This window comes from Kitasatospora cystarginea, from assembly GCF_039533515.1.
GTDB classification, from domain to species: domain Bacteria; phylum Actinomycetota; class Actinomycetes; order Streptomycetales; family Streptomycetaceae; genus Kitasatospora; species Kitasatospora cystarginea.
The window spans coordinates 1-56,500 of record NZ_BAAATR010000010.1; the positions used below are offsets into that span (position 1 = coordinate 1).

The 56,500-nt window shown below is 71.0% G+C and carries 49 protein-coding genes and 6 pseudogenes (1 of these 55 cut by a window edge); 14 read left to right on the top strand and 41 right to left on the bottom strand.

All coding sequences use genetic code 11. The features are described 5' to 3' along the window. Window positions 1–138: 138 nt before the first annotated feature. The 3 genes and pseudogenes from ABD369_RS13330 to ABD369_RS13340 form a co-directional block, all read right to left on the bottom strand. Window positions 139–547 (bottom strand): annotated as a pseudogene (locus ABD369_RS13330) (transposase); the annotation flags it as partial. Window positions 548–687: 140 nt separating this feature from the next. Further along, window positions 688–1,251 carry a GNAT family N-acetyltransferase gene (locus tag ABD369_RS13335; protein WP_425557614.1) on the bottom strand — a complete coding sequence of 188 codons (564 nt, stop codon included), beginning with the start codon at window positions 1,249–1,251 and terminating at the stop codon, window positions 688–690. 102 nt (window positions 1,252–1,353) lie between these two features. Further along, complete coding sequence (locus ABD369_RS13340) at window positions 1,354–1,626, bottom strand: hypothetical protein (RefSeq protein WP_344636565.1); 273 nt, start codon at window positions 1,624–1,626, stop codon at window positions 1,354–1,356. 122 nt (window positions 1,627–1,748) lie between these two features. Here ABD369_RS13340 and ABD369_RS13345 point away from each other — a divergent pair, with 122 nt between their 5' ends. Both ABD369_RS13345 and ABD369_RS13350 read left to right on the top strand, forming a co-directional pair. Next, window positions 1,749–2,375 (top strand): winged helix-turn-helix domain-containing protein, encoded by a 627-nt coding sequence (locus tag ABD369_RS13345; RefSeq protein WP_449806504.1) that lies wholly within the window; start codon window positions 1,749–1,751, stop codon window positions 2,373–2,375. 4 nt (window positions 2,376–2,379) lie between these two features. Beyond that, window positions 2,380–3,603 (top strand): MFS transporter, encoded by a 1,224-nt coding sequence (locus tag ABD369_RS13350; protein ID WP_344636567.1) that lies wholly within the window; start codon window positions 2,380–2,382, stop codon window positions 3,601–3,603. A gap of 578 nt (window positions 3,604–4,181) precedes the next feature. Here ABD369_RS13350 and ABD369_RS13355 read toward each other — a convergent pair. Both ABD369_RS13355 and ABD369_RS13360 read right to left on the bottom strand, forming a co-directional pair. Further along, on the bottom strand, window positions 4,182–5,063 hold the full coding sequence (locus ABD369_RS13355; protein WP_344636568.1) for an aminoglycoside phosphotransferase family protein: 882 nt from the start codon (window positions 5,061–5,063) through the stop codon (window positions 4,182–4,184). 394 nt (window positions 5,064–5,457) lie between these two features. Next, window positions 5,458–6,180 (bottom strand): SDR family oxidoreductase, encoded by a 723-nt coding sequence (locus ABD369_RS13360; RefSeq protein WP_344636569.1) that lies wholly within the window; start codon window positions 6,178–6,180, stop codon window positions 5,458–5,460. Between the two features lie 159 nt (window positions 6,181–6,339). Between ABD369_RS13360 and ABD369_RS13365 the strand changes: the two genes are divergently transcribed. Together ABD369_RS13365 and ABD369_RS13370 are read left to right on the top strand one after the other, a co-directional pair. Beyond that, on the top strand, window positions 6,340–7,353 hold the full coding sequence (locus tag ABD369_RS13365) for a helix-turn-helix transcriptional regulator (RefSeq protein ID WP_344636570.1): 1,014 nt from the start codon (window positions 6,340–6,342) through the stop codon (window positions 7,351–7,353). 228 nt (window positions 7,354–7,581) lie between these two features. Then, window positions 7,582–9,039 (top strand): dihydrolipoyl dehydrogenase family protein, encoded by a 1,458-nt coding sequence (locus tag ABD369_RS13370; RefSeq protein WP_344636571.1) that lies wholly within the window; start codon window positions 7,582–7,584, stop codon window positions 9,037–9,039. A 244-nt stretch (window positions 9,040–9,283) separates the two neighbouring features. Here the strand turns inward: ABD369_RS13370 and ABD369_RS13375 are convergent, their stop codons facing one another. Then, window positions 9,284–9,967: a TetR/AcrR family transcriptional regulator C-terminal domain-containing protein gene (locus tag ABD369_RS13375; protein ID WP_344636572.1), complete on the bottom strand. Its 684-nt coding sequence runs from the start codon at window positions 9,965–9,967 to the stop codon at window positions 9,284–9,286. Between the two features lie 69 nt (window positions 9,968–10,036). Between ABD369_RS13375 and ABD369_RS13380 the strand changes: the two genes are divergently transcribed. Continuing rightward, window positions 10,037–11,536, top strand: coding sequence for an FAD-dependent monooxygenase (locus ABD369_RS13380; RefSeq protein ID WP_344636573.1), 1,500 nt, complete (start codon window positions 10,037–10,039; stop codon window positions 11,534–11,536). A 403-nt stretch (window positions 11,537–11,939) separates the two neighbouring features. Here the strand turns inward: ABD369_RS13380 and ABD369_RS41130 are convergent. The 11 genes and pseudogenes from ABD369_RS41130 to ABD369_RS13430 all read right to left on the bottom strand — a co-directional run. Continuing rightward, window positions 11,940–12,130: pseudogene (locus tag ABD369_RS41130) on the bottom strand (hypothetical protein); the annotation flags it as partial. Then, the gene (locus ABD369_RS13385) at window positions 12,118–13,413 is read right to left on the bottom strand and encodes an APC family permease (RefSeq protein ID WP_344636574.1); all 1,296 of its coding nucleotides are present in this window, start codon (window positions 13,411–13,413) and stop codon (window positions 12,118–12,120) included. The pseudogene ABD369_RS41130 and the gene ABD369_RS13385, both read right to left, overlap by 13 nt. 594 nt (window positions 13,414–14,007) lie before the next feature. Beyond that, entirely contained in the window at window positions 14,008–14,874 is an 867-nt protein-coding gene (locus tag ABD369_RS13390; protein WP_344636575.1) for a universal stress protein, read from the bottom strand. 491 nt (window positions 14,875–15,365) lie between these two features. Continuing rightward, window positions 15,366–15,818 carry a universal stress protein gene (locus ABD369_RS13395; protein ID WP_344636576.1) on the bottom strand — a complete coding sequence of 151 codons (453 nt, stop codon included), beginning with the start codon at window positions 15,816–15,818 and terminating at the stop codon, window positions 15,366–15,368. Between the two features lie 235 nt (window positions 15,819–16,053). Then, a complete protein-coding gene (locus ABD369_RS13400) occupies window positions 16,054–16,296 on the bottom strand; it encodes an acyl carrier protein (RefSeq protein WP_344636577.1) in 243 nt (80 codons plus the stop codon). Beyond that, window positions 16,293–17,642 carry a 2-oxo acid dehydrogenase subunit E2 gene (locus ABD369_RS13405; RefSeq protein WP_344636578.1) on the bottom strand — a complete coding sequence of 450 codons (1,350 nt, stop codon included), beginning with the start codon at window positions 17,640–17,642 and terminating at the stop codon, window positions 16,293–16,295. The genes ABD369_RS13400 and ABD369_RS13405 overlap by 4 nt, the downstream gene beginning before the upstream one ends. A gap of 1 nt (window position 17,643) precedes the next feature. Continuing rightward, window positions 17,644–18,642 carry an alpha-ketoacid dehydrogenase subunit beta gene (locus tag ABD369_RS13410; RefSeq protein WP_344636579.1) on the bottom strand — a complete coding sequence of 333 codons (999 nt, stop codon included), beginning with the start codon at window positions 18,640–18,642 and terminating at the stop codon, window positions 17,644–17,646. Beyond that, window positions 18,639–19,664, bottom strand: coding sequence for a pyruvate dehydrogenase (acetyl-transferring) E1 component subunit alpha (gene pdhA / locus ABD369_RS13415; protein WP_344636580.1), 1,026 nt, complete (start codon window positions 19,662–19,664; stop codon window positions 18,639–18,641). Before pdhA ends, ABD369_RS13410 begins: the two co-directional genes overlap by 4 nt. Further along, complete coding sequence (acsA, locus tag ABD369_RS13420; protein ID WP_344636581.1) at window positions 19,661–21,454, bottom strand: acetate--CoA ligase; 1,794 nt, start codon at window positions 21,452–21,454, stop codon at window positions 19,661–19,663. The genes pdhA and acsA overlap by 4 nt, the downstream gene beginning before the upstream one ends. Window positions 21,455–21,837: 383 nt before the next feature. Continuing rightward, window positions 21,838–22,641, bottom strand: coding sequence for a sigma 54 modulation/S30EA ribosomal C-terminal domain-containing protein (locus ABD369_RS13425; protein ID WP_344636582.1), 804 nt, complete (start codon window positions 22,639–22,641; stop codon window positions 21,838–21,840). A 556-nt stretch (window positions 22,642–23,197) separates the two neighbouring features. Next, window positions 23,198–23,623 carry an Hsp20/alpha crystallin family protein gene (locus tag ABD369_RS13430; protein WP_344636583.1) on the bottom strand — a complete coding sequence of 142 codons (426 nt, stop codon included), beginning with the start codon at window positions 23,621–23,623 and terminating at the stop codon, window positions 23,198–23,200. Between the two features lie 402 nt (window positions 23,624–24,025). Between ABD369_RS13430 and ABD369_RS13435 the strand changes: the two genes are divergently transcribed. Then, entirely contained in the window at window positions 24,026–24,166 is a 141-nt protein-coding gene (locus ABD369_RS13435) for a hypothetical protein (RefSeq protein WP_344636584.1), read from the top strand. Window positions 24,167–24,243: 77 nt separating this feature from the next. Here ABD369_RS13435 and ABD369_RS13440 read toward each other — a convergent pair whose 3' ends face one another. Together ABD369_RS13440 and ABD369_RS13445 are read right to left on the bottom strand one after the other, a co-directional pair. After that, window positions 24,244–25,116: a universal stress protein gene (locus tag ABD369_RS13440; protein ID WP_344636585.1), complete on the bottom strand. Its 873-nt coding sequence runs from the start codon at window positions 25,114–25,116 to the stop codon at window positions 24,244–24,246. A 528-nt stretch (window positions 25,117–25,644) separates the two neighbouring features. Next, complete coding sequence (locus ABD369_RS13445; RefSeq protein ID WP_344636586.1) at window positions 25,645–26,244, bottom strand: HAD family hydrolase; 600 nt, start codon at window positions 26,242–26,244, stop codon at window positions 25,645–25,647. A 149-nt stretch (window positions 26,245–26,393) separates the two neighbouring features. Between ABD369_RS13445 and ABD369_RS13450 the strand changes: the two are divergent. Next, window positions 26,394–26,860, top strand: a pseudogene (locus tag ABD369_RS13450) (hypothetical protein); the annotation flags it as partial. Here the strand turns inward: ABD369_RS13450 and ABD369_RS13455 are convergent. The 7 genes from ABD369_RS13455 to ABD369_RS13485 all read right to left on the bottom strand — a co-directional run bounded on the left by ABD369_RS13455 (window position 26,787) and on the right by ABD369_RS13485 (window position 32,208). Further along, entirely contained in the window at window positions 26,787–27,884 is a 1,098-nt protein-coding gene (locus ABD369_RS13455; RefSeq protein ID WP_344636587.1) for a baeRF2 domain-containing protein, read from the bottom strand. The pseudogene ABD369_RS13450 and the gene ABD369_RS13455 sit on opposite strands and share 74 nt — an antisense overlap. Window positions 27,885–27,903: 19 nt before the next feature. Continuing rightward, window positions 27,904–28,140 (bottom strand): hypothetical protein, encoded by a 237-nt coding sequence (locus ABD369_RS13460; RefSeq protein ID WP_344636588.1) that lies wholly within the window; start codon window positions 28,138–28,140, stop codon window positions 27,904–27,906. Window positions 28,141–28,168: 28 nt separating this feature from the next. Then, window positions 28,169–28,969: a sigma 54 modulation/S30EA ribosomal C-terminal domain-containing protein gene (locus ABD369_RS13465; RefSeq protein WP_344636589.1), complete on the bottom strand. Its 801-nt coding sequence runs from the start codon at window positions 28,967–28,969 to the stop codon at window positions 28,169–28,171. Continuing rightward, a complete protein-coding gene (locus ABD369_RS13470; RefSeq protein ID WP_344636590.1) occupies window positions 28,966–30,123 on the bottom strand; it encodes a baeRF2 domain-containing protein in 1,158 nt (385 codons plus the stop codon). Before ABD369_RS13470 ends, ABD369_RS13465 begins: the two co-directional genes overlap by 4 nt. A 154-nt stretch (window positions 30,124–30,277) precedes the next feature. Further along, complete coding sequence (locus ABD369_RS13475) at window positions 30,278–30,748, bottom strand: universal stress protein (protein ID WP_344636591.1); 471 nt, start codon at window positions 30,746–30,748, stop codon at window positions 30,278–30,280. A gap of 585 nt (window positions 30,749–31,333) precedes the next feature. Then, entirely contained in the window at window positions 31,334–31,936 is a 603-nt protein-coding gene (locus ABD369_RS13480; RefSeq protein WP_344636592.1) for a hypothetical protein, read from the bottom strand. Continuing rightward, window positions 31,933–32,208, bottom strand: a complete 276-nt coding sequence (locus ABD369_RS13485; RefSeq protein WP_344636593.1) for an SHOCT domain-containing protein — start codon at window positions 32,206–32,208, stop codon at window positions 31,933–31,935. The genes ABD369_RS13480 and ABD369_RS13485 overlap by 4 nt, the downstream gene beginning before the upstream one ends. A 673-nt stretch (window positions 32,209–32,881) precedes the next feature. Between ABD369_RS13485 and ABD369_RS13490 the strand changes: the two genes are divergently transcribed. Further along, a complete protein-coding gene (locus ABD369_RS13490) occupies window positions 32,882–35,035 on the top strand; it encodes a heavy metal translocating P-type ATPase (RefSeq protein WP_344636755.1) in 2,154 nt (717 codons plus the stop codon). Window positions 35,036–35,146: 111 nt separating this feature from the next. Here ABD369_RS13490 and ABD369_RS13495 read toward each other — a convergent pair whose 3' ends face one another. Continuing rightward, a complete protein-coding gene (locus ABD369_RS13495) occupies window positions 35,147–35,323 on the bottom strand; it encodes a hypothetical protein (RefSeq protein WP_344636594.1) in 177 nt (58 codons plus the stop codon). Window positions 35,324–35,813: 490 nt separating this feature from the next. Here ABD369_RS13495 and ABD369_RS13500 point away from each other — a divergent pair, with 490 nt between their 5' ends. Further along, window positions 35,814–37,139 (top strand): PP2C family protein-serine/threonine phosphatase, encoded by a 1,326-nt coding sequence (locus ABD369_RS13500; protein ID WP_344636595.1) that lies wholly within the window; start codon window positions 35,814–35,816, stop codon window positions 37,137–37,139. A gap of 149 nt (window positions 37,140–37,288) precedes the next feature. On the opposite strand, the pseudogene ABD369_RS41135 reads toward ABD369_RS13500, so the two are convergent. From ABD369_RS41135 to ABD369_RS13530, 6 genes and pseudogenes are all read right to left on the bottom strand, one after another. Further along, a pseudogene (locus ABD369_RS41135) lies at window positions 37,289–37,699 on the bottom strand (alpha/beta fold hydrolase); the annotation flags it as partial. Beyond that, window positions 37,696–38,847, bottom strand: coding sequence for an FAD-dependent oxidoreductase (locus ABD369_RS13510; RefSeq protein ID WP_344636597.1), 1,152 nt, complete (start codon window positions 38,845–38,847; stop codon window positions 37,696–37,698). The pseudogene ABD369_RS41135 and the gene ABD369_RS13510, both read right to left, overlap by 4 nt. 62 nt (window positions 38,848–38,909) lie before the next feature. Continuing rightward, entirely contained in the window at window positions 38,910–39,602 is a 693-nt protein-coding gene (locus ABD369_RS13515) for a TetR/AcrR family transcriptional regulator (RefSeq protein ID WP_344636598.1), read from the bottom strand. 554 nt (window positions 39,603–40,156) lie between these two features. After that, window positions 40,157–41,056: a zinc metalloprotease HtpX gene (gene htpX, locus ABD369_RS13520; protein ID WP_344636599.1), complete on the bottom strand. Its 900-nt coding sequence runs from the start codon at window positions 41,054–41,056 to the stop codon at window positions 40,157–40,159. 5 nt (window positions 41,057–41,061) lie between these two features. Beyond that, window positions 41,062–41,340, bottom strand: coding sequence for a PspA-associated protein PspAA (pspAA, locus tag ABD369_RS13525; protein ID WP_344636600.1), 279 nt, complete (start codon window positions 41,338–41,340; stop codon window positions 41,062–41,064). Beyond that, on the bottom strand, window positions 41,337–42,113 hold the full coding sequence (locus ABD369_RS13530) for a PspA/IM30 family protein (RefSeq protein WP_344636601.1): 777 nt from the start codon (window positions 42,111–42,113) through the stop codon (window positions 41,337–41,339). Before ABD369_RS13530 ends, pspAA begins: the two co-directional genes overlap by 4 nt. A 556-nt stretch (window positions 42,114–42,669) precedes the next feature. Between ABD369_RS13530 and ABD369_RS13535 the strand changes: the two genes are divergently transcribed. Further along, window positions 42,670–42,969, top strand: coding sequence for a DUF4193 domain-containing protein (locus tag ABD369_RS13535; RefSeq protein ID WP_344636602.1), 300 nt, complete (start codon window positions 42,670–42,672; stop codon window positions 42,967–42,969). A gap of 993 nt (window positions 42,970–43,962) precedes the next feature. Here the strand turns inward: ABD369_RS13535 and ABD369_RS13540 are convergent. The 4 genes and pseudogenes from ABD369_RS13540 to ABD369_RS13555 all read right to left on the bottom strand — a co-directional run. Next, a pseudogene (locus ABD369_RS13540) lies at window positions 43,963–44,058 on the bottom strand (hypothetical protein); the annotation flags it as partial. Window positions 44,059–44,165: 107 nt separating this feature from the next. Further along, window positions 44,166–44,291, bottom strand: a pseudogene (locus tag ABD369_RS13545) (AAA family ATPase); the annotation flags it as partial. Window positions 44,292–44,645: 354 nt separating this feature from the next. Then, window positions 44,646–45,905 (bottom strand): MFS transporter, encoded by a 1,260-nt coding sequence (locus ABD369_RS13550; protein ID WP_344636603.1) that lies wholly within the window; start codon window positions 45,903–45,905, stop codon window positions 44,646–44,648. 76 nt (window positions 45,906–45,981) lie between these two features. Continuing rightward, on the bottom strand, window positions 45,982–46,962 hold the full coding sequence (locus ABD369_RS13555) for a lysylphosphatidylglycerol synthase transmembrane domain-containing protein (protein WP_344636604.1): 981 nt from the start codon (window positions 46,960–46,962) through the stop codon (window positions 45,982–45,984). Window positions 46,963–47,747: 785 nt separating this feature from the next. On the opposite strand from ABD369_RS13555, the gene ABD369_RS13560 reads away from it, so the two are divergent. Together ABD369_RS13560 and ABD369_RS13565 are read left to right on the top strand one after the other, a co-directional pair. Next, window positions 47,748–48,524: an AAA family ATPase gene (locus ABD369_RS13560; RefSeq protein ID WP_344636605.1), complete on the top strand. Its 777-nt coding sequence runs from the start codon at window positions 47,748–47,750 to the stop codon at window positions 48,522–48,524. A 90-nt stretch (window positions 48,525–48,614) separates the two neighbouring features. Continuing rightward, window positions 48,615–49,037 carry a hypothetical protein gene (locus ABD369_RS13565; protein ID WP_344636606.1) on the top strand — a complete coding sequence of 141 codons (423 nt, stop codon included), beginning with the start codon at window positions 48,615–48,617 and terminating at the stop codon, window positions 49,035–49,037. Window positions 49,038–49,803: 766 nt separating this feature from the next. On the opposite strand, the gene ABD369_RS13570 is transcribed toward ABD369_RS13565, so the two are convergent. Beyond that, window positions 49,804–50,700, bottom strand: a complete 897-nt coding sequence (locus ABD369_RS13570) for a universal stress protein (RefSeq protein WP_344636607.1) — start codon at window positions 50,698–50,700, stop codon at window positions 49,804–49,806. A gap of 171 nt (window positions 50,701–50,871) precedes the next feature. Here ABD369_RS13570 and ABD369_RS13575 point away from each other — a divergent pair, with 171 nt between their 5' ends. Further along, window positions 50,872–51,573, top strand: coding sequence for a CBS domain-containing protein (locus ABD369_RS13575; RefSeq protein ID WP_344636608.1), 702 nt, complete (start codon window positions 50,872–50,874; stop codon window positions 51,571–51,573). Between the two features lie 622 nt (window positions 51,574–52,195). On the opposite strand, the gene ABD369_RS13580 is transcribed toward ABD369_RS13575, so the two are convergent. Beyond that, entirely contained in the window at window positions 52,196–52,465 is a 270-nt protein-coding gene (locus tag ABD369_RS13580; RefSeq protein ID WP_344636756.1) for an aquaporin, read from the bottom strand. 282 nt (window positions 52,466–52,747) lie between these two features. On the opposite strand from ABD369_RS13580, the gene ABD369_RS13585 reads away from it, so the two are divergent. Next, window positions 52,748–53,428: a helix-turn-helix domain-containing protein gene (locus tag ABD369_RS13585; RefSeq protein ID WP_344636609.1), complete on the top strand. Its 681-nt coding sequence runs from the start codon at window positions 52,748–52,750 to the stop codon at window positions 53,426–53,428. A 605-nt stretch (window positions 53,429–54,033) separates the two neighbouring features. Here the strand turns inward: ABD369_RS13585 and ABD369_RS13590 are convergent. Together ABD369_RS13590 and ppsA are read right to left on the bottom strand one after the other, a co-directional pair. Then, window positions 54,034–55,101 carry a 2-hydroxyacid dehydrogenase gene (locus ABD369_RS13590; protein ID WP_344636610.1) on the bottom strand — a complete coding sequence of 356 codons (1,068 nt, stop codon included), beginning with the start codon at window positions 55,099–55,101 and terminating at the stop codon, window positions 54,034–54,036. Between the two features lie 15 nt (window positions 55,102–55,116). Beyond that, a protein-coding gene (ppsA, locus tag ABD369_RS13595) for a phosphoenolpyruvate synthase (protein ID WP_344636611.1) crosses the window boundary here: on the bottom strand, window positions 55,117–56,500 show its 3' portion. It continues 977 nt past the right edge of the window; 1,384 of the gene's 2,361 nt are visible here — the last part of the coding sequence; its start codon lies off the right edge, out of view; the stop codon is at window positions 55,117–55,119.

Here is a 56,500-nt window from a genome sequence, read left to right on the forward strand (position 1 = left end):
GCGTCCAACTCCACCTCCTCGAACTCCTCGGCATCGAAGTCACCCGAACCCGCTGGCCACAGACCTGAAACGGTGACCTGCGAAGTACGGGGCTAGGGCGTTGTACGCCTGGATGTAGGCGCCTTTGCTGTTCCTCATGATCCGTGAGTCGGGGTCGGTGAAGTTGGCCTGGGCCTTGGACTTGGAGGCGTTCGCTTCGAGCTTCGTGCCGTCCGGGGCGACGCGGCCCGTCTTGACCATGCCGAGCCTGGTTGCCACGTGCAGGGACTGGGCGAACAGGTCGGTGAGGGCGTCCAGGTGGCGGCGGCGGAACCGCGATATCGAGCGGAAGTCCGGGGCCTGGTCGGCGGCCAGGTAGCGGAACGCGATGTCGTCGGCGCACCTGCGCTCGATCGCCCGAGAGGAGCGCACCCCGGTGGTGTAGCCGTAGATCAGCAACCGCACCATCAGCCGGGGATCGTAGGGCGGGTAGCCGCGCTTCTCGGTCCAGCGACGGGGGCAGCAGCAGGACCTGGTACGGGTCGAACGCCCTGAACCGCTTGTCCACCCCGGCCGGACGGCCCTGCGACTTCCTCTTCTCTACCGGCTCGACCTCGAACAGCCCATCCCCACCACTCATACCGCCGTCATCCAGCACGAATGATCAAGAAGTGCGAGTGGATCGCCTCCCCGCCGTCATGTGTGGCGTCACTCCTCTTGGCGGAAGTCCAGCATGTAGAAGACCTTGTCGTAGCGGCCGGTGCCGACAGCGACGAAGTCGGGTAGACGGCCGTACTCGCTGAAGCCCAACGATCGGTAAAGGTGCAGGGCATTGCTGTTGTCGCCACGGGCATCCAGGGTGAGGATCTCGATTCCTGCCCGCCTGGCGTCAGCGACCAAGCCAGCGGTGAGTGCACGACCGATACCGCGACCATGGGCAGCAGCATCCACCGCGATCTTCTCCAGGTCGGCGTGCGGGCGATGCGTCGGTCGCGCGTAGCGCAGCCAGTACCCCAGCCCGACCAGCCGACGGTCAAGGTAAGCGGCACGCACGGCTGCATCGCCGGCGTGCACCGCGGAGATGACATGGTCGAGGAGTTCCGACACCTCATCGCGCGACGGAGGTTCGACCCAACCAAGTGCAGCACCTCCACGGACCAGGTCCGTCAGGATCTTGTGGGCCGACTCCGCGAACCGGACCCCAAGGTCTGGATCGGACGTCAGCTCCGTCGCGTCAAGGATCACGGGCTCACGGGTTCCACTGCTGGTCATGGCCGTAGTCATGACCAGCAGCCTAACCAGCCCAAGTTCCATTGGGGAGGCCCTCCACCCCAGCCCCCAGCCGTGACCGAGCCCTGTTACTGACCCACGCTCCTAGCCGAAGGGAAGTCGCTGGCCGCGATCGGCCGGGAGGTACGGCTGGACCGCTCCACTGTGCGCCGCTTCGCCCGCGCGGGCGGCATCGACGAGCTCCTCATCAGGGCGGTCAAGCGGCAGTCCATCCTCGACGAGTACAAGCCCCACCTGTACCAACGCTGGAACGAGGGCTGTTACGACATCCCCCGGCTCCACCGTGAACTCCGGGAACTCGGCTTCCCCGGCGGCCTCCAGACCGTGCGCCGCTACCTTCGGGAGGTCAAGCAGCACGGCTTCCCAGCGATCCGGCCGCGCATATCACCGGTCTCTCGGGGGAGTTCGACACCCGCAGCCAGCTCCGGCCAGCAGCAGGTCTTGTCGAGCGTAATGTTTTGAGCGTAGCCTCTCGAAACATGTCTTCTGAAGAAGTTCGACATGTTCCCGGACACCCGTCAGTTGCCGACCGCCCGCTCCGGCAACTGACGGACCCCAAGACGATGAGGGCGGTGGCCCACCCGACCCGGCTCGCACTCCTGGAGGCGCTCAACCAGCGCGAACCGCTGACCGCCACGGAGGCCGCCGAGATGATCGGGGAGTCACCGACGAACTGTGCCTTCCACCTACGGACCTTGGCCAAGTACGGCTTCGTGGAAGAGGCCGGTGAGGGGCCCGGCCGGCGCCGACCGTGGCGGCGCAAGCACATCGGCTTCGTGGTGGACGACGCCGAGGGCGATGTGGAGATGGGCCATGCGGCCGAAGCCCTGGCGCAGTTGCTGTGGGAGACCTGGCTAGCGCGGGTCAACACGGTGAATGCCCGCCGTTCCGGCTTTGAAGAGACCTGGCGGCAGGTCACCAGCGGCATCGAGAACGTGGCCTACGTGACCCCGGAGGAGGCCCAGCAACTGAATGCCGAACTAAGCGAAGTACTCGACCGCTATCGGGACCGGCTGGAGGAGCCTTCGCGCCGCCCGGCCGGAAGCCTGCCGGTGGAGATGCTGCTGTTCACGTATCCGCTCGATGCGACCAGGCCGGAGGCATGAGCTGATGCGCAGGCTGTGGGGGGACCGAAACGCCCGGCTCTACATAGCCGGGCAGAGCCTGTCGACCTTCGGCGACTCGGCGCTGTGGCTGGCTCTGGGGATCTGGACCAAGATGCTCACCGGGAGTGCTTCGGCCGCGGCACTGTCGCTCTTCATGTTCACTCTGGGGAGCCTGTCCGGACCGGTCGGGGGGATGATCGCCGACCGGATGCGCCGTCGCCCCCTTCTGATCGCCGCCAACCTCGCCACCGCGGTCCTGGTTCTACTCCTGCTCCTGGTCCACGACCGGAACCAGGTGTGGCTGATCTACGCCGTGATGTTCGGCTACGGCCTGTCGGCCGGCGTCCTCGGCCCGGCCCAGACGGCCCTGCAGCAGACGCTGCTCCCCGAGGAGCTCCTGGGCGAGGCGAACAGTGCCCTGCAGACGGCCCAGTGGGGAATGAGACTGATCACTCCGCTCCTCGGCGCCGGAATGCTCGCCACAGTGGGCGCGACACCAGTGATCATCGGGGACGTGGTGACGTTCCTCGTGGCCATCGCCGCGTTGTTCGCTGTGCGGGTCCACGAGGAGAGGCCGGCACCGACCGAGCAGCACTGGTTCGCGGAGGCGATCGCTGGCGGCCGCCACATCGGCGCCACTCCTGTACTGCGGCAGCTGACCCTGGCTGGCGTGCTGGCCACGACCGCCTTCGGGCTCTCGGAAACAGCCCTCTTCGCTGTTGTGAGCAAGGGTCTGCACCGTCCCGACGCCTTCCTCGGGGTGCTGATCTCAATCCAGGGGGCCGGTGCCATCGTGGCCGGGATCACGGCGGCTGCGATACTGCGCCGTCTCAAAGAAGGCCGCCTTGTCACCCTGGGCCTGGCCACCGCCGCGTCCGGTTTCCTCCTGCAGATCGCATCGTCGACTCCGGCCGTGCTCGTGGGCTCAGCGCTCATCGGCTCCGGCCTGCCGTGGATCACCGTGGGCATCATGACGCTCCTCCAGCGCCGCACACCACCAGACTTGATGGGCAGGGCGGACGCGGCGCTCGACCTGGTTCTCTGCACACCGCAAACGGTCGCCATCGCTCTCGGCGCCGGATTGCTCGCCGTGATTGACTACCGAATCCTCCTGCTCGCCATCGCATGCCTCATGCTCGCGGCGTCCGTCTTCCTGCTCACCCGGCCCGAGCACCGCGATATTGCTCCGGAGCGACCGGCTACGGCTACGACTGGCGCCGTCCCGTGACCACCCCCTGACGAATCGGCTGTGGCGGACCGGGCCCCGTCCGCCACAGGTCATGCCGAAACCTGGAGGCCATCCTGGGCGGGGCGGGTTTGGTGAAGTCGACGTCGAGATGCGGCTCGTACGCCTCCGGCCGCAGTTCCATGACCTCACCGTCGATCTGCCGATACCGGACAGGGACCCTCCCGCTCCTCACCGCACCCACGCTTGCTGACCCTAGGAGCAGAACAGGTGCGGCCAAGATCTCGATCGGGTGATTGTCCGGCGTCGTTGCAGCAGGCGACGGACAGGTCCCTGGTTTGCGGACGTTTCGTGTGACTACGCGTTGAGGACGGACCGAGCCTGGGCGAGTTTGGCCTGGACCTCGGTCTTCTTCGCCGTCAAGGCGAACCGGCGCCCGGTGCGATTGGCGAGTCAGGTACCGCCGGACGGGCGGGAACGGAGCCTTCGGGCTCGAAAGCCTGTGGAGACTCGGTAAGACCGGCGGAAACGTCGGCACAAATCGTTGAAGCAGGAAGCCACGGTCGTGCCGCTTCCGACGGTACGGGCCGGAATCTCCCGGCTTCAGTCGGGAGAGCGCGTCAATCCAGCACCGCGCGGAAGACGCGCTCGCCGATGCCGCCCATCAGCGGGTTGTCCGCCGAGTGCGTCAGGAAGACCAGGGATAGGGCCAGCGCCCATCCGCGGGCCCGCTCCCAGGTCGCGTCGTCCGCGTGACCGTACGCCTGCCGGAGGGCGGCTCGCTGCTCCGCCGTGAACAGCATCCAGGCCACGGACAGGTCGGTCGCGGGATCGCCGGAGGTGACGTCGCCGAAGTCGATCACGGCGCTGATTCGGCCGTGGTCGACCAGGATGTTGGCCGGGTGCAGGTCCCCGTGCAGCCACAGCGGCGGACCGTCCCATGCGGGTGCGGCGGCGGCCGTCTCCCAGACGCGTTGCGCGGCGGCGCGGTCGGCCGCGTCGGCGACGTGCGCCAACCCGTTCAGAACGCCCTCGGCGCGTCCGGCCAGCGGGATCCCGCGAAACGGGTTGACGGGCGCGTCCGGCGGGGCCGGGGTGTGCAGCGCGGCCAGGAAACCGCCGAGTGCGGTCGCGGCCGACCGGAGGTCGTCGGGCGCCGTCCGCGCGGCGATCCGGCCCGGGAGGAACGGCACGACACTCCAGGACCACGGGTACTGCGCCGTCGGCCGCCCGACGCGCACCGCTGCGGGTACCGGCAACGGCAGGCGAGTGGCCAACTCGGGCAGCCACCGCTGCTCGTGCGCGACGAGCTCGGCGGCCTTGGCGCGCCGCGGCAGCCGGACGAGGAACTTCTCACCGAGTCGGCACACCAGGTTGTCCCAGCCGTTGGCCAGCACCTCGATCGACAGGTCCGCGAGGTCGGGGTGCTGCGCGTCGAGCAGGTGGCGCACCAGGTCGACGGAGACGGGAACCTCCGCGGCCGGCATCCGGTGAACTGTCATAGCAGGACCCTACGGCCGCCCCCGGCCAACGGGAGGCCGAATTGGCCGGTTCCGGGGGCGGATGCACTCCGTCGCTGAACTCGCCGAAGACTGCCGGGAGATGCCTGCCCGTCTGTACGGCTCCGGGATCTCCGAGCTGGTGCAGCGGGGCCCTGCCAAAGACCGGAGCGCGCCACAGGACGCGACCAGAAGTCGGGTGGAACAGCCTTCGGGGTCCAACCACAGCCGTGAAACCGGAACAAGGGAACGCCGCGTACCGGCAGTGAGTTGGCCACCGATGAGTTGGCCACCGATGAGTTGGCCACCGATGAGTTGGCCACCGACGAACCGGAGAGGAAGGAGCGTCGCACGAAGAGGCGAGGGACCCCTTGTCACCATCGCGATGCGGTGACGGTCAGGCTTCCTGGCCGGTGGCGGCGAGGACGATCTCACGGACGGTGACGTTCTGCGGCTGGCGGTAGGCGTAGGCGATGGCCTCGGCCACGACCTGCGGGTCCAGGGCACCGCCGGCGGACTTCTTCCAGGCCTCGTAGTCCTGCTTGATCTGCTCGTCGCTGGTGTGGGAGAGCAGTTCGGTCTCCACGGCGCCGGGAGCGATGGTGACCACACGGACGCCGCGGGAGGCGACCTCCTCACGCAGGTTCTCCGACATGGCGTGGACGGCGAACTTGGTTCCGACGTAGGCGGTGTGGTTCGGGAAGGTCTTGCGGCCGGCGATGGAGCTGACGTTGATGATCGTGCCGATGCCACGGGCGAGCATGCCGGGAAGGACGGCGCGAATGCCGTACAGCACACCCTTGATGTTCAGGTCGATCATTCGGTCCCACTCCTCGGCGCCCTGGTCCGCGATCCGGCCCAGGAGCATGGCCCCGGCGTTGTTGACGATCGCGTCCACCGGCCCGAACCGCTCCTCGGCCTCGCGCACGGCGGCCTCGACCGCGTCCCGGTCGGTGACGTCGACCTTGCGGCACAGGGTGTCGGGCAGCCCGAGCTCCTCCAGCTTCTCCAGCCGCCGGGCGAGGAGCAGCAGCGGGTGTCCCTGGGCGGACAGGAGGCGGGCGGTGGCCGCGCCGATGCCGGAGCTGGCGCCGGTGATGATGATCAGGGGCTTGGACATGGTGATCCCTCTCAAGTGGGTGCCTGGTTGCGTGCCGGTATCCAGGACACCACCGGACGGAGGGGGCACACACCGGCAGCGGGGGGAGGGTGTACAGGGGGTTCGCCAGACCCCCCTTTCACCGCGCAGCAGTGGTGCACGCCGCCCTAGCCTGGGTGGATGAGCACGTCAGCGGGGCGAGAGCCCAACCTTGAGCTGCGCGACTTCCTGCGTTCGCGCAGGGCCCGGATCAGTCCCCGTGAGGCCGGCCTGGGGCCGGACGCCGGTCGGCGCCGCGTGCCGGGGCTGCGCCGGGAGGAGGTGGCCCGGCTGGCCGGGATCAGCGTCGACTACTACGTCCGGCTGGAACGCGGGCGCAATCCGAACGTCTCGGCATCGGTGCTGGAGGCCGTGGCCCGCGTGCTGTGCCTGGATGCGGCCGAGCGCGCCCACCTGTTCGACCTGGCCCGCCCCAGGCCGGGCTCGGGCCGTCGCCGCGTGGTGCCGCCGCAGCGGGTGCGGCCCGGACTGCTCCGGCTCCTCGGGTCCCTGGCAGGGACTCCTGCGATGATCCTGGGCCACCGGTTGGACGTGCTGGCCGCCAACCCACTCGCGAAGGCCCTGTACACCGATTTCGACGCCGCGGCGCACCGCGACCGCAACCTCGCCCGGTTCATCTTCCTGGACCCCGCCGCCAGAGACCTCATCGCCGACTGGGAGACCGCGGCCCGTGGCGCGGTGGCGGCCCTGCGCCTGTACGCGGGGCGCCACCCGCACGATTCCCGCCTGACCGAGCTGGTGGGCGAACTGTCCGTGCACGACGAGGACTTCCGCCAGTGGTGGGCCGACCACGACGTCCTCGAATACACCCACGGCACCAAGCGCTACCGCCACCCCCTCGTCGGCGAACTGACCCTCGACTACGAGTCCCTCGTCCTGCCCGACGACCCGGACCAGGCCCTCTACCTCTACACCGCCGAACCTGACAGTCCCTCCGCACACGGGCTGCGCCTGCTGGGCAGCTGGTCGGCGCCGGACCTCACGGCGGGCGGGGGCCACAGCCCGCACCATGCGGTGCGGACGCTGCCCGCCCCGGCCACACGGGACATCCCGCGGGCGGACAGCGCAGCGGCACTTGTCGCGACCACCGACCTCGAGGCCGCCCACGACGCCGACCGCGAGGGCACGCGGTGAGCCCGGGACGGGTTCTGACGGGCATCTCGGCCCGGTCCTGAACGGTCGTGGTCCTCGCGGGAGGCGCCGGACCGCCGGAGGCCGGTCACTGGGTGCGTGCAGCCATAAGGGGCACGGATGGCCGCTGTTGGTGACTCCTACGGCCGAGGTATGACGCCGTGTGCGCACCGCGCGGTTACATGAGCCGGGGATGCGGCCCCGTCGGCCCCGACCGGATGCGAGGGAGCAATGAGCGAAGCACGTGAGAACCAGGAGAGCCACGCCTACGACGTGGTCGTGCTGGGCGCGGGCCCGGTCGGCGAGAACCTCGCCGACCGCTCCCGCGCCGCCGGCCTCACCGTGGCCGTTGTGGAACGTGAACTGGTCGGCGGCGAATGCGCCTACTGGGCCTGCGTCCCCAGCAAGGCCCTGCTGCGGCCAGTGATCGCGGTGGCCGACGCCCGCCGGGTGGACGGCGCCCGGCAGGCCGTCACCGGCCGGCCCGACGCCGGCCGGGTCTTCGCTCGCCGCAACCACTACGTCAATGACTGGGACGACACCGGACAGGCCGAGTGGGTGAAGTCCATCGGCGCCGACCTGTACCGCGGCCACGGCCGCATCGACGGCCCCCGCCGGGTCACGGTCACCAGGGACGACGGTGCACGCCACACCCTCACCGCCCGGCACGCGGTGGCCATCGCCACCGGCAGCCGGCCGCTGCTGCCCGACATCCCCGGCCTCCAGGAGGCCCGGCCCTGGACGAACCGGCACGGCACCGACTCCAGCACCGTGCCCGCCCGGCTCGCCATCGTCGGTGGCGGCGGAGTCGCCATCGAGATGGCCACCCTCTGGCAGGGCCTGGGCTCGCAGGTCACCCTGCTCGCCCGCCGCCGCCTGGTCGCCCGCATGGAGCCGTTCGCGGGCGAGCTCATCGCGCGCAGCCTCACCGAGGCGGGCGTGGACGTACGGATCGGCACCCAGGTCACCGCCCTGCGCCGTCCGGACCCCACCGGGCCCGTCATCCTCACCCTCGACGACGGCAGCGAACTGCAGGCCGACGAGGTCATGTTCGCCACCGGCCGGACCCCCGCCACTGACGACATCGGCCTGGACACGGTCGGCCTCACCTCGGGCACCTGGCTGGAGGTGGACACCACGTGCCTGGTCCGCGGGGTCGACGGCGGGTGGCTGTACGCCGTGGGCGACGTCAACCACCGCGCACTGCTCACCCATCAAGGCAAGTACCAGGCGCGGACCGCCGGCGACGCCATCGGCGCCCGCGCCGCGGGCCTGCCCCTGGACGACGGCCCGTGGGGCGACCACGCCGCCACCGCCGACCAGCACGCCGTGCCCCAGGTCTTCTTCACCGACCCCGAAGCAGCCGCCGTGGGCCTGACCGCCGAGCAGGCGGCCCAGGCCGGCCACCGCATCCACACCGTCGACCTCGACTTCAACGCCGCCCTGGGCGCCAACCTCTACGCCGACGACTACCGAGGCCACGCGCGGATGGTGGTCGACCTCGACCGGGAAGTCCTGCTCGGGGTGACCTTCGTCGGTCCCGGGGTCAGCGAGCTGCTGCACTCGGCGACCGTCGCGGTGGCCTGCGAGGTCCCGCTCAAGCGGCTGAGGCACGCGATCGCCTGCTTCCCGACCGTCAGCGAGATCTGGCTCTTCCTCCTCGCCGCCTACCACCACGACCGCAGCTGAGCCCGTCGTTCACCGAACTTGATCGACCCCGATCCCCGGCCCCGAGCCGACATCGCTCCCGGCACCCACACCACCGGTGGACCCGACCACTCCGCCCCGACCTTTCGCTTTTCCTCGCCCCGTGGGGAGTTTTCCTTGATCGGAGCGGCGGGTCCACCGGCGGCTGCCTGGTGATCCTTGCGGCCACCGTGCGATCACCGGGCACCGATGCCGCCCGTGACCGGTGGCTTCGCGCTGAGAGCCCTCAGTGCGGGAGCAGGGTCGCCTCGATGCCGGCCAGGACGGCCTCCAGGCCCTGTTCGAAGCCCTGGTCGAAGTCCTGGAACATCTCGCGGCCCGCCGCCGCCGCGAGCGGGTAGGCGGTCAGGCGCTGTGCGCGGGCGTCCAGGTCGTAACCCTCGGTGCCGTTGAAGGGGTTCGGGCCCATGGCCTGCTCCTCCACGACGTAGCCGATGGTGTAGGCGTAGCCGGTGTACCAGGCGCGGGTGGCGGCGCCCAGGGTGAAGCCGGCGCGGGTGAGCAGCTGCAGGCTCGCCTCCAGGCCCGGCACGTAGGACGTGTCCGTGAAGCGGGCGCCGCTGTAGACGCGGGCGCCGTCGCGGTAGCGCAGCAGGTGGGCGCGCAGGGTGCGCATCATGGCGCGGTAGGCCTGGCGCCAGTCCTCCTCAGGCCCCACCTGATCCGAGGCCCCCGACGGCTCGGCCGAACCGGCCGACTCTGCTGTCATGCGGCGCATCATCTCGGTCGCCATCTCGTCGAGCAGCGCCTGCTTGTCCTTGAAGTGCCAGTACAGGGCAGGCGCTTTGACGTCCAGCTCGGCGGCGATCGCACGCAGTGTGAGGCCGTCCAGGCCGAGCTCGTTGAGGAGCCGAAGTGCGGTGTCGGCGACCAGCTGCCGGTCGAGTTTCGGGGTTCGCTGCGGGGTCACGGTTGACAGTTTAACGGCGTTAAGTGCATGCTCGCGGGCAACCGCACTTAACAACGTTAAGGAGCTCTCGTGGCTCTTCGGGCAACAAACCCCAACACCCCGGACCTCCACGCCGCAGACGCCGACACCGACGTGCTGATCGTCGGCGCCGGCCCCACCGGTCTCGCGCTCGCCCTCGATCTGGCCCGGCGCGGCGTCGCCGCGCACCTGGTCGAGCGCGGCACCGCGCTGTTCCCCGGCTCGCGTGGCAAGGGGCTTCAGCCGCGCACCCTGGAGGTGCTGGACGACCTCGGCGTGCTGGCCGAGATCCGCGCGGCGGCCGGCCACTACCCGCCGAACCTGTTCTGGAAGAACGGTGAACCGCAGCGCACGAGCCGCATGTACGACGAGACGAGCGAGCCGTCGGAAGCCGAGCCGTACCCCGGCACGTTGATGCTGCCGCAGTGGCGCACCCAGCGGGTGCTGTACGGGCGGCTGCGCGAGCTGGGCGGCACGGTGGACTTCGGCCGGGAGCTGGTGGCCCTCGGGCAGGACGCGGACGCGGCGACCGCCGAGTTCGCCGACGGCCCGCCCGTCCGGGCGCGCTACCTGGTCGCGGCCGACGGCGGGCGCTCGACGGTGCGCCGGCTGCTGGGCATCACGATGACCGGTCAGACGGTGGACCCGGCCCCGATGCTGGTCGCCGACGTCACGGTCACCGGCCTGGACCGCGACCACTGGCACGTCTTCCCGCCCGCTGACGGCACCACCGGCCCCGGTCTCGGGGCCGGGCTGCTGGCCCTGTGCCCGCTGCCCGGCGGCGGACAGTTCCAACTCATCGCCCAGTTCCCGGAGGGCACGCAGCTGGACCTCTCGCTGGACGGCATCCGGCGTCTGGTCGCCGACCGTTCGCACCTGAGCGCCGAGGATGTGAGCGACCTGCGCTGGGCCTCGGAGTTCCGCCCGCGGGCGGCGCTGGCCGACCGGTTCCGCGCCGGCCGGGTCTTCCTCGCCGGCGACGCGGCGCACGTGCACTCGCCGGCCGGTGCCCAGGGCCTGAACACCAGCATCCAGGACGCCTACAACCTGGGCTGGAAGCTGGGCGCGGTGCTCGCGGGCCGGGCCGCGGACTCACTGCTCGACACCTACGAGCAGGAGCGGCGACCCAACGCGGCACGGATGCTGGAGCTGTCCACGAAGGTGCACCGCGGCGAGGTCCGCCGCGGCCGGGCGACCCAGCAACTGGACCTGGGCTACCGGGAGTCCTCGCTCGCGGTGGAGACCCGCACCGACCTCGCCCCGCACGCCCTGCGCGCCGGCGACCGGGCCCCGGACGGCCGCCGGGGCGGCATCCGCCTCTTCGACGCCTTCCGGGGCCCGCACTGGACGCTGCTCACCGTCGGCGCGCAGGCGGAGCTGCCCGTGGCTGCCTTCGCCGGGGCAGAGGTGCGGATGGTCGACGTCCCGGCCTACGAGGCGTACGGCACCGGCGTCTTCCTCGTCCGTCCGGACGGCTACGTGGGCTGGGCGGGCGCGACGGCGCAGGGCCTGACGGGCTATGCGGCGCGCGTCGGTGCCCTCGGTCGCTGAGACCGGGGGCACCGGGAGGGGTGTCCGAGGCTGCGGCTCCCTGACCGGCGAGTCCTTCCAAGCAGAACGTGCCGCAGGCGAGAGGGTGCGCAGCGGCGGTAGCGGCAGCGGTCGCCGGTCGGGAAAGGCGGGGCTGCTCGCGTTCGGCAGGCCGGTGGTGGGTTCGGCTGATGCTTCTCGCCCTCCCGGCGCCCCCGGGCCGTCGCGGAACCACGGGTTCGGCGAGCTGGTCAGGGTGGTGGTCGTCGACGCCACGCCGGCACTGACCGGCGGGCCGGCGCTCAGGACAGCGGCAGCAACGGTGACCGCTTACCGCCACTGCACCACCCCGGACAAGGGGAAAGCGCTCTCATGACCGGGCACATCACCCCCGCCGAACTGGCGCGGAACCCGACATCCGAGACCAGGGACGAAACGCCGAGTTGTGGACGGTCGGCCAAGCACCGAACGCCTTCGGCATCTCCCGCCGCTGCCAGCCCGTCGTCCTCAACCGCCAGATCACGTCCTCGAATTGCTGCCGCGGCCACTCGGGGTACGGGCCGAACCCCCGCCGATCAGCAAGTACGGCTCGGTGAAAAGGTTCAATCTCCGCAGCGGGAAAGGTCTCGATCCCTCCGCGTCGTGAGGGCCCTGCGCACGGCGTAGGCGGCGGCGCCGATCGCCAGCACGGTGGCTCCGGAGGTGACCGAGGCGATCGGCAGGGAGAAGGCGAGCAGCATGCAGCCGGCCAGGCCGAGCGCCGGGACGGCGCGCGGCGGGCGCCCCTCGACGGAGGTCAGGGTCCAGGCGGAGGCGTTGGCGATCGCGTAGTAGGAGAGCACGCCGAAGGAGGAGAAGCCGATCGCTCCGCGCACGTCCGTGACGGCGGCAAGCGCGGCGACGACGGCGCCGACCGTGAGTTCGGCGCGGTGCGGGACGTGGAAACGCGGGTGGACGGCGGCCAGCGCGCGCGGCAGGTGCCGGTCGCGGGCCATCGCCAGCGTGGTGCGCGAGACGCCCAGGATCAGCGCCAGCAGCGACCCGGTCGCCGCGACCGCCGCGCCGAAGCGGACCAGCGGGACGAGCCCGGGCACGCCGGCGGCCTTCACCGCCTCGGCCAGCGGTGCCGTCGCGCGACCGAGCCCGTTGCTGCCCAGTACGACCAGCGAGGCGACGGCCACGGCCGCGTAGACGACCAGGGTGATGCCCAGCGCGAGCGGGATCGCCCTCGGGATGGTGCGCGCCGGATCGCGGACCTCCTCGCCCAAGGTGGCGATGCGCGCGTATCCGGCGAAGGCGAAGAACAGTAGACCTGCCGCCTGCAGCACCCCGCCGAACGTGGCGTCCGCACCGACGTCCAGGCGCGCGGTGTCCGCCGTCCCGGAGGTCAGGCAGGCGGTGACGACGGTGGCGAGCACCACCAGGACCACCGCGACGATCGTGCGGTTCAGCCAGGCCGCCTTCTGCACGCCGAGGTAGTTCACCGCGGTCAGTGCCACCACGGCGCCGACCGCCACCGCGTGCGCCTGGCCGGGCCACACGTACGAGCCCACCGTCAGCGCCATCGCCGCACAGGAGGCGGTCTTGCCGACCACGAACCCCCATCCGGCCAGGTAGCCCCAGAAGTCCCCCAGCCGCTCGCGCCCGTAGACGTACGTGCCGCCGGACTGCGGGTAGCGGGCGGCCAACCGGGCCGAGGAGGTCGCGTTGCAGTACGCCACCACCGCGGCCAGCGCCAGCCCCGGCAGCAGCCCCGAGCCGGCCACATCGGCAGCAGGCGCGAGTGCGGCGAAGATCCCCGCCCCGATCATCGACCCCAGGCCGATCACCACCGCGTCGAACACCCCGAGCTGCCTCCGCAGCCGCGGTCCGCTGCCGACTGCTGGTGACTCGCTCATAGCTGGCTCCCCGGCACGCGCCCGCGTTCGGCAACGGACTCCGATATCGGCAGACGATATATGAGCCGGGTGACGCGTATGCCCACGCATACCGAGACCGACCGGCGGACGGAGCCCGGCCGTCACCGGTGCCGCCCCCATGGGCCGACCCGTCGGACGTCACGCGCTGTCCCGCCTTCGACGGCCCGGGCGGGCAGGCCTGGTACGGCGGCCGACGCTGATCGGCTCGGGGCGGTCAGCAGACGCTCCGTCGCCCTCCCGCGGTGGGACCGCCGAGCGACTGCCGGGCGCGGCCTCCGACGCGGTGAGTGAGCGCCATCGCGTCCTGCTCCGGAACCGGTGCATGCTCCGGTGGCCGCCGAGGTGTCACCGGCAGCGGTGTTCCGCCGAGGATGGCGAGCACGACCTTCCCGTCCACCGTCTCCTCCGCGATGAGCAGGCCGGCCGGTCCGCCCGGCCTGCGGCGGTGGTGGCGCAGCAGATCGAGCACTCGTGCGGAGACCGGAGAGGTCCATGACGGACCGTTCCGGCACGCGCCCGGTGCGAAGAGACGCCTCCGCAGCGCCATGTCCGGCTCGGGGGTGACCGCGTTGGTCACTCCCGAGCCGGCTCGGGGCGAGGGCGTACGACGGCGATGGGGCAGGTGCCGTAGTGGAGCAGAGCGTGGCCCACCGAGCCGAGGGCCAGGCCGTGGAAGCCGCCACGACCACGGGAGCCGACGACTGCGAGATCGGCCCGGTCGGAGGCACGGACCAGCGCGGGCGCGGCCTTGCCCCGGACCAGCTCCGTCTCGATCTCCACATCGGGATACTTCTTGCGAAGGCCGGCCAACTGCTCCTCCACCTCCCGCCGTTGCTCGGCCTCGACGTCCTCCGGAACGAGCTCTCGTTCCGGAGCCTCAGCCGGCACCGGCATCTGCCACACGCGCAGCACCTGCAGCCGGGTGCCGCGCAGGGACGCCTCGTCGAACGCGAACTCCATCGCGCTGACGGAGTGCGGCGACCCGTCGGTTCCGACGACGACCCGGTGATGACCGGTGGTCAGCTGGCCCACCACCACCACCGGGCCATCCGCGTGGCCGGCGACCTGCAGACCGACGGATCCGAACAGCAGGTTTCCCAAGCCCCCCTCGCCGCGTGCCCCGAGAACCACGTTGCGCGCCTGCTTGGACACGGAGCAGAGGACCTCGGACGGTGAACCGGAGAGTTGCTGGCAGCCCACGTCGAGATCCGGATGGCTCTCTCTGACCATCGCCTCGGCCTCGGCCAGGATTGCCGCACCACGCCTGCTTGCGCTCTGCCAACGTCCGGGCGGATGGAACGGAAAGTCCATCTCCCATGCGGGCAGCACGTGGACGATGTAGAGGGGGCAGCCGTGCAATGCCGCGTCGTGCGCGGCCCAGATGAGCGCGCGCAGGCTTCGTTCGAAGCCGTCGTACCCCACGATCACCGGGTCAGTCATCACTACTCCAGCCGGTCGTTCCGCTGTTGACACGAGAGCGCTGACGTGCGGAGCGGCGCATCTCGCTCAGGGCCCGCCGAGTCCTGGCGGACTCCTGACCTGCCGTGGCCGTCGCAGGTGCTCCGCGCGGCCTTCCGCCTCCCTGACCCGCTGTCCCGGACACCCCTTCGGCCGTTCCCCCATTTCCAGGCTCACCCTCTCGAGTCCGGTCCGCCATCCGGTTAGCAGGTGTCCGCGAGGGCCTCGGAAACCAAGCGTCTTCCCTGCGCCTCGGCTGCCAGGGAAGAGGCCTCGGAATCAGGCTTCCGGATCGGCGAGATGGGGCCGAGCACCACCCTGGGAGCGGTCGACGGGTGGCGGGTCGCGCGTGCCGACTGGGGAAGACAGCCGAACACTGCCCCCACGCGTACCTACTGAGCCGAATCGGCGGGCCGAGGACTCACGTGAGGTGCTTGACTTCGCGTAGCAGGTACTGGGGCGGCCGAGACACCTCAACCGTCGCGGCCGCGGACGACGACGACCGGGCAGGGAGCGTGCTGGACGCAGTGCTGACCGACAGAGCCCAGCAGGGCCCCGGTGAAGCCGCCGACACCCCGGTGGCCCACGACCAGCAGTGACGCCCCTTGGGCGGCGACGTCCAGCAGCGCCTGTGCCGCCACCCCCTCCACCGCGTGCGCCCGGATCTCCACCGGTGGCTCGGAGCCCGCGACCTTCTCGATGTTCTCGGCAAGTGCCTTCTGGGCGATCTCGCCGATCTGATTCCGCTGCTCCACGGAGACCACGCTGCCCACCCCGGAGAACGGCGGCTGCCAGGCCATCACCGCCTCCACCACCGCATGGGTCAACCGAGCCTGCCGAATCGCCCAGCGAAGGGCCCGTCTGGACTGCTCGGAGCCGTCCACACCGACGACGATCCTCTTCTCGTGATCCTCTTTCTCGATCATGGTCCCGTCACTCCCTTTCGAAGCTCGGGTCGTCGACGGTGAGCCGTCACACGGACAGCCATGTCAGCGGCGGTGGCACGACCTATGTCCCGTACGGCCCCGAGCGGGATGCACTGCTTGAAGCATCGCCCGTGTCCGGCTGGTCCGCATGCCGGCTTCCCGCCCTCACGGACGGTGTGGAGCAACTCGCCCTCACGCGTGCTCGATCCGGCCGTGGCGCAGTGTTGGACTGTGGTCAGGCGCGTTCCGCAAGGAGGGTGGCGGCGCCTTCGAGAGTGCCCAGACGTGGGTAGTCGTCCTCGTCGAGGCGGCAACCGGTGCGTTCGGAGAGCCGTTCCACCAGGTTGAGGAAGTCGAGTGAGTCGAGTTCGAGGGCTTGGCGGTAGTCCGTGTCGGGCCCGATCTCGGTGAAGTCCGCGTCCGGGACGATCTCTGTGATCGCCTCCTGGACGAGTGCGAGCGCCTGGTCGTGGTTCACAGCTCCTCCGGTTTCTGCAGCAACCGGTCGAGGGCGGCCAGGTAGCGTGCGCCGGTGGCGCCGTCGCTGGCTCGGTGGTCGGCGGAGAGAGTGGCGGTGACCACCGGACGGATACCGAGCAGCCCGTCGACGGCCCAGGGCCGCTCGACCACTCTGCCGAGGCCCACCAGGGCGACTTGCGGGGGATAGATGACACCGAGGACGGCCTCGACGCCCTGGTCCCCGAGATTGGTCACGGTGATCGTCGGATCGGTGGTCTCGGAGCGGTGCAGGCGGCCGGACCTGGCGCGGGAGACCAGGTCGCGGAGCCTTGCCATGAGCTCCGGCAGGGTCAGGTCGGTGGCGTCGTGAATGGCGGGGGCGACCAGGCCGCCGCCGCGCAGTGCGACGGCGACGCCGAGGTGGACGGCGGGTGCGGCGGTGAAGTGGTCGTCCGTCCAGAAGCCGTTGAGCTGTGGCACCTCGCGGGCCGCCAGTGCGGCGGCCTTGAGCAGTAGGGCCGTGGGTACCAGCCGTTCGGCCACCGGGAGTTCGCGGTTGCGTTCGTGGAGCCAGCCGATCGCCGCGCCGAGGTCGACGGTGGTGGACAGGTAGTAGTGCGGAATCTCGCGTTTGGACCGGGCCATGAGATCGCCGACCGCCCGTCGCATCGTCTCGTGACGGCCGGTGGCTGCAGCCGGCCGTGCCGTGGCTGCAGACGGGAGCGCGGCTGCGAGCGCGGCTTTGACATCGAGGGCCCGGACGGCACCGCCCGTGCCGGTGCCGGCCACTGCCGCCAGGTCGATGCCGGCCTCCACGGCGAGCCGCTTCGCGAGCGGTGTCGCGCGGACCCGGGTGGCCCCGTCGCCCGTCCCGGGCCGAGCCGGGGGAGTCGGTGGCTTTTCCGGTCGTACGCGTGGGGTGTCGGGGGGTTTGGTGGTGTCGGTCTCGGCGGGAGGTGTCCGGAGCGGTGCGGCGGACGGCGGTTCGGCATTCACATCGGCGCGGGTGATCCGGCCGCCTGGACCCGTGCCGTGCACGGTGGCCAGGTCCACGCCGCTCTCCTCGGCGAGGTGGCGCACCAGTGGAGAGGTCACCGGCACGCTCGGCTCACTGGTCTGTGTGGCGGGACGGGCCGGTCCGATGACGGCCAGGGACGCTCCGACGGGCATGGTCGTCCCCGGTTCCACCAGCAGGCGGTCGACCGTGCCGTTCTCGAAGCACTCCACCTCGATCGCCGCCTTGGCGGTGTCGACGACGGCGACGATGTCACCCTTGCGTACCTGGTCGCCGGGGTGGACGAGCCATTCGAGTAGCGTGCCCTCGGTCATGTCCGCACCCAGCGCTGGCATCCGGAACTCGGCCATCTCAGCCCACCGCCCGTCGTGCCGCGGCCACGATGTCCGCGGGCTGCGGTAGTGCCGCTTCTTCCAGTTGCCGGGCGTAGGGTACCGGCACCTCTGCTCCGCAGACCCGCTCCACCGGTGCGTCCAGGTCGTAGAAGGCCTGCTCGGTGATGCGTGCGGTGATCTCGGCCGAGAGTCCGCAGGTGCGCCAGCCCTCGTCGATCACGACGGCCCGGTGGGTGCGCCGGACCGAGCCGGTGACGGTGGCGTCGTCCAGCGGGCGCAGGGTGCGCAGATCGACCACCTCGGCGTCGATGTGGTCGGCGGCCAGCTGTTCGGCGGCCTGGAGGGCTTTGCCGAGTGAGCCGCCGTGGGTGATGAGGCTGATGTCGGTGCCGGGGCGGCGGACGGCAGCGCGGTCGATGTCCACCGGCCCTGTGTCGGGCGGCAGGGTGCCGGAGACGTTGTAGAGCGAGCCGTGCTCGAAGATGACCACGGGATCGGGATCGGAGAGGGCCGGAGCGAGCATGTACCGGGCGTCCTCCAGGGTCGCGGGGGCCAGAACCCGGATGCCGGGGATGTGGGCGTAGTAGCCCTCAAGGCTGTGGGAGTGCTGGGCGGCGAGCTGGCGTCCGGCGCCGGTGGACATCCGGATCACCAGGGGTACGGCGACCTGACCGCCGGACATGTGCAGCAGGGTGGCCGCGTTGTTCAGGATCTGGTCGAGGGCGAGCAGGCTGAAGTTGACGGTCATGATCTCGACGATCGGGCGCAGGCCGGCGATCGCGGCGCCGATCCCGGCGCCGACGAACGCCGATTCGGACAGCGGAGTGTCCCGGATACGGGCCGGGCCGAACTCGTCCAGCAGGCCGAGGCTGACACCGAGGGCCCCGCCGTACCGGCCGACGTCCTCGCCCATCAGGAACACCCGCTCGTCCGCCACGAGCGCTTCGCGCAGGGCTTCCCGCACTGCCTCACGGTAGGTCACCGCCTTGCCCGTGGCGGCCTTCCGCGTGGTCACGACGTCCCCCGTGCCGGGCTGTGGACGAAGCGGAGCAAGTCCTCGGCCGGTTCGAGTCCGCCCTGCCTGGCTTGCTCGACGGCCCGGTCCAGTTCCTCGGCGACCTCCTTTTCGAGGAGTTCCACCGAGGTGTCGTCGAAGCCGTTCTCGGTGCGCATCCGCTCCGTGAGCAGGGTGATCGGGTCGCGCTGCTTCCAGCGCTCGATCTCGGCCTTGTCCCGGTAGAGGTCGGGGTCGTACATGGAGTGTGCGCGGAAGCGGTAGGTGCGCAGCTCGAGGAAGTACGGTCCGGAGCCCGCCCGCACGGCCTGTGCGGCGCGCCGGGCGGCGCGCTCGACGGCGAGGACGTCCATGCCGTCCACGGCCCAGGCCACCATGCCGTACGAGGCGGCGCGGGCCGCCAGGTCGACCTGTGCGTGCTCGCGGGCCAGCGGGGTGCCCATGGCGTAGAGGTTGTTCTCGCAGACCAGGAGCAGCGGCAGGTCCCAGAGGGCGGCCAGGTTGGCGGTCTCGTGGAACTCGCCCTCGGCCACGGCACCGTCACCGAAGAGGCAGCACACCAGTTGCTCCCGCTCGCGCAGCAGGTCGGCGAGGGCCAGGCCGGCGGCGACGGGTAGTCCGCCGGCGACGATGCCGTGGCCGCCGTAGAAGCGGCGGTCCGCGTCGAAGAGGTGCATCGACCCGCCGCGTCCCCGGCTGCAGCCGGTCATCCGGCCGAGCATCTCGGCGAAGACCGCCTCCGCGGGGATGCCCCGGGCGAGTGCGTGACCGTGCTCGCGGTAGGTGGTGACCACGGCGTCCTCGGGGGTGAGTGCCTGGTGAACGCCGACCGAGACGGCCTCCTCGCCGATGCACAGGTGCACGAAACCCCGGATCTCGCCCGCGCTGTACATCTCCACGCAGCGTTCCTCGAACCGGCGGATTCGCAGCATCTCCTTGAGCAGGCCGAGCCGGTGTCCGGTGTCCGGGCCGGGAGGGCGTGTCCTGGTCCGGCGCTCCTTGGCGGTGGTACGAGGGGTCATTGCGCCTCCTCCAGGGCTGAGACGTCGCCTTCGGGAAGGCCCAGTTCGCGGGCGCGCAGCAGCCTGCGCATCACCTTGCCGCTGCGGGTCTTCGGCAGATGCTGGTCGAAGGCGATCTCTCTGGGCGCGATCGCGGGGCCGAGCCTGCGGCGGGCGAAGGCGGTGATGTCCCGAGCCAGTCGGGTGTCGGGGTCGTAGCCCGGTTTGAGTGAGACGAAGGCCTTGACGACTTCTCCGACGACCGGATCGGGGCGTCCGATCACCCCGGCCTCGGCGACGGCGGGATGCTCCATGAGGGTGCTCTCGACCTCGAAGGGGCCGATCAGGTGCCCGGCGGACTTGATCACGTCGTCCGCCCGGCCGACGAACCAGTAGTAGCCGTCGGCGTCGCACCTGGCGATGTCGCCGGTGAGGTACCAGCCGTCGGCGAAGCAGGCCCGGTACCGCTCCTCGGCGTGGAGGTAGCCGCGGAACATCGACGGCCAGCCGGGGCGCAGTGCCAGTTCGCCCTCCGCGCCCGGCTCGTCCAGGACGTGGACCCGCCCACCTTCGACCAGAGCCCGTCCGTCCCGTCCTCGTTCCAGGACCCCGGCCTGCACCCCGGGCAGAGGACGTCCCATGGATCCCGGGCGGATCTCGGTCCCGGCGAAGTTGGCGATCATGATGCAGCCGGTCTCGGTCTGCCACCAGTTGTCGTGGATCGGCAGGCCTAGGATCTCCTGACCCCACCGCACCGCCTCCGGATTGAGGGGTTCGCCGACGCTGGCGATGAACCGGAGCGCGGACAGGTCGAAGGACCTGGGAAGGTCGGGCGGCCTGCCGCGCGGGCTCACCCGCATCAGCATCCGGATCGCGGTCGGCGCGGTGTACCAGACCGTGACCCGTTCCGAGGCGAGGACGTCGTACCAGCGGCGGGCGTCGTACTCGCCCGCGTCGACGACGAGGGTGACGCCGTGGGTGAGCGGGGCGATGATGCCGTACGAGGTGCCGGTGACCCAGCCGGGGTCGGCGGTGCACCAGAAGACGTCCTCCGGGCGCAGGTCGAGCGCGAAGCCCGCGGTGGCGTGGTGGGCGACCACCGCCTCGTGCACGTGGATCGCGCCCTTGGGGGTTCCGGTGGTGCCGCTGGTGAAGTGGAGCAGCGCCATGTCCTCGGGGTCGGTGTCCGGGATCGTGAACTCCTCGGAGGCATCCGCGAGCAGGCCGTCGAAGGATTCGGTGCCCGGCTGCGGGTCGGGGGACGGGCCGACGATCAGCACGTGCTCCAGTTCCGGCAGCCGGTCACGCCGCCCGGCCACCTTGCGGCGGTAGAGCTCGTCGGTGGTGACCAGCACCTTCACTTCTCCCAGGCGCAGCCGCTCCTCGACCGGCGCCGGTCCGAAGGCGGGGAAGAGGGGGCAGAAGACGGAGGTGTTCTTCAGCGTCCCGAGGACCGATGTGTACAGCTCCGGGCAGCGGCTCAGCAGTGACGCCACCCGGCTCCCGCCACCGACGCCCAGGGCCCGCAGTACGTTGGCGAAGCGGCTGCTTCGCCGGGCCAGTTCGGTGTACGTGATTGCGGTGACCGTGCGGTCTGCGGCGATGCAGCGAAGCGCGAGCCGGTCTCCGTGGCCTGCTGTCACGTGGCGGTCGACGGCCTCGTGGGCGATGTTCAGGCCCCGGCCGCCGGGCAGCCCGTCGAGCTGTTGGCGGGCCTGTTCCCAGGAGAAGGTGAGCCGCCCCCGCTGGTAGTCGGTCAAGCGGGTTGGTACGGCGGCCGTACCGGATCCCGTGAGGCTCTCGCTGTCCACGGCGGCTCCTTCCGACCGGAGGGTTGCTTCGAACCGTCCCTGGCTCCGTACTCGCCCTGTGGTGTCGCGGCCACGACCGGCTGGGAAGATGCGGTCCCCGGGCCACCCTCTCCGTCTCATCCTGCGACGCGGCGACGGTGGCCGCCATGAGGGGGACGGGGCCGGAAGGGGCCGAGTGACGCGGTGCGGCCGGAGCGTAGCGGGACTCGCGTCGTGCTCCACGGGGCCACGGACGACGGCCTGCCCGTGCCGGCACGGCTCGGCTCCGGGTGACTCCGGCCCGTTCCGGGTCAGCCGATCTGTTCGAGCGTGAGGCCGCCCTACGGGCGAGGAGCGAGGAGATCGGTCCTCGCTGGGGCTGGCTGGATCCTCAAGGTCAGGGGTCACTCGGTGGGTGTGATCAGGCCGTAGTGCCCGTCGTACCGGCGGTAGAGGACGTTGCCCCGCCCGGTGGCGTCGTCGGCGAAGTACACGAACGGCTGCCCGAGTGCGTCCATCCGGCGTTTCGCGTTGACGAGGTTCAGCCGGGGTGCGGGGGCCGAACTGATGGTCAGCGGGATGGCGGCAGCGCCGAGCCGCTCCGGGCGCGGGTGCACCTGGGCGAGCCGGTAGCCGGTCGGCGCCGCGCGGTAGAGGACGCTGTCCTCGCCGGTGGTGAGGTCGGTGAACAGGCGGAAGCCGTAGTCCATGGTGTCCATCGCGAAGGCAGCCTGGTCGGGTGTCTCGCGCGGGAGGGAGAACGACTTGTGCCGGACCACCTCGCGCAGCTCCGCCGGGTGGGGGCAGTGGTGGGGGCGGTGCACGGGCTCCGTCCGGAGCAGCCGTTCGTACTCGCCGGCCTCCGGCACACCTCCCCGTTGGGACTCCAAGTGCCGACTCACCCGGGCGAGTTGCAGAACGATTCGCTCGCGCAGCAGGCCGACGGCCTCGCTCATGGTCTCAGCGGCGACCTGGGCGCGGGCGCGGCGGCCGTTGACGTCGAGGTTGGCCTGGGCGAGGCAGGGCCGCTCGACGGTGGGGTCGTCCATCCGGGTGAGCCGGATCCGGACGGACAGCACGGGCTCGCGCGTCTCCTCGACCAGAGCGAGCACGGTACTGCGGGCGACCTCCGCCGTTCCGGGCGGCAGGTCACCATGGATCTCGACCCGGACCTCGGGCGTCTGCCCGGTCATGGGCTTGTTCACCATCGGATCTCCTGGCTTCGCTCCGCCCGTTCGATCAGGAGGCCGACCGGGCGCCGGCGGGCGATTGCCCGGCCTGTGCCCCGGGCGGCAGCTGCACGGTGGCCGGCCGTCGAGCGAGCGCCCTGTCACCTTCACCAGACTGTCAGGCGATCGAGGCAAAGGCATCGGCTGAACGCCTCTGTTCATGGGGCCGGGCGGCCCAAGCCGACGGGGCTGAAGGACACCGCGATTCCAACGGGCCGGGCGGGACAATGGGAGGCCGGAGTGCCGTGAGGCGGCACGGTGGACATGGCGAGGCCCTGGAATCGCGGTTCACGCCGGTTTCCCGGGAGACACCTGTGAGGCGACCGGGTCCGGCAGGCCGGCGACGACTTCGGCGCCGTCGCGCGATCATCCCTCAGGCTCCGAGGCTGGAGGCACGTACGGGCGTCCGAGGTTTCAGCTCTGATCACGCGTCACCGGGCCTGTGGATGTGGACCTGTTGGCAGGAGGCTCGGCGCCGGCGGACGCACCGCGTCTACCGGCGCCCGTTCTGGCGTTGGCGGGGTGTGTTGCGGCCTCAGGTACCGCGGGTGATCTCAACCCGCCGTGGCTGCTTCTTCTCCGCTTTGGGCAGGGGCGCCTTCACGGTCAGCACGCCCTTGTCGTAGTTGGCGGTGATGTCCCCCTCCTCACATCCTTCTGGGAGCCGGATGCTGCGCGTGAAGGAGCCGTAGTGGAACTCCGAACGATGCTTCTCCGTCTTCTCCTCGCGGCGTTCGGCGTGGACGGTCAGCACGCCCCCTTCGACGGTGATCTCGACGTCCTTCGCCGGGTCGATCCCCGGCAGCTCGGCCTTGATGACGTAAGCGCCCTCCTCCTCGCTCTCCTCGACGCGGATGATGTGCTCTTCCGGGGAGATACGCAGGTCGAAGGGGAAGTCCTCGAGCAGGTCCGGGAACGAGGGCCACCAGTGGGCACGCCTGCGGAGCAGTTCACCGGCCATCGTCGTCCTCCTTACACGATTGACCACTTCCTTCATCCTGCGGTGCGGGGCCAGGCTCCGCGATCGGACGAGTCGAGATCTCCACCGAGGAGAACTTGCAAGTACTCGCCCTCACCACCGCCCGCGGTTCCGGGTGATCCACCGGTCGGGGCCGGACACGAATGGCACGCTGATCGCATCGAGACCACGGAGTTCCACTGGGGCGATCGAGGTGGGGCTATCGCGAATCTGCGTACGACGCGATCCACCCGTAGGCCATTACCTGGAGGCCGTCCGCCGTGGCTGGGCGGCGGGGAAGTGGTGAGGTCCATCCCATTCCCTTCCGCCCAGGTGGCTCTTCGCGGACGATGGATGGCTCCGGCCCGTTGCCGGGAGCAGCGATCAAGCGAAAGTCGGTCGACCATGGGTGAGCACGTGCACGTACGCCTGCGCCACGGACTTGACGTGAACGAGCAGGGCGAGCTGGTGGAGCACCTCCGCTGCGGCTGCGGCGAGGGATGGAGCAGGACCCACCGGGTGGAGGATGGCGAAGCCGAGCGGTGAGCCACCGCTCGGGTTCGCCGGAGATCAAGTCGGTTCCGGGCCGGCCGGGAAGCGGGTGAGGCGCGCGACGCCCGTGGTCAGTGTCGGCCGGATGTCGGCACGGTGACGACCGGGCAGTGGGCGCGGTGCAGCAGGCCGTGTGGGACGGATCCGAGCCTCATCCCGGTGAAGCCGCCCCGGCCTCGGCGTCCGACGACGACCGCCAGCGCATGCTCGGAGGCCCTTGCCAGTTCCTCGACAGGGTGACCACGCACCACCTGGCGGCTCACCGTGACGTCCGGATGCCGCTCCGCCCGTTCGGCCATCGTTTCGAAGAGCAGGCGACGGCACTTCTGGAGTGCGAGGACCTCGTCCGCGGAGTCCAGCAGTGTGGGTTCCCAGACCCAGAGTGCATGAAGGTCCGCGCCGCGTACGGCGGCGGTTTCGAAGGCGTAGTCCACGGCAGCCTCGGAGGCACGGCTGCCGTCCGCCCCGACCACGAGGTACGGCGACCGGCAGACCGCGTCCTCGGGCTCCAGCACCACCACGACCGCGCAGGCGGCCTGGGCGCTGACCGGCACGGCCACCGAGCCGCCGCTCAGGAACTCCTCCAGCCGGTTCAGCCGCCGGGAGCCGAGAACGACCAGCTGCGCCTCCTCGGACTGCCGGCACAGCACCTGCGCAGGGGCGCCCTCCAGCAGGAAGGCGGCGACGTCGAGGCCGGGATGCCGCCCAGTGACGAAGGCGACGGCCTCGTCGAGGGCCTCCTCGCCGGGGCTGCACCCGGACTTTCGGGACACGACGCCGTCGAAGCCGCCCAGACCCAGGCGAAACGGCGATTCCGCGTGCACCATCCGCAGCGGTGCCCGGCGGCGTACGGCCTCGTCGGCGGCCCAGGCGAGCGCGGGCTGCCCCGGGTGCCTGGCGTCCACGCCGAAGACGACGGGACGGGACTCTTCAGGATTCGTCATCGCTCCTCCAACCGACAGCCGTCCACCCGGTCTCACCTGCACAGTACGGACGTCCGTGCCTCGGTGCCTTCGCGGACAGGGCCGAGCGATCCGACCCGGCGTTCGTGACCTGCTGAAGCGCGCCCGGACCGACGATCGTGCTATGGGAACGACCGTCCGTGAGCTGCTGCGGGGCCGCCGCCGCAGACGGGCGCGCCGCGCCTTCCGTAGTGGGTGAAGGGGTACGAGGCTGCGGGCCGGGTGTGACGTGTCCACGCCCGTGCGCCTTCCGGTGGACTGCGGGCGTGGCCGGGTGTGGCAGGTGCGGCCCGCGTGACCCCGCTCGCCCCACAGGGGCCGGCGCCAGGCGCAGATAGCGACACGCCCGGCTCTCACCGTTGCGATCGAAATCCACTCATATCGACGCTTGTCATCGCCCTCTCATCCTGGCATCAGCCGCACCGCCCGGCCTGGTCGGCCGTGATCGCCAACCCGCTGCTCGGGAGCATCCCGGCCCCGCACACTTCCCACTCCGCTGCCCGCGAGTTCCTACAAGCGGGGTAGATCGAGCAGTTCGCGCAGACGCCCGGCGACCGCCCTCTCGTCCAGCCCCAGCAACGGAGTGATGCCCAACTTGTAGGCAGCGGCCAGGTTCTCCTGGCTGTCGTCGACGAACAGGCACTCCTCGGCTGGCACGCCTAGCTTGTCCAGCGTCAGGCGGAAGATTGCCGGGTCGGGTTTGCGTACCCCGTGCTCCCCCGACAGCACGACCTCGTCGAAGGTCCCGTACAGGTCAAATCCCGCGTAGGGATCGTAGGGCTCCCGCCCGACGCTGTTGGACAGCATCGCCGTTTTGATCCCGGCGGTTCGGGCCTGCCGCGCGACCTCGATGACCGGGTAGGCCGGGGAAGCATCATGGAGGTATCGGACCATCAGATCGTCCGGCGCGATGCCCATCAGGGCGGCGAACCCCGCGTTCCACTCGGTCTGGGTGATCTGGCCCAGCTCAAGCTGACGGAAGAGATCCTGTCCCCGAGGGTCGGCCCAGGCACGGAGAAAGGTCCCGCGGGCGATCTTCTCCCGGTCCTCGAAAGCGGCGATCACCTCGACCATGTTGATGGTCAAGACACCGAAGAAGTCGAGGATCAAACCTCGATACTTGGGCTTCGCGGATGTCACCATCTCCAACGCCTACTGTTCGCCGCGAAGTTGATCCGGTGGTTCGCGACCTCGCCGTGGAGGGCGGAGGGAAGTTGCCCGCGGGGGAGGGCCCCGGCGGCAGGGCGCCCGCTCACCACCGCTGCGTCCTGGCCCGCCGCAGCCTGGCACGCCCCGAGGAGATCGCCTACTACCTCGGCTTCGCCCCGACGGGGGCTTCCGTCGCCGAGTTGGTCCGTGTGGCCGGCTCCCGCTGGGCCATCGAGGAAGTGCTTCCAAGCTGCCAATAACGAGTGCGGCCTGGACCAGTACGAGGTCCGCCGCTACGTGGGCTGGTACCGCCACATCACCCTGGCCATGCTCGCTCACGCCTTCCTCGCGGCGATGACCGCCCACGCCCTCGAAAAGGGGAGCCGAAGGAACGGTCCCAACAGCCTCGTTCCCCTCGCCGTGGCAGAAGTGCGACGGCTTCTGGACCTTGCCCGTTCCCAGGCGGCCCGGCTCCAGTTCCGGTGCTCGTCGTGTGCCCGGGTTCATGTGGTGGCGTCCGGGTAGCGTAGGAGGGCGCCGAGGCCGTCGTGCAGGGGCAGTTCCTCGCGGGGGATGACGATGAGTTCCGCGCCGGTGCCGACGATCGTGCGGATGAGTGCGGCGTCGGCCGGTTCCTCCCAGGAGGATTCGACGCCGAGATACCTCAGTTCGCCCTGGGTCAGGCCGATTTGCTTGGGGGTGAGGCCGACCCACAGCCGCTGGTGCAGGTCGAACGGGTCGTTGATCAGGACGGCTTCGGCCTGGCCCCGGCGCAGCGCGGCGACGGTGTCCGCGAGCCCTTCGGTTGCGCCGCTGTGGCGGGCGCGGCGGGCCAGGAAGCGCTCGACGGAGGCGTGGTCGCGTGCGGACAGGCGGCCGTGGAAGAGGTGGTCGAGTTCGTCCTCCAGCAGGGCGCGTTCGGGTTCGGCGTCCCAGCCGTCGCTGTCGATGCCGACGAGCCGCTGCCGCAGGCGCTTGGGGAGTTCGCGGGCGAGGGTGTTGCGGGCCCAGTGGTCACCGGACAGCACGATCGCCTCGGCGCCGCTGTGATCGGCCAGGTCGGCGAGCTGGACTGCGACCTCGGCGGCGGTCTGCCGCCAGTTGTCGGCTGGCACCCGTCGGCGGGTGCGGTCCTCGGGCGCCACGCGGGTGGAAGGCCATCGTCCGGCCTGCAGGTCCACCTCGAACTCGGCTTCTCCGGGCGTGGTTTGGGGCTGGGCGACGCGGTGGACCGCGGCTGCCACGTACGGGATGTCCGGGGCGTGCTGCATGGCGAGTGGCATGGCGTCGGGCAGCATCGTGTATCGGGCGGTGTCCCGGGCGGGAGGTTCGGGCAGTTCCTCGGCGAGGGCGAGTCGTCCGTGTGCGGCGAAGATGGCCTGACCGTGCTGACCGGGCAGGTCGCGGTCGGTTCCCACGAGGCGGGTGACGGTGCTGGTGGTGGCCATGTCGGCGCCCTGGGCGGCCAGTTCGGCCTGCAGGTGACGGCGGCGCAGGTCGATGGCCCGGTCGGGGTCGTCCAGGTCGCGCGAGGTGTCGACGTAGGCGCAGGCGTAGGGGCCCTGTCGTGCGTACAGCGGGCCGAGGAAGGTCAGTTGCATGAGCGGCTCCCTGAGGTGTCTAGAGCCTTTGGGAGAGTAGGAGTTCATGTGCCTGGCGGGCGGCGCGGGCCGGCCGTTCGGGGTCGGGCTCCTGGTCGGGAATCTCTTCCAAGCCCTGGATGAGGGCGCGGATCGCCTGGCCGAGGGCCTGGACCCGGGCTTCCAGCGTTTCCAGGCGCTCGACGGCGCTTTCGAGGTCGCGGCCGGGAGGGTGGGGACCGGCTGCCGGTGTCTGCTGTGTGGTGTGCTCGGTCATTGTCGGCTCCTGGGGGGAGAGCGCGGGGTCACTCGGCGGGTGTGATCAGTCCGTAGTGGCCGTCGTAGCGGTGGTGGAGGTTGTTGCCGTGTCCGGTGGTGTCGTTGGCGAAGAAGACGAATGGAAGGCCGGTGGCGTCCAGCCGTTTCTTCGCCTCGGCCGGGTTCGTCAGGGGTGCGGGAGTGGGGCTCATGGCCAGTGGCACGGCGACGGTTCCGAGCTGTTCGGGACGCGGGTGGAGCTGGGCGAGCCGGTAGCCGGTCGGCTTCGCGCGGTAGATGACGCTGTCCTGGCCGGTGGTGAGGTCGGTGAAGAGGTGGAAGCCGTAGTCCATGGTCTCCATCTCGAAGGCGGCCTCGTCGGGCGTTTCACGGGCGAGGGAGAAGGACTTGTGCCGGATGACCTCGCGCTCCTCCACTGGGCGTGGGAAGTGGTCGGGCCGGTGGGTGGGTTCCTCTCCGTGCCGCCACTCGTGTTCGCCGGCCTTCGGAGCTCCTCCCCGCTGGGCTTCCCAGTGGCGGCGCAGCCGGGAGACCTGGAGGGTGAGGCGGTCGCGGAGCAGGTCGACGGCCTCGGTCATGCTCTCGGCGGCGACGTGGGCCCGGGCGGGGCGGCCGTTGACGTCGAGGTTGGCCTGGGCGAGGCAGGGCCGCTCGGTGGCGGGGTTGTGTGTGCGGGTGAGCCGGATCCGGGCGAACAGCACGGGTTCGCGGACCTCGTCGAGGAGGGCGAGAACCTTGGTACGGGCGAGTTGCACCGTACCTGGCGGCAGGTCGCCCCGGGCCTTGACCTCGATTTCGGGCTTCTGGTGGGTTACGGGGTCGTTCACCACGGTTCTTCTCCGATCGAAGGCACGGTCGCGGGGCGTCCGGTGTATCGGGTCAGGCCCCCGATGCCCTGGGCGGGAGTGCCGGGGATGCCGGGTTCGAGGACTCGCACCCCGGCGCCGGTGAGCAGCGCGGTGCGGATGGCGACATCGGCCAGTGACGCCTCGACGAGGGGCCCGGTCTCCGGTGCGAACGCGGTACTGAGCTCCGCGATGTCAGTGGGGCCGGGCCCGAACCAGGCGGTGCGGCGGGCGGCGGGGTCGTCGGTGATCAGGAGGGTGCGCAGCTGCCCGTCGGCGAGGGCGCGCACGGTGGCGTAGATGCCCTCCACGGCGTGTCCGCGGGGCGAGAGTTCCTCGGCGTACCTGCTCACCAGTGCCGTGGTCTGATCGTGTCCGGCGCGGTGGGTCTCGGCGTCGACCTGGGCCATGCGTTCGGGTGCGGCGCCGTCCGGGCTGCGGCTGCCGCTGACCGGGTGGATCGAGACCTCCTGCTGGATCCGGGTGGGAAGGTGCTTGGCGAGGTACTGCCGGGCGCGGACATCGCCGGCCAGCATCAGTACGTGCGCGTCCACCTCGGCCAGCGCTGTGCCGAGTGCCTGTGCGACCTTGACGGCGTTGTGCTCCCAGGAGTCCTCGGCCCTGCGCTGGTAGCGCATCTGGGACATACCGCCGGGCTGGTTGCGCTCGATCTCGTCGTCCGGACCGGTGACCGTGCGGCAGGTTGCTTCGGTGGCGCCCGTCGGGTAGAGCTGCAGATCCGCGCCGGTGCGGTCGACCACGGCGACCACGTGGGCGGGGTGGTCCTGGCGCCAGGCCAGCAGCGGCAGCAGATGCGGCAGCGGCCCGTGCAGAGCCAGGTCGGCCTGCTCGCAGCCGGGCAGCACGGCCGAATGCAGTACCTCGCCGCCCGCGGCGAAGGCTGCCAGCACGCCGGAGCCGGGCCGCGCGGACAGGAAGACCCGGGTGAGGGCGTCCAGGTCGTCGACCTCGGCACCTTGGGCGGCGAGCTCGCGGAGGCGGGCCTGCCAGCGTTCCTCCGTGTCAAGGCCCAGCTCCGGGCGCGCTTCGAGATCGAAGTAGACCGACAGGAAAGGGCCGGGCGCGGCGAACAGCCCGCGCAGGGCTTCGGTGCGGGTCTCGGTTCCGGTGGTCATGAGAGCCCTCCTTGAAGAGGGATGCGGAAGATCATCGGCGATCTCGGTGGATCAGGCCCGGGCGGCACACTGCCCAGGCAGTGCTCAGCGAAGGCACGAGGCCGGCGTGTTACCTGCTCTCCCTTCGGCAGCCGATCCCGGGCCGTGCGGCTGGTCAGGCGTGGAGGGCGCTTGCAGGCTCACGACCCTGCACTCCCGGGACCACGACGACCGGGCAGGTCGCGTGCTGCACGCAGTGCCGGCTCACCGAGCCGAGCAGGGCGCCGGCGAAGCCGCCCAGGCCCCGGCTGCCCAGGACCAGGAGATCGGCACCGCGTGAGCGCTCCAGCAGCACCTCAGTGGCGTTGCCGGGCACTGAGCTCTGCCGGATCTCCACCTGCGGTTCCGGCCCGGCAACGTCCTCCACCGTGTCGGACAGTACCTTCTCGGCCGTGTGGTCGAGCTGCGGATCTCGCTTGGTCATGGCCCAGCCGTAGACCGTCGGATAGATCCAGGCGATCACGGCGTCCACGACGGCCCCGGTGAGCCGGGCCTGCTCGATCGCCCACCGAAGCGCCTGCTTCGAGAGCTCCGAGCCGTCCACACCCACCACGATCCGGTGCTCCGATCCGACCGTGCCGCCCATGTCGCGCCTCCTTCCGTCCTGTCATCACCACCGTGCCAGCCGGCCCGGCCGGGCCCAAGGTCCGGTCGCCTCCCCGGGCTGGGCCACCTGGCCCTGTCGCGTGGCTTCTCATGATCAGACGGACGGCGGCAGGGCTCTGGACGGCGCCGCATCGCGCTGGTGAAGGTGCCATGAGGCCGGTCCTCGCCGTGTTCTCCGAAACCGCCGAAAGGGCAAGGAAGTTGAAAACCTGACCAACCGGCTCGTGGGCCGCATCGCCGTCCCGCTGGTGGCACGCCTGCGCCCCGGAGCTCGCCCCGGCGTTGACCGCAGGTAGCGCCGGCGGCCCATGCCGCCCGCTGAGGCCAGGACCTCGGACGGGGAGCGACGGCGACCAGCGTCAGCTGAGTGCCCCAGGCCTGCCGACTGCTCGGTTCGCAAGCCGCCGGTCGCCACGGCTGCGGCGAGCTGTGTGAACCGGGGCCACGAACGCGACCAGCACGGCCGGCACCGCGATCTCCGCCAGCGCTCGGCGGCTTCCAAAGCCCGCGTAAGGAGCGCGGCGGTTCGGCCCGGCCGTCTGGAGTTGGCGGGCGGTGGGCCTGTTCAGCCCGTGACGTCCAGCTCGGTATACATGCCGGCCCCGTAGTGGCCGGGGAGATTGCACAGCAGTTCGTAGCGGCCGGGCGTCAGCGTGAGCGTGGCCCAGCCTGTCGCGCCCGAGATGATGCCGTCGCCCGCCCCGGCGCCGCAGCTGCGCGATACCTCGCCCAGGCTGCTGGCCTCATCGATCCGCCCGTCGGTACCGCTCGGCCGTTCTCCCACGGCCTGGCCGTCAGGCAGCGGCAGCACGACCACCTCGTGGGTGAGGGCTCCGGCGTTGAACACGCGCAGCGACACCGTGCCGACGGCAACCGTGCCCGGATGGGCGCGCAGCCACATCATGCCCATGCCGTGCCACCGGGGGGTGTTGTCCTGAGGGAGGCGACCGTGTGGGCCCATCATCCCGCCCATGTCTCCGGCGGTCACATCCACCACGTGGCCCGGTAGCGATGGCGGGGCGCACCCGGGACCTTTCGCCATCCGGCCGGCCGAGGCGGGACCGCGGAAGGCGCCGGGGGCGGCGAGCAACAGCGTCGTGACGATGCCCAGGACCAGGGCCGCCAGCACCCCGACAACGGCCAGTCGCAGGTCATGACGCGCTGTCACCGGTGCTCCCGCAACAAGGTGAGCCGGCGCTTGTACTCGTCCCCGTCGATCTCCCCGCGAGCGAATCTCTCGGCGAGCAGTTCCTCAGCTCGCCGGTGGCCCCGTTCGGGCTCGCCCGGCGGGGGCGGGCCAGGCTGCCGGCCGTGACGGATGCCGGTCAGGTAGTGGACTAGCGCGATGACACCGGCGATCACCAGCGCCCAGAGCAACACCATCATCACGAGCATGACCAACCAACCGCCCCAACCCCAGCCGCCGTCGTACCACATCATGCCGATCGCCTTCCCACGGCCGATGACACCATCGGTTTCCCCTCATCCAGAGTGGCGCGGGACCAGCGGCGACCGGCAGGGACATCGGCCTCGCCCTTGGGGCCGAACGGCCCAGGCAGCAGGGCGATGACTATTGCCCCCAGCTGGTCCAGGCCGAGAGGGAGAGAACACCGCTGTAGCCGTTGCTCTCCGGATCGGCCTGCTTTCCGACGCCCCTGTACGGCCTGGGGCGGTTCGACCCCGGCCGTCGGGTTGCTGGTGGCCTCACAATCCGGGAGGGCATGGAAGTCCGGCGCGGCGAGGAACGCGGCTGCTGACCCTCGCCGCGTAGTACGCCGTCGTCTACGCGCTCGCCGGATCCGATCTGCTGGCCCACCCTTGCCAGTACGCTCCCGGACGGCCCGATCATCTCGGCCCGAAGGCCCCTGGCCGGAGCACCGGCCGGTGCGGTCTCCTGGAGAGGGGTCACCCGAAGCGAGCGGAGCGCACGGTGAACCGACGGCAGGCAGGGCGACCAGGAGAGCGAGTGGCACCGGCTCCCGCCCGGCAGTGGCTGGCGCCGGTGCTGCTCGGCTTTACCGCCGCCGCCCTGATCGCGGGCGGTAGCGCGTGGCTGGCAGACGCGTGGACACTCGCGGACACGTGTTGGGCTGTGGGTACGGTCGCGGCGATCATGCCGTCCGTGGCGTGGGTGGTCGCCGCGCTGCGACGCGGCAAGGCCGGGGTCGACCTGATCGCTGTTCTCGCTCTTGCGGGCACGCTGGCCACCGGCGAGTACCTGGCCGGCGCGCTGATCGCCCTCATGCTCGCCACCGGCCGCTGGCTGGACGCGGCGGCCGAACGCCGTGCCTCCCACGACCTGCGCCACCTGCTGGAGCACGCCCCGCGGTCCGCGCGGCGCCGCACCGGGGGCGAGGTGCGGACCGTTCCGCTGAGCGAGGTTCGGGTGGGTGACCTGCTGGTGGTTGGACCGGGCGAGGTCGTCCCGGTCGACGGGCGGATCGAGGGCCACACCGCTGTTCTGGACGAGTCCGTTCTGACCGGCGAGTCCCTCCAGGTCGAACGCGTCGCGGGCGAGAGGGTGCGCAGCGGTGGCGTCAACGCGGGCACCGCCTTCGAGTTGCGGGCCGAGGCGACCGCGCGGGACAGCACCTATGCGGAGATCGTGCGGCTGGCCGAGCAGGTAGGTGCCGAGGCCGCGCCGGTGGTCCGGCTGGCCGACCGGTACGCCGCCTGGTTCCTGCCGCTGTCGCTGGCGGTGGCCGGCCTGGCGTGGCTGGTCAGCGGCTCGGCGGTGCGGGCGGTGGCCGTGCTGGTGGTCGCGACCCCCTGTCCGCTGTTGCTGGCCGCGCCGGTCGCGATCGTCTCCGGTCTGTCCCGGGCCGCACGGCAGGGCGTGGTGATCCGCGACGGCGCCGCGCTGGAGACCCTCGGTCGCGCCCGCACCCTGGTCCTGGACAAGACCGGCACCCTCACCGCCGGGCGCCCCCGCGTCATCGATGTCGCCGCCGCCCCCGGTCACACGCCCGCCGAGGTCCTCACCCTGGCCGCCTCCGTCGATCAGTTCTCCCCTCACGTCCTCGCCCACGCCATCACCGACGAGGCCCGCGCTCGCGGACTGCCACTCGTCCAGGTCGATGACGTCACCGAGGTACCCGGCCGCGGCGCGGCCGGACGGGTCGACGGCACTGCCGTGACCGTCGGCCGGCGCGGGCACGACGACACGCCGCTGCCCGGTTGGGCACGTGCCGCCGACAACCGGGCCACTCTCGACAGCGCCGCAGTCGCCTGGCTCGGCAAGGGCGACACGCTCACCGGAGCGATCCTGCTGCGCGACCCGCTGCGCCACGACGCCCCGCGCACCCTGCGCCGGCTGCGCGAGGCCGGCATGGAACGTCTGCTGATGCTCACCGGCGACCGGGCGGAGCCGGCCCGTGAGATCGCCGCAGTCCTCGGCCTCGACGACGTCCACGCCCGGCAGACCCCGGCCGACAAGGTCGCCGCCGTCCGCGCCGAACGCGAGCGGGCGGTCACCGTCATGGTTGGCGACGGTGTCAACGACGCCCCGGCCCTGGCCGCCGCCGACGTGGGCGTGGCCATGGGCGCCCGGGGCTCCAGCGCCTCCTCCGAGGCCGCCGACATCGTCCTCACCACCGACCGCGTCGACCGTCTCGCCGACGCCGCCGGCATCGCGGTGCGCGCCCGGCGCATCGCCGTGCAGAGCGCCCTCGGCGGCATGCTGCTGTCCCTCGCCGCGATGGCCGCCGCCGCCTTCGGCCTGCTACCGCCAGCCGCCGGCGCCCTGCTCCAGGAAGCCATCGACGCCGCCGTCATCCTCAACGCCCTGCGCGCCCTACGACCTGACCGGACCGCCCTGCCCACCATCGAACCGGCCACCGAGCAGCTCCTGCAACGCTTCGCGGCCGAGCACGACGACCTGCGTGCGGTCATCGAAGCCGTCCGCGAAGCCGCCGACCACCTGACCGACGCCACCGGCCCGCAGGCCCTGGACTCAGTCCGACAGATCGACCGACTTCTCACCGACCGGCTCCTGCCGCACGAACTCGCCGAGGAGCACCAGCTCTACCCGGCCCTCGCCCCCGCCCTCGGCGGGCCGGAGGCCACCGCCACGATGAGCCGCGCCCACACCGAGATCCACCGCCTCGCCCGCCGCATCGCCACCCACCTGCAACTCGCCGACGCCAACCACGGCCGCCTGCGCGACGAACAGCTCGACGACCTGCGGGCCTGTCTCTACGGCCTCCACAGCGTGCTTCGCCTGCACTTCGCCCAGGAAGAGGAGAACTACTTCTCGCTCGCACACTAACCGAACGGAGAAGTCGGGGGTGGGCGAGTCGACCACTCCGATACGGTCCGACACCGTCCGGCTGGGCTCCCGGCGGGGAACCACCTGGAAACGGGGTGGTCACCGATCCGTTCAGCCGAGGCCCTTGCGGGCGGTGCGGAACACCTCAGCGTGGGCGGCCTCGTCGGCGCCCGTGACCACGGGCTTCGGAGTGTCGTCGGCCTCCAGCAGGCCAGTCGCCGTGATCGCCTTCATCGTGGAGCTGGGTGCGGTGGCGCCGTCGGACGCACAGCGAGACGCGATGCGCATGGCTCGCCAGTAGCAACCCGAGCGTTCTCACCTGGGCCGACGCCGTCCGCCAGCCGGATACCGGACCACGTCCGCTCCTCCGCTCGTGCAACACGCACCGGCGCCGAGTGGCATGCCGCTTCCGGCGTAATGGGCGGTTCGGGAAGCCGCACCATGCCACGCTGTGGTCTGGTTCGATCGCGGTCGTGTCGGGAGGCCAGGTGCACCGCTCGTGGGAGGGAACGCCTACGCGGATCCAGCGTGACCGCAGAGGCGAAGCGGCGCCTTCAGCGCGGACGCCGTCCCCACGCCGTCAAGTGAACCGGACCGTGCTCGCCGAGGCATCGGCACCTCCGCAGCCCCCGCCGGGCACGATCCTGCGGGAGCCGGTAGCGGGATCGTTCGACGCGAGACGATGGGAGGGATGCGAAGGCGCGTCCATCCAGATCAGCGCCGAGCCCCGCCGGCCTGGAGGCGTCGAGATCGGCTACGAGGCCACCGGTCGCCGACGATGACGGGGGAACGGGGCGACTCCCAGAAGCCACACGTCCCCGAGGTGCGCCTGCGACTGGGCGTCGAGCTGGAGCAGATCGCCGAGCAGCTCAAGTCACTGGCCCGCGCCCAGGACCAGATGAGCGCCCTGTACGAGGCCGTCCTCAGCCGGGACGTCGACCTGTCCATCATGCTGCGACTGATCGTCGCCACCGCGATGGACCTGGTCGGCGCCCGCTACGGTGCGCTCGGCGTGCTCGACGAGCAAGGCAAGCACCTCGCACTGTTCGTCCCCGCCGGGCTGTCGGACCAGGAGCTGGCCGACCTGGCCGACGTGGAGCTCCCGCACGGGCTCGGCCTGCTGGGGCATCTGATCGCCCATCCCGAACCATTGCGCGTCGACGACATCTCCGCGCACCCGGACTCGGTGGGCTTCCCACCTGGCCATCCACCGATGCGCACCCTGCTCGGAGCCGCGATCAACATCCGCGGCACGACCTACGGGGACTTGTACGTCTCCGAACGACGCGATGGAAAGCCCTTCGACGCCCACGACGAAGCACTGATCATCGCGCTGGCTGCTGCAGCGGGACTGGCCATCGACGACGCCCGGCTGTACGAGCAGTTCCGCCTCGACGCGGAACAGTTCCAACGACTGCTGCTTCCCCGGCTACCCGACCTGCGCCCCTTCGACGCGGCTGCCGTCTACCGGCCCGCCGCCACGCCCGGCCACGTCGGCGGCGACTGGTACGACGCCCTCCTGGCACCGGATCGAGCCTGCGCGGCCGTCATCGGCGACGTCGCCGGACACGACCTGCAGGCCGCCGCAGCCATGGCCCAGATCCGCAACATGCTGCGCGCCCTGCTCTACGACCGGCGCACCCCGCCCAGCGCCGTCCTCATCCAGCTCGACCGGATCCTGCACGCCATCACCGACAACCCCGTCACCACCGCGTGCCTCGCGCGCATCGAACCCGGGGAGCGAGGCGGATGGATGCTGCGCTGGAGCACCGCGGGCCATCCTCCGCCGCTGCTCCTCACCCCTGACGGAAGGACCGACTACCTGCACGCCGACCCCGACCTTCCCCTCGGCGTGGACGCGGCCGAACCACGCCATGACCACACCCGTCCCGTGCCGCCGGGTGCGACGGTGGTCCTCTTCACCGACGGCCTCTTCGAGCACCCCGACCACTCCGTCGAGGCGGGGCTGGACCGCCTCGCCGCGCTCGCGGCCACCCACGCCGCCCTGCCACTGCAGGACTTCGTGCAAGCACTGGCCGACCACCACCCCAGCGACGCCCACGACGACATGGCCATCCTCGCCCTTCGTACACCCTCTGCCTGACCATCGGGCCCGGCGTAGGCGCGCAGTGCGGCCAGCGCGGCGGGGGATGGGCCTCGGCGCGGCGGCTCGGCCGGCTGGTTGCCGGGTGTCTGCGGTGTCGCCGGGCCGGCGGGGCCGGCCGCCGGCCCGGGCGCGGCCATGGGGTGGCCGGGTACGACGGGGCCGATGGCGTTCATGAGGATGAGCCGGTGGAGGCGGCGGCGGGTGTCGCGCAGGGCCATCTCGGCGGCGACCCAGCCCCCGAAGGAGCTGCCGAGAACGGCGGCCGGATATGCGTCGAGCTGATCGAGCAGCTCCAGGTAGGACTCGGCGAGGTCGGCAACGGAGTCGAGCGCGGGCGGGCGTGAGGTGGTGTGGTCCCAGCCCGGGTGGATGGGGAGAAGTACACGGTGCCGGTCGGCGAGGTGTTCGGCGAGCGGTGTGAGACTGTCGGGGCCAGACCCGCCGTGCAGGAGCAGGACCGGCGTGCCGTGTCCGCTCTGGCGTACCGTCAGTGCCGGGCCGTGGCGCAGGAGTAGTTGTCGGGTGCTTGGTGGGGTGGATGCCGCCGGGTTCGTCACTTGGCTTGCTCCGGACGTGAGTTGAACTGGCCGACCAGGCCCTTGGGTGCGTCGGCGGCGAAGCAGACAGCGAGGTTGGCCGACGAGTCGGCGGCGGCGGCCTCGGCGCGCGGGAACATCGCCTGTTCGTAGCGGGAGAGCGCGGCCTCGGTGTCGCCGGGATGGTCGAGGATGGCTCGGGCGAGTTCGGCGGCGTCCTGCATGGCATTGTTGGCGCCCTCTCCGGCGAACGGCGGCATCACGTGGGCGGCGTCTCCCAGCAGCGTGACGCCGGGCACACGCTCCCATCGGTGGCTGACGGGCAGGGCGAAGATCGGGCGGGGTACGAGCGGGCCGTCGGCGTCGGCGACCAGTGCTCGCAGGGCGGGATGCCAGTCGGGGAACTGCTCCAGCACCCGGGTCTTCGCCGCGGCGGGATCGGCGAAGTCGATGCCGTCCAGCCAGTCGAGCGGGGCTCTGACGGCGGTGTAGACGTGAAGGCTTCCGTCCCACTCGCGGTGGGCGAGGAAGCCCTTGCCCTCGGCGAGCGCGAAGAGCATGCCGCCACCGACGAGTTCGGCCGCCTCGGGGTGGCGGGCGTCGGCGTCGAGCAGGTCGCTCTCCACGACGGACACCCCGGTGTAGGCGGGCGTGGCGCTGGACAGCAGCGGGCGGACCTTGGACCAGGCTCCGTCGGCGCCGACCAGGAGGTCCGCGGTGAAGACAGTGCCGTCGGCAAGGGTGATCTCGTGGCGGCCGTCCTCCCGGGTCCGGGTCTCGACGACCCACGCGCCCCAGCGGACGGTGCCGTTGGGCAGGGAGTCGAGGAGCAGGTCACGGAGCCGGCCGCGGTCGACCTCGGGACGGGTGTGCGTGGAGTCGTCGTCGCTCTCCTCGAAGAGGACGGTGGCGTGCCGGTCCAGGATTCGCATGGCCTCCGCGCCGGGCAGCACGAGCTTGAGGAGCTCCTGGTGCAGCCCGGCGGCGCGCAGGGCGGCCTGGCCGGACTCCTCGTGGATGTCGAGCATGCCTCCCTGGGTGCGGGCGTGCCGGTCGGCGTCGCGGTCGAAGACGGCGGCCTGGACGCTGCTCGTGTGCAGGACGCGGGCCAGCGTCAGACCGCCCAGGCCGGCGCCGACGATGGCTATGGGGTGGTGCGCCGCGGTCATGACGGTACCTCGATTCGACGGGCGATATGGGGAGCGGAGGGCCGGTCGGAGGCCGGCCGCGATCAGTCCGTCGGCCGGGGGGTGGTCTTCGCGCCATTGATAACTGCGCGGAAGATCCAGGCCAGGCGCTGTTCGGGGGTGCCGGAGACCAGGTCGTTGCCCAGCGCCGCGATCCGTGGGTGCGTCTGGGCCGTGGCGTTCCGCAGCGCGTCCACCAGCGCGGCGTGCTCGTCCTCGGAGGCGATGTCACGGTCCTGGGTGGACTGCTCGGCCGCGGTGGCGGTGGCGATCTGGAGCAGGACGTCCACGCCCCAGGCGGCTTGCGCGTCGGGGACCTCGCCCTCGTGCAGGAGGGCGAGGACCGCCTCGACCAACGCCAGGTAGTTCGGCCCCGAGGGGCGGGCCACCAGTGCGGAGTGCGCGAGGCTGGGGTGCTCGAACAGGACGTGCGTGTAGGAGCCGAGGACGGCCACCAGCCGCTCGCGCCAGTCGCCGGCCGCCTTCGCCGGGGTGAGGTCGACCGCGCCGAGCAGGTCCTCGAGGATCGCCGCGTGGAGCTCGGCCGTGTTGGACACGTACACGTACAGCGAGGCCGGGCCGGTGTCGAGTTCCTGGGCCAGGCGGCGCATGGTGACGCGCTGCAGCCCTTCGGTCCGCATCAGGCCGACGGCGGTGGCGACGATGCCTTCGTAGCTGAGGGCCGGCTTCGCGGGCCGCTCGCGCCTGCTGCGAGGTTCGTGGGTTCGGGGGCTCATGGCCGCAGCGTAACGAACTTGTTTGTAACGAACAAGTTCGTTAAATCGACAAGGCTGTGACTGTCGCACCGGGGACGTCCCGGCCTGCGGGGTCGCGGGCGCAACTTCCAGCTCGGCTTCGTCATACCACCACGCTTCGGCGGCCGTACCGTGACTGCCGACCTGTCATCCCATTGCCTGCCACGGCGGCTGCCGCTGCCGGCTGCCATGGCGAGATCGCGGCCTCGGCTCCGATGCCCGACGGGCACGCCGCGGCCGAGCCGGTTCTGGTCGGCCATTTTGTGGGCGCGGCCGCGCATGCCGTTGTCATGCCGCAGTGGGCGGATCGGTGTTCGTCTCGGCACCGGCGCGCGACCGCCTTCCTGCGCCTGTACCTGCAGCGGGGGGCGTTGCCATTCTGGCGGCATCCGCACAAGCACGCCGGGCGTCACTGATCCCGGGCCGGACGGGTCGTCGCACTCTGGTCGGGCTGTACGAACCGCCTCGAACCGCCCGTCCGTCCCGGCGGGCGGAGCGCGGACGCCGCCGGGACGGACGGGGCGGGTCTCGACAGGTCAGGTCGGCCCACCCAGCTCCTGTGAGATCCGGGCGAGCTGGTCGAGGCGGCGTTCCAGGCTGGGGTGCGTGGAGAACAGGCTGAAAAGGGTCGTCCCTTCGCCGAGGGCGGGGGTGAAGAAGAAGGCGTTGAAGGGCTGGGCGGTGCGCAGGTCCCGGGTGGGGATGCGAGCGATGGCGCCGCTGACCTTGGTCAGGGCGGAGGCGAGCGCGGAGGGGCGGGCGGTGAGCAGGGCGGCGGAGCGGTCGGCCGCCAGTTCCCGGTACCGGGACAAGGTCCTGATCAGCAGGAAGCTGATCGCGTAGACGGTGGCGGAGACTGCCATGACGAGGGCGAGCAGGGCGGCGGTGTTCTGGTCGCCGCGCCGTCCGAAGAGCTCGGAGTAGAAGGTGAACCGGACCAGCAGTCCGGCCAGGACGCCGAGGAAGGAGGCGATGGTGATCACGGCGACATCGCGGTGCGCGACATGGGACAGCTCGTGGGCCAGCACGCCCTCGAGCTCCTCGGTGTCCAGGCGGCGCAGCAGTCCGGTGGTGACGCACACGACGGTGTGGCCGGGGCTGCGGCCGGTGGCGAATGCGTTGGGCAGGTCCATCGCCGAGAGGGCCACCTGGGGTTTGGGCATGTCCGCCATCGCGCACAGCCGGTCGACGACTCCGTGCAGGTGCGGCTCCTCCTCGGGAGTGACCGCGCGGCCGTGCATGGCGAACAGGGCGATCCGGTCGGAGAACCAGAACTGGGCCGCGAGCAGTCCACCGGCGATCACCACCACCACGATCCAGGACTTGAGCAGTACGATGAGCGCGGCGATGAACGCCACGTAGAGCAGCCCGAGCAGGAACAGCGTGGCCAGCATCCGCAGGGTCAGCTGCCGGTCGGGCCGGAAGCGGGTGGTCATGGTGTTCACCCCGGGATCAGGCTCTCGTCGGTGAGCAGGGCGCTCACCTCCGCCAGGCTCATGTCCTCATCGGGAAGCACGAGTTCGGAGGGGACGAGGGAGTCGGGGGTGAGCGGGGCGCCGAGGCGGCGCACCGTTTCGAGGAGGGCTCGCAGGGCCCCGGCGAACCCCTTTTCGTCCTGTGCTTCCACGGCGCTCTGAAGGCGGGCGTCGAGCCGGTTGAGTTCGTCCAGATGGCCTTCGGCAACGCTGTACTGCCCTTCGCCGAGAATCCGCACGATCACGATGCAGCCTCCTTGTCCGGCGGGATGGCGGGCCTGCCGGCGGCTTCGACCGCAGGGGCGGCGCCGGATCCGGTCAACTGGGCTTTCATACGGGCCAGTTCAGCTTCGATGTCGTGGCCTTCGCTCACGGCATCGAGCTGCGCCTGGATGTCGTCGCGGCCTGCGGGCAGCGTGGCGTCCTCCAGCGCGCCGGTGGCGATCAACTCATCCAGCGCGCCGGCGCGGGCCTTGAGCTGCTCGGTCCTGTCCTGGGCGCGCTGCATGGCCAAGCCGATGTCACCCATTTCCTCCGAAATACCGGTGACGGCCTCGCTGATACGGGTCTGGGCCTCCGCGGCGGTGTAACTCGCCTTGATCGTCTCCTTGCGGGTGCGGAAGGCGTCCACCCGCGCCTGCAACCGCTGAGCGGCGAGCGTGAGCTTCTCCTCCTCCGCCTGCAACGAGACTTCCTGGCCCCGCAGATCGGTGATCTGCGAGGTGACGGCCGCGCGCCGGGTCAGGGCCTCGCGAGCGAGGTCCTCACGCCCGGCCGCGAGCGCCTGCTGCGCCTGGTTCTCCAACTTCGCGGAGGACTGGTCGAGATGGGTGATCTGGAGTTCGATGCGTTTGCGGCTGGTGGCCACGTCCGCCAGGCCGCGTCGCACCTTCTGCACCAGGTCCAGCTGTTTCTGGTACGAGTAGTCGAGCACCTCGCGCGGGTCCTCCGCGTGGTCCAGTGCCTTGCCGACCTTGATCCTGAACAGGGCGGCGATACGGCGCATGATGCTGGTCATGGCTGGCCACCTCCGCATTCTTCTGCTCGTCCTCGTCGGCCTCAGCGGCGACCGTGATCAACGACATCGCCGACCAGACTCACTCGCCGACGCCGTGATCGGTCCGGAACATGATGGCGCTCCGCCTCCCCGAGTCGGAAGTGCCTCTCGTTTCACGTTCCTCCGGCCCTGGTCAGGAGGCCAGGGCCGTTCGGTCCCGGGGCCTGGGCGAGTGGGCCTCTGGCTGGCGGGGCCATAGGTGGGAGTGCTGCCGGGCTGCCAGGGCAGCAGCCATCGGCCCTCTGCTGCTCGATCGGGGAAGCGGGTGGTGTCGGCTTCCGTGAGTCCGACGGCCCCCTGTGCTGAGCAGGGCAGTGTACGGCCGGCAATGGGGCGATCTGCGGGCGCCGCCCGCCCGGTCGTGACCGGCAACCACCCGTCCAGCGAGCAGGTCCCGCTCATCTGACGAGCGGCTTTCCCCCAGCCCGAGTAGAACGGTCAACAGCAGACTCAGCCGGCAGCGGCATATGAAACCTGGCTCCCATCCCGGTCCTGCGATCTCCTCGAGGAGGTTTTTGTGGCAACCGACTATGACGCCCCGCGCCGCAGCGACGAGACCGAAAGCACGGACAGTCTCGAAGAGCTCCAGGACCGTCGTGACCAGCGGTTCCCCGGTGCGGCCGTCGACGAGGCCGAAGAACCCGAGTCCGTGGAACTGCCCGGTGCGGATCTCTCCAACGAGGAACTCACCGTCCCGGTCGTGCCTCCGCAGCCGGACGAGTTCGTCTGCGCTCGCTGCTTCATGGTTCACCACCGCAGCCAGCTCGTCGGCCAGACTGCGGACGGCCAGCCTGTCTGCCGTGACTGCCTGCCCTGACCTGACGGCGTACCCCACTGCTGTGAGGGGCGAGCCGCAGCCAGGGCAACAGCACTGCTTGCAGGCAGTGCGCCCGCGAACCCGGCTGCGCGCTGAGCAGTCAGGTGGTGCCGTGCGCGCTGTCGACGGCCACGCGCAGTACGGCGTCCACGTCGGTATGGACGGGTTGCCCGTCCGCGAGATCAGGGTCCAGTGAACCACCACGATCCTTTGCGGGGCGTGGCTTCCGCCTTCTGGCGGAAGCGTTACGGCATATCGCTGCGCTTCGGGCATGGGGGCGCGCCCCTGACCGCCGTGGGTGACCACGATCTCGGCCAGCGTGTCCGCCGCCGCGATGCTGGGGGCGAAGGGTCGGTCACCAGTGCGGTGGCTTCTGAGCATGGTGAGTGGTGGTGCTCGCCGTGGGCTCTGCGGATCGGGGGTGGGCTGTTCGGTTCTGGTGTGCGGGACGGGGTGACCGGCAAGCGGCGGTTGATAGTGGTCCGGGTGGCCCGTTGTGCGAGCGGGTGGAGGGCTATGTTGCGGTCGCGGAGCTCGACCATGCCGTAGGTGTGCAGCAGGAGAGTGTCGACGGTCTCGAAGGGGAACTCGTCGAGGGAGTCGCGCCCGGGCCATGGCCTGCAGGCAGGAGCTGGTCTGCGTCGACGTCGCACACCTCGCCGGTGCTGATGGCCCTGGCCGCGTGACTGGTGCTGATGGGCCTGGGCGTTCGTCGCCGGGTGCTTCTTCATCCTCTGGTGGTGGGCCCGCCGAGCGCCTGCCGGGTGGGGCTGTCGGCACGGTGGGCGGGCGTGGCTGCGCGTCCCGCTCCGGAACCGGCGTTGTTCCAGTGGGTATGTGCCCGGACTCGTGCACGGCGACCGCACGGCGTTCCTCCGGGAGAAGGGCGTCGGAGGACTCCCCGCGACCGAGCAGTACCCGGTCGCGGGCGGTGTCGACGTCCTGTGCGGTGATGACGGTATGTCCGGCTCGCACCGCGTTGATGGCGGCCTCGTTCACGAGGTTCGCCAGGTCCGCTCCGGAGAACCCCGGGGTGCCACGGGCGACGCGCTCCAGGTCGACGTCGGGGGCCAGGGCCTTTCCGCGCACGTGGACGGAGAGGATCGCCGACCGCTCGCCCTGGTTCGGCAGCGGTACGTGACCTGCCGGTCGAACGGACCCGGTCGCAGCAGAGCCGGGTCGAGCGCGTCGGGGCGGTTGGTCGCGGCCAGCACGACGATGCCCGTGCTCTGGTCGAAGCCGTCCATCTCCGAGAGCAGTTGATTGAGGGTCTGCTGGTTGCGTGCGATCATCTCGTGCATTTGAGCCTCCCCCGCTCTCATGGTCCGCCCCGGAGGAGACTCCCCGGCGATCCGTCAGACGATGGGAGAGGCCGACCTGCTCGGGCTCAACCTGGAGTACGACCGGCCGGACGGCACCCGCACACCCGCCGCCCGGGCTATCTGCTCGGCTCGCTCGCCCTGCTGGCAGTCGCCCAGTCCGGGCATCCCGTGGTGCTGGTGCGCGCTCCCTGGGGCTCGCTGGAGCCGGTCCGGCGCGTCTGGGGCCGTTGGTCGCGGAGCTGGTCCCTACCGTGTGACGGGGGTTCAGCTCGCGACGAGCGGAGGGCGGGTGGCCCGGCGGAAACAGGGGACTTCGCAACGTGCGGGGTACCTGTGTGCGCGGCGGCGGTACGGTCAGGCCCGGTCGGCCTCGGTGACAGTCGGCGGGCGCTGCTTCCGGGCGGCGCGGCGTTCGAGGAAGCGGTGCTTCGGGGGGACGCGGGGCAGGGCGAGCAGTCCCAGCGCGGCGGCGGTCAGGCAGGCGCCAGCGCCGAGCGCGAGTCCGGCGCGGGGGCCGAGGCGTTCGGAGACCACGCCGATGATCGGGCCGCCTACGGGGGTGCTGCCCAGGAAGGTGACCGTCCACAGGGCCATGACCCGGCCGCGGAACCGGGGGTGGCTGACCAGTTGCAGTGTGGTGTTGCCGGTCGTCAGGAAGACGGTGCTGCCGATCCCGACACAGACCAGGGCGACGAGTTCGGCCGGGACACCGGGGACGGCCGCGGCCGCCGTCAGCGCGGTACCGAATCCGGCCGCGGCTCCGATCAGCGGGACGACGCCCGCCTCCCCGACCGCGGCTACGGCCAGGCCGCCGACCACCGATCCCAGGCCCATGGCGGAGGTGAGGAAGCCGTAGGTCCGCGCGCCGCCGTGCAGGGTGGTGCGGGCCAGCAGCGGGAGCACGACCTGGAACTCGTAGGCCAGGGTGCCGATCAGGGCCATCATCGCCAGTGGTGCCCACAGGCCGGTGGTGTCGCGCACGTAACGCAGCCCGGCGGCGAGCTGTCCTGGCCCGCGTTCGACGGGGCGGGTCGCAGTGAGCTTCTCGATGCGAATCAGACGTAGTGCCAGCAGGACCGTGAGGAAGCTGGCGGCGTTGGCCAGGAAACACACGCCCACGCCGACCGTGGCGATCAGGATGCCGGCCAGCGCGGGACCGATCGCCCGGGCGGTGTTGGTCATGACACTGTTGAGGCTGACCGCGTTGCGCAGCAGCTGCGGTCCGACGATCTCAGGGACGAAGGCCTGCCGGGTGGGGTTGTCCACCGCGTTCACCGTGCCGAGCGCGACGGCGAGGAGCGCGACCATCCACAGCCGCACGGTGTGCGTCACCGTCAGCAGCCCCAGTAGCAGGGCGAGCGACGCGAGCGTGGCCTGGGTGACCATCAGCAGGAGACGCTTGTCGGCCCGGTCGGCGATCAACCCGCCGTACGGGCCGCCCACAAGGACGGGCAGGAACTGCGCGGCGACCACCAATCCGAGCACGGTGCCCGACCCGGTCAGCTCGAGCACCAGCCAGGACTGGGCCACGGCCTGCATCCAGGTGCCGATCAGGCTGACCGACTGCCCGGCGAAGTACAGCCGGAAGTTCGGCACCCGCAGAGCAGCGAACACCCCCTCATACTGCCGTCCGCGCTCCGCAGTGGCAGTGCACGGACCGTGCGACACGGCGGGTGAGCGGTAGCGGGGTTCAACGTTCGGGGCGCCGGGCGGGGCGGCCAGGGCGGAAGGTGACGGCGAGCCAGCTCGCCCAGCCGACCGGCTGGAGAGCCCAGTAGCTGATCGCCCGGTACAGCAGAGTCCCGGCGATCGCGGGCCCCGGGGGCAGTCCGTACAGGACGAGCAGCGCGGACAGGCTCGCCTCGGCCACCCCCAGACTGCCGGGCGTCAGCCGCAGGGAGCCCGGGATCTGCGTCAGTCCGTAGGCGAGCAGCAGGCCGCGCCACGGTACGCCGCTGCCCAGCGCCCACAGGCAGGCGGCCAGGCAGGCTGCGTCGAAGACCCAGTTCAGCAGCGCGAGCGCGCCCGGGAGCAGCCACGGCCGGACGCCGGGCTGCAGGCTCCGGGCCTGTTCCATCACGTGTGCCAGTCCACGCTGGGCCTGCCGCACCTGGGCGGATCGCCGGCCTGCGCCCTCCCAGACCCGCCGCACCGCATCACGGAAGCCGGCGAAGCGGGACAGGCTGACGGCCAGCAGGCCGACTGCGGACGCCAGCAGCAGCACGCCGGTGACCGGGCGCAGCACGGCGGCGGCCCCGGCCGCGCCAACGGTGAGCAGGCCGATCACGATCAGGATGCCCAGGCCGAGTGCCGACAGCGCGCCGCCGACCACCAGCACGGCCGCCGCCAGGGCCGGTGCCACGCCCCGGCGGCTCAGCTGCTGGAACACCCAGGCGCTGGCGAACGCCGCCCCGCCGGGCAGCGCACCGGCCACGGCGTTGGCAGCCACCGCGATCGCCGCCACCCGCCGCAGGCCCCACCGGACCCCGCCAGCCCACAGGAGCCGCCACGGTACGGCGGCGAAGCACAGGACCGACAGCGCCTCGCACACCACGCCCACCCCCAGTTGGGGCAGTCGTACCCGGGCGATCAGGGCGAACGCCTGCGCCAGCTGATGCCGCTGCCAGATGGCCGCCAGCACCGCGGCTGTCACCAGCAGGCCCGCGCCCACCCACCGCACCCAACCCAGCCAACGGGGATGACCGGCCCGCCTATCCGCGCGGGAGGCGGCTGCGGGTTCCGACCGCTCGGACACCGGCCGTCACCACTGGTAGGTGATGTGGCGCACGGGCCGGACGCTGGTGGCCGACCCGCCGCTCGTGCCAGGCCGACCTCCCAGAGCGTGCGGCCCTGCCGACGATGAAGCATGGGGACGGATGGCTTCCATGACCCTCCTCCTGACCGAATGTTCTGGTCAGCCATCATGAGCGCATACCAACGGCACGACGCCATTCCGCGCGCCGCAGCGATGAGGACTACGACGAGCTGACCGGGGGCGGCGACCAGGAGGAGAAGTGAGGTAGCGCCGGACGGACGAGCCGTTCGACCCCGAGGAAATGATCCGTCGTAGATTGCCCGCCTTTGCGGCTCTATTCCCGAGCCGAGTAGGTCCGTGTGTCACTGAGTACGCCGCCGAGCATGCATGTACTGGCCGGGGGTGGGCGTTACGTGCGACTTCGCGGGCTCGGCGGCGTCAACAGGCCGGGCGTACCGTCATCACCGCGCACGGCCTCGACACCGCCCGCGACCGGGTACTGCTCGGACGTAGGGAGTCTTCCAACGCCCTGCTCCCGGAGGGGCGTCGTGCGGTCGCCGTGCACGAGTCCGGGCATCATCGCCCGACCACCGGCCGTCGCCGCCGGTCTCAGGGACCGGACCGCCGGTGGGGAGGCGGGGCAGCACGCTTGAGCGTCTACTGGTGTTGGAGGCCGCCGCCGAACGATGGGACGATCCGCCGTGCGATCTGCCGCCGCTACCGTCGAGCGGCCGAAGGGACTGTTCGACCGCTCGGCCGAATGGGGCGCACTCGCCGCCTTCGCGAGCGATCCGCGTCCGGGGCCGGCCGTGGGCATGGTGACCGGACCCCGTGGGCAGGGCAAGACCTACCTTCTCCAGGAGCTGGCCCGGGCCACTGGCGGCTTCTACTTCGGAGCCCAGGCGACCGAGGCGGAGTCGCTGCGCCGACTGGCCGACCAGCTCGTTCGCCGCACCGGTGAAGGCTCCCCGGCCCGCTGGCGCGGCTGGGAGGACGCCCTGGACGCCCTGGTGGCCCTTGCGGCCGACCGGCCCCTTCCGGTCATCCTCGACGGCTTCCCGGAGCTCGTACGACAGAGTCCCGTGCTGCCGTCCGCCGTCACGAGCGTCTGCCGCCGGCTGCACGACGGGGACGGGCGGAACCGGGCGAGGATGCTGTTGTGCGGCAGCGCCATGCCGGTGATGCAGCGGCTGCTCGGCAGTGCCCCGATGACGGCCGACCTCCAGATCGAGATCGGACGGCTCGACTACCGGCAGGGCGCCCGGCTGTGGGAGATCGAGGATCCCGTCCTCGCCCTCCAGGTGAGTGCCGTCGTCGGTGCGAGCCCGGCCTTCCGCCACGACGCGGCGGGCGAGGACGCGCCCGCGCACCGGGACGACTTCGACGCCTGGGTGTGCCGGACCGTCCTCAACCCCCGTCTGCCGCTGTTCTGGAGGGCGGGCCACCTGATCGAACGAGAGCCGGACGGCTGGGACTGAGCCCTGTGCCACTCCACCCTGGCCGCCCTCGCCGACGGCTGCTCGACACCGGGCACCATCGCCGACTGGCTGGCGCGCCCCGAAACCGACGTGCCACACGTCCTGGCACGACTGAGCGACTGCGGCTTCGTGGACGGCATGCATGACGCCTTCCGCCCCGGTGTGGCGCACTACCGCATCGCCGAGCCGCTGCTCGCCTTCGACCACGCCGTCATCCGGCCCCACCGGAGCGCTCTCGAGCGGCAGGAGGCCGCGGCGGTGTGGCGATCGGTCCGCCCGGCCTTCGACTCGTCCGTCCTCGTGCTGAGCCTCGCCGGCGTCGATGCGCTCGTCGTGGCCGACGAGTACGGGCAACTCGTGGGTCTGGTGACGGCCGGGGATCTCGCCGCCGCACTCGCCGGCCGGCCGCGAGCTTGGAGGAAGGCACAGGCCGAAGGCGTGCCGCGCAAGCCCCGGGGCCTACTGCCAGGACTGCCGCCGCGCCCCCAGGACCATCGGACCGGAGTGCCGTGAGGCGGAACGGTGGGCATGGCGAAGTGCTGGATTCGTCGCTCACGTCGGCTCCTCGAGTGGGAATCCGTGAAGCGGTCACCGGCCGGGTCCGGCAGGGCGTCGACGACTTCGGCGACATCGCCCGGGGCATCCGCTCGGCCGTTTCGGACCGGGCTGCTTCTGCCCGCTCTGGGATGGTCCGCTCAGGATCCGAGGCCGGAGGTGCGTACGGGCGTCCGAGGCTGGGCTCTGATCACGCGTCACCGGGCTGCGGAGGTAGACCTGTCGACAGGCGGCTTGACGCCGGCGGACGCGCCGCGTCCGCCGGCGCCCGTCCCGGGGGGAGGCGCGTGCGGCCTCAGGTACCGATGGTGATCTCGACCCGCCGTGGCTGCTTCTTCTCCGCCTTGGGCGTGGATCGGCTGAGGGCTGCCGTCCACCCTGACCCACGAGGTACGGCGGCTGGCCGATGGCATGCTCGGGATCCAGTACCACCATCGGTCAGGCAGCCTGGGCGCTGACCGGCACGGCCACCAAGTTCGCGCTGAGGATCTCCTCCAGCCGGTTCAGCCGCCGGGAGCCGAGTACGACCATCTGGGCATCCTCGGACTGCCGACACTGACACCTCGGAGGGGACACCCTCCACCAGGAACGTCGAGACCTCCAGACCGGGATGCCGCCGAGCAGCGAAGCCGGAGGCCTCGTCACCGAGCCCCCGCCCGGCCCTCCGACACGCGACGCCGTCGAAGCCGTGCAGGCCGTGGCGGACCGGTGGCTCCGCGTCATGTCAGCTGCAAGGAACGACCGCGACTGGACAGCGCGCGTGATGGATCGCAGCGTGCGCGACCGGGCCGAGATGCGGTCCGATGGGTGCCCGGCGGGTGCGACGGCCGATCACCAGAAGCCCGGCCTCTGGTGTCTCCTCCAGCAGCGTGATCGCGGCGCTGCCGAGCGCCACGGTCGTCACGACCTCCACCTTCGGATACCGCTTGCGCCAGGGCGACAGCTGCCGCTCGACCGTATCCCGTTCGACCCTCGCCATGTCCTTCTCCAGGCCGCCGATGGAGCCGAACGCCAGGTATTCGGTGCCACTCGGCGGGCCCCAGGCGCGGACCACCCGCAGCGGCGCCGAGCGAGCCGAGGCGGTCTCAAAGACGAAGGCCAGTACCTCGTCGCACGGGTGCCTGGTGTCGAGACCGAGCGCGATCTCGCGGTAAGGGGTGTCGGCTGGAGGTCCCGCGTCCGGTGACGCCAGGTGCTCGTCGGCCGCGGTGGTGCCAGCCCGGACGAGCACCACCGGGCAGGCGGCCTGGGCCAGGACCTCCTGACTCACCGAACCGACCAGGAACCCCCGGATCGCGCCGAGGCCGCGCGAGCCGAGTACGAGCATCGTGGCGTTCGTCCCAGCCGCCTCCAAGACATCGGCTGGCACTCCACTGGGGATATGAGCAGCGGTCACCTCCAGGCCGGAGTGCAGTGCCTGGAGTTCCACTTCCTTCCGGGTCAGCTGCTGCTTGCTCCATTGGTTCGCCTCGTCGCTGCCCAGCGGCTGGCCGTGCTGCCAGGGCCAGGCCTGCAGCAGCTCCAGCGGCAACCTGCGCCGCAGTGCCTCCCGGGCCGCCCACTCGGCGGCGGCCTCACTCTCCGGCGAGCCGTCGAAGCCAACGACGATGGGTCCGTTCATGGCGACCTCCGGAGGAAAGCCCTGAGATCCACCAATCGTCGCGCCCGGAGCGGTCGCTGTCTCCTGGACCGGACCGGACCGGCCCTGGCAGTGGGACCGAACGGCCCTGTGCTGACTCTCGGCCCGGGCGGAGAGTGTGAGGTAGAGGACATGCGTGGAGGAGTGAGGGCCATGCGGCACCGCACTGTTCACGACGTGATGACCCAGGAGGTCGTCACCGCTCGGGCGGACACGCCGTTCAAGGAGATCGTGGCGTTGTTCCATCGGAACGACATCACCGCGATCCCGGTCATCGACGACCAGGAACGGCCACTCGGCATGGTCTCCGAAGCCGACCTGATCCGTAAGGAAGCCGTCCTCCCCGATCCCGAGGGCTGTACGCCCGGCCGCTGGTTCGGCCGGCTGGAGCGGGCCCGCGCGGAGGCCGAGACCGCCGGTGGCCTGATGACCAGCCCCGCCGTCACAGCCCGCGCGACCTGGTCCGTACCCGAGGCCGCCCGGGCCATGGACAAGCACAAGGTCAAGCGGCTCCCGGTGGTGGACGAGGTCGGCCGCCTGGTGGGCATCGTCAGCCGCCGCGATCTGCTCCAGGTCTTCCTGCGGCACGACGCGGCGATCCGCGAGGAGATCGCCCACGACGTGTTCGGCCAGACCCTGTGGGTCGCGCCCGGCTCCGTCCAGGTCGCCGTACGCGAGGGCGTGGTCACTCTCAGGGGACGGCTCCCGTGCAAGAGCCTGGTACCGATCGCCGAGCAGCTGCGCCGGGCCGTGGACGGCGTGGTGGCGGTCCACCAGGGTCTCGACTGGACCGAGGACGACACCGAGGTCCAGCTCGAACACCCCCATGCCTACCAGGCCGGCCGGCGCCAGTGACGGCCAGGTACCGTCCGGACGGAGTCCAGGGGGGTACCGCTGGGGTTCCGACCGCCAGTTGTCGCCGGATTCTCTTGCCGGTGCCGCATCGCGCACTTTCTGACCTCACTGCGGAGTGAGGATGAGCCTCATGCCCGAGCGGCCCACCGGGTGGTCCCACGACCGGATCGTGCTGATCGGCGTCGGTGACGAGTACCGCCATGACGAGGGAGTAGCGGTCGGGCAGCCAGTGCCGGCCGGTCCTATCGCGATCCGGTTCGGCGGGCTTGTTCAAAGCCGGAGGCCCGTAGCTGTGGGCATCCACGCATCACGGAGTGCGATCATGCTCACCCAGGGTGACACCGCTTCCGCACCGGTGAAGCTCTTCGTCTCCGCCCTGACCGGGTGTGTGGCGCACTACGCCAGGCTCCGGGCGGGAGATTCATGGACGCACCGCTCGCCGGTCCGGCCCACAAGCCCGCGAGGGAGATGCAGCCGCCGATCGCGATGGCCGCATTATGGCCGGTGTTCCGTGCACCGGAGGAGGCGGAGAGGATGACCGTCATCCGATGCGGCCCACCGTCCCGAAGAACCCGCGTAGTACGCCCGCCGCCGCCAGAGCTCCGGTCGACTGCGTAGTCACCTATGCCGGCACGCGGCACTCGGGGAAGTGACCGCGGGCCGCGGACGCCTGGGTCACCGCCGAATTGAGATGGGCACTGGAGGTTTCGCCCAAGGCGTAGATGAGTGCCGGCACCATCACGCCCGGCGCGATCGCGGCTGCCGCCCGCCCGATCTCGCCGCCGGTGACGGCGCTGACGACCTGTGCCCCGGCCGCTACCAGGACCAGGAAGAACGTGCCCACCCACTCGGCGGCCAGCCGCCGCCGCCCGAATCGCCGGACTGTGGTCATCTCGCTCACCTCCCGGGTCGCTGTGTCCACTCCCGACGGCGAGCGCGGCCGTCAACCAGGGTCGTCCAGACCATCCCACCGCGCGGCGAGGCGGTGGGAAACCCCGACTACCGCCGGTGCGGCCCACCCGGCGGGCGTGCAGACTCGAAGGAGAGTCGCAGCGCAGCTCGGTCAGGAGAGCAGCTGTGGGCGCGACCGGACGGCCTGGGCACCGTCGACGAGGCGGCTGAGCATCCAGCCTCCGCCCCCTGATCGAGCCCCACCGAGAGAGGAGAGGCCACCGTGAACGAGAACGCTGAGTCCGCCGACGTGGCCGCACAGCCGATCGATGTTGACCACATCGCTCAGCGCATTGCCGAGCGGCGTGCACAACTCGGTATGACCGAGCAGGAGTTGGCGAAGCAGGCCGCCATGTCCACCCGCTACCTCTGGCATCTGGCCGACGCGGGGCCCGAGTTCGACCCCGGCGGCTTCCTTCGCGTTGCCGCGGCCCTGCACCTGACGTACCAGGAGTTGCTCGAAGGGCGGAGCGACGCCCCGCCCGGGCAGCCTGAGGCAGCTCCGCGACCTGCCCTGTTCCGCCTCACCGAACCCGAGTGCTGGGAGAAGCTCGGCGCCCATGGCATCGGCCGGATCGCCATGCCCGGCGAACCCGGCCCGGCGGTCTTCCCCGTCAACTACGTGATCGACGCCCGAACGGTCGTCTACCGTACGGATCCCCAGGGTGCAGCCGCGGTAGAGGCCGACGCCTCGGTGTCCTTCCAGGTGGACCACATCGACGACCGCCTGAGCCAGGGCTGGAGCGTGCTCATCGCCGGTACGGCGCAGCACGTCGACGACCCCGGCACCATCGAGAGCCTTGCCCGGCGACCCGGTACCCAGCCGTGGGCCGGCGGACACCGTCCGCTGTGGATTCGCATCCGGCCGGAGCGGATCACCGGCCGACGCATCGGCACCATATGAGCTGTCAATGCTCTCGCCTCCGACCTCGGGTGAATGCCTTGGGCAGTCGGTAGGAGGTTCCGAAGGCTGTGGCGGTCGATGCCGTGACGGCGCACGGTGTCCCCGAGCACTCGGCCCTGCCTGGACAGAGTCAACATGACATTCGCAGCGCCTACGACCTGTTCGGCAGTCACAGCCAGTTCCACCCGCCGCTGCGCACCAAGGCCATTGGACGCCTCACCCAGTTCTGCGAGCGGCGTACGCCCACTGGTCAACGGTGAATAGCCTTTGAGGCATCGTTGGACGTCGATGCGGTCAGTGTGGCCTGCCCGGACTGCAAGATCACGGTCGTCGAAGCCGATGATGACACCTTCATCAATCTGTTCACCGTGGTCGATGAGGCAAGCGTGACACGTACGCACGCCCCAGGGCGTTCAACACCTCCACCGGCAGAGCCGAGCGATCCCGATCCGCTTCGCACGGTGGCCTGCTCGGGTCGTCCAGCGTCGCGGACCTGAACAGGCTCGGCCTCCGGCTCTGCGAGGCTGACGAGCCGAGCCGCCTCCCGCGCCGCCCGATCGGCAGTGGCCACGTTCTCGGGCGATCCGTGCTCTGGTCCTGTGCCCTCACCGCTTACGCCGCGGTGAGGTGATCGATGGCGTCGGTCGAGTTGTCGCCGGGCTGCTCACCTCAGGCGCGACAAGGGTGTTGTCGCCGGTGCGGCCCGCCAGGTAGTCCCGCACGTTCGTGACGGTCACGGAGATGATCTGGTCCAGTGCGTCCCGGGTGAAGTACGCCTGGTGCGAGGTGACCACGACGTTGCGGAAGGTCATCAGGCGGGCGAGCGTGTCATCGGTCATCACCTCCAGCGACTTGTCGAGATGGAAGAGCCCGGCCTCCTCCTCGTAAACATCGAGGCCGACACCGTCGAGCCTGCCCGCACGCAGGGCCGCCACCAGTGCGTCGGTGTCGATCAGGCCGCCGCGGCTGGAGTTGATGAGGACGGCGTCGTCCTTCATGAGGTCGAGTGCGGCCGCGTCCACGATGTGACGGGTTTCCGGCAGGAGCGGCAGGTGCAGACTGATCAGATCGGCTTCGGCGAAGATCCTGTACCGGTCGGCGTAGGTCATCCCGAGTGCCAGGCACTCGGGGTTCTCGGTCACGTCGCAGCCCAGCAGCCGCATCCCGAAACCGTGGGCGATCCGCGTGAAGGCGGTACCGATCTTGCCGGTGCCCAGCACGCCGACCGTGCGGCCGTGGAAGTCGCGACCCAGTAGTCCGTCGAGGCGGAAGTCGAATTCGCGGGCCCGGACGCTGGCGCGGACGATCCGGCGGTTCACGGCGAGCGCGAGCGCCCACGCGAACTCGGCGACGGCGTACGGCGAGTAGTACGACACCCGGGTCACCGTCAGGCCCAACCGGCCGGCCGCGCGCAGGTCGACGTTGTTGTAACCGGTCGAACGCTGGGCGATCATCCGGGTTCCGTTGTCGGCGAGTTGTCGCAGGACCTCGGCGTCGAGCGTGTCGTTCACACTGCTGAGGATGATCTCGGAGCCGGCCGCGGTGGGCGCGGTGTCGCGATCGAGGTCCAGGTCCAGGCACCGCAGCTGACGATTGCCGGGGAACGCCGCGTCGAAGGCCGCCTCCAGCAGTGGCCGCTCGTCGGCCAGGACGCCGTACGCGATGATCTCCACGGATTCCTCTGTCGGTCAGGACCGCTCGGCGGCGGCGACGTGCTGCTTGACGGTGGCGAAGCTGTCCGGGGTGACCGAGACCGAGTCGATGCCGGCCTGGACCAGGAAGCGGGTGAACTCCGGGTCGTTGCTGGGGCGTTGCCCGCACAGGCCGACCGGTCGGCCGGCCGCGTGGGCGGTGGCGATCAGGCTCTCGACCGAGCGGGTGACGGCGTGGTCGGTCTCGTCGAAGAGGTGGGCGAGCAGGTCGGAGTCGCGGTCCACGCCGAGGGTGAGCTGGGTGAGGTCGTTGCTTCCGATGGAGAAGCCGTCGAAGCGCATCGAGAACTGCTCGGCGAGCAGGATGTTGGACGGGATTTCGGCCATCACGTAGACCAGCAGACCGTTCCGGCCGCGCGCCAGTTCGTTGGCGGCCATCTCGGAGAGCACACGGTCGCCCTCCTGCGGTGTGCGGCAGAAGGGGATCATCACGACGACGTTGGTGAGTCCGAGTTCGTCGCGGACCTTGCGCAGGGCGCTGCATTCGAGCGCGAAGCCCTCGCGGTAGCGATCGTCGTAGTAGCGGCTGGCGCCGCGCCAGCCGATCATCGGATTGGCCTCGACCGGTTCGAAGGGTGTACCGCCGACGAGCCGGGCGTACTCGTTGGTCTTGAAGTCGCTGGTCCGGACGATCACCGGGTCCGGCCAGCGGGAGGCGGCGATCAGGGCGACTCCCTGGGCGAGGCGGTCGACGAAGTAGTCGGTCCGGTCGCAGTAGCCCTCGGTAAGGGCGTCGACCTGGCGGCGGTCCTCGGGGGAGAGCCGTTCGGGGTGCACCAGTGCCATGGGGTGGACCCGGACCTGGTGGGCCACGATGAACTCCATCCGCGCCAGGCCCACGCCGTCTGCCGGGAGCCGCCACCAGCGGAAGGCGGCGGCCGGGTCGGCGAGGTTGAGCATCACCCTGGTCCGAGTCTGAGGCAGCAGGCCGAGGTCGGTCTCCGACTCCTCGAAGTCGACCTGGCCGGCGTATACATGGCCCTCGGCGCCCTCCGCGCAGGAGACCGTCACCTGTTGCCAGTCGGCGAGCACGGTGGTGGCGCGGCCGGTGCCCACCACGGCGGGTACGCCGAGTTCGCGACTGACGATCGCCGCGTGCGAGGTACGGCCCCCGTGGTCGGTGACGATCGCCGCGGCACGCTTCATCAGTGGCTCCCAGTCCGGGTCGGTGATCGCCGTGACCAGCACTGCTCCGGCCGGGAAGCGCTCCAGGTCGACCGGGTCGGCTAGCGCGCACACCGGGCCCACTCCCACCGCCTCGCCCACCGCGATCCCGTCGACCAGCCGCTCACCGGTGCCGGTCAGCCGGTAGCGTCGCAGCACCGCGCCGCGCCGCCGGGACTGCACCGTCTCGGGGCGG

Excerpts from the sequence above, each read along its gene's own strand:
- ABD369_RS13390 (WP_344636575.1), bottom strand. The coding sequence starts at position 14,874 with ATGACTGACCCGGTGATCGTGGGGTACGACGGCTTCGAACGAAGCCTG.
- ABD369_RS13370 (WP_344636571.1), top strand. The coding sequence starts at position 7,582 with ATGAGCGAAGCACGTGAGAACCAGGAGAGCCACGCCTACGACGTGGTC.
- ABD369_RS13345 (WP_449806504.1), top strand. The coding sequence starts at position 1,749 with ATGTCTTCTGAAGAAGTTCGACATGTTCCCGGACACCCGTCAGTTGCC.
- ABD369_RS13395 (WP_344636576.1), bottom strand. The coding sequence starts at position 15,818 with ATGATCGAGAAAGAGGATCACGAGAAGAGGATCGTCGTCGGTGTGGAC.
- ABD369_RS13495 (WP_344636594.1), bottom strand. The coding sequence starts at position 35,323 with ATGCGCATCGCGTCTCGCTGTGCGTCCGACGGCGCCACCGCACCCAGC.
- ABD369_RS13435 (WP_344636584.1), top strand. The coding sequence starts at position 24,026 with ATGGGTGAGCACGTGCACGTACGCCTGCGCCACGGACTTGACGTGAAC.
- ABD369_RS13365 (WP_344636570.1), top strand. The coding sequence starts at position 6,340 with ATGAGCACGTCAGCGGGGCGAGAGCCCAACCTTGAGCTGCGCGACTTC.
- ABD369_RS13515 (WP_344636598.1), bottom strand. The coding sequence starts at position 39,602 with ATGAGCCCCCGAACCCACGAACCTCGCAGCAGGCGCGAGCGGCCCGCG.
- ABD369_RS13335 (WP_425557614.1), bottom strand. The coding sequence starts at position 1,251 with ATGACCAGCAGTGGAACCCGTGAGCCCGTGATCCTTGACGCGACGGAG.
- ABD369_RS13405 (WP_344636578.1), bottom strand. The coding sequence starts at position 17,642 with ATGGCCGAGTTCCGGATGCCAGCGCTGGGTGCGGACATGACCGAGGGC.
- ABD369_RS13360 (WP_344636569.1), bottom strand. The coding sequence starts at position 6,180 with ATGTCCAAGCCCCTGATCATCATCACCGGCGCCAGCTCCGGCATCGGC.
- ABD369_RS13440 (WP_344636585.1), bottom strand. The coding sequence starts at position 25,116 with ATGACGAATCCTGAAGAGTCCCGTCCCGTCGTCTTCGGCGTGGACGCC.
- ABD369_RS13580 (WP_344636756.1), bottom strand. The coding sequence starts at position 52,465 with ATGACCACAGTCCGGCGATTCGGGCGGCGGCGGCTGGCCGCCGAGTGG.
- ABD369_RS13470 (WP_344636590.1), bottom strand. The coding sequence starts at position 30,123 with ATGACCACCGGAACCGAGACCCGCACCGAAGCCCTGCGCGGGCTGTTC.
- ABD369_RS13485 (WP_344636593.1), bottom strand. The coding sequence starts at position 32,208 with ATGATGTGGTACGACGGCGGCTGGGGTTGGGGCGGTTGGTTGGTCATG.
- ABD369_RS13350 (WP_344636567.1), top strand. The coding sequence starts at position 2,380 with ATGCGCAGGCTGTGGGGGGACCGAAACGCCCGGCTCTACATAGCCGGG.
- htpX (WP_344636599.1), bottom strand. The coding sequence starts at position 41,056 with ATGACCACCCGCTTCCGGCCCGACCGGCAGCTGACCCTGCGGATGCTG.
- ABD369_RS13530 (WP_344636601.1), bottom strand. The coding sequence starts at position 42,113 with ATGACCAGCATCATGCGCCGTATCGCCGCCCTGTTCAGGATCAAGGTC.
- ABD369_RS13385 (WP_344636574.1), bottom strand. The coding sequence starts at position 13,413 with ATGAGCGAGTCACCAGCAGTCGGCAGCGGACCGCGGCTGCGGAGGCAG.
- ABD369_RS13455 (WP_344636587.1), bottom strand. The coding sequence starts at position 27,884 with ATGCAACTGACCTTCCTCGGCCCGCTGTACGCACGACAGGGCCCCTAC.
- ABD369_RS13575 (WP_344636608.1), top strand. The coding sequence starts at position 50,872 with ATGCGGCACCGCACTGTTCACGACGTGATGACCCAGGAGGTCGTCACC.
- ABD369_RS13500 (WP_344636595.1), top strand. The coding sequence starts at position 35,814 with ATGACGGGGGAACGGGGCGACTCCCAGAAGCCACACGTCCCCGAGGTG.
- ABD369_RS13570 (WP_344636607.1), bottom strand. The coding sequence starts at position 50,700 with ATGAACGGACCCATCGTCGTTGGCTTCGACGGCTCGCCGGAGAGTGAG.
- ABD369_RS13475 (WP_344636591.1), bottom strand. The coding sequence starts at position 30,748 with ATGGGCGGCACGGTCGGATCGGAGCACCGGATCGTGGTGGGTGTGGAC.
- ABD369_RS13355 (WP_344636568.1), bottom strand. The coding sequence starts at position 5,063 with ATGACAGTTCACCGGATGCCGGCCGCGGAGGTTCCCGTCTCCGTCGAC.
- ABD369_RS13510 (WP_344636597.1), bottom strand. The coding sequence starts at position 38,847 with ATGACCGCGGCGCACCACCCCATAGCCATCGTCGGCGCCGGCCTGGGC.
- ABD369_RS13430 (WP_344636583.1), bottom strand. The coding sequence starts at position 23,623 with ATGGCCGGTGAACTGCTCCGCAGGCGTGCCCACTGGTGGCCCTCGTTC.
- ABD369_RS13460 (WP_344636588.1), bottom strand. The coding sequence starts at position 28,140 with ATGACCGAGCACACCACACAGCAGACACCGGCAGCCGGTCCCCACCCT.
- ABD369_RS13490 (WP_344636755.1), top strand. The coding sequence starts at position 32,882 with ATGCCGTCCGTGGCGTGGGTGGTCGCCGCGCTGCGACGCGGCAAGGCC.
- ABD369_RS13425 (WP_344636582.1), bottom strand. The coding sequence starts at position 22,641 with ATGGTGAACAAGCCCATGACCGGGCAGACGCCCGAGGTCCGGGTCGAG.
- pdhA (WP_344636580.1), bottom strand. The coding sequence starts at position 19,664 with ATGACCCCTCGTACCACCGCCAAGGAGCGCCGGACCAGGACACGCCCT.